The 57,671-nt window shown below is 42.8% G+C and carries 43 protein-coding genes (1 of these 43 running past the window's edge); 27 read left to right on the top strand and 16 right to left on the bottom strand.

All coding sequences use genetic code 11. The annotated features are described in order from the left end of the window. Positions 1 to 286 precede the first annotated feature (286 nt). The 8 genes from rimP (at position 287) to nlpI (ending at position 10,739) form a co-directional block, all read left to right on the top strand. Positions 287 to 742, top strand: coding sequence for a ribosome maturation factor RimP (gene rimP / locus VCA1004_RS08375; protein WP_086983155.1), 456 nt, complete (start codon positions 287 to 289; stop codon positions 740 to 742). A gap of 17 nt (positions 743 to 759) precedes the next feature. Further along, the gene (gene nusA / locus VCA1004_RS08370; RefSeq protein WP_086983157.1) at positions 760 to 2,247 is read left to right on the top strand and encodes a transcription termination factor NusA; all 1,488 of its coding nucleotides are present in this window, start codon (positions 760 to 762) and stop codon (positions 2,245 to 2,247) included. Between the two features lie 22 nt (positions 2,248 to 2,269). Further along, on the top strand, positions 2,270 to 4,975 hold the full coding sequence (infB, locus tag VCA1004_RS08365; protein ID WP_086983159.1) for a translation initiation factor IF-2: 2,706 nt from the start codon (positions 2,270 to 2,272) through the stop codon (positions 4,973 to 4,975). Positions 4,976 to 5,100: 125 nt separating this feature from the next. Further along, positions 5,101 to 5,502: a 30S ribosome-binding factor RbfA gene (rbfA, locus tag VCA1004_RS08360; protein ID WP_086983161.1), complete on the top strand. Its 402-nt coding sequence runs from the start codon at positions 5,101 to 5,103 to the stop codon at positions 5,500 to 5,502. After that, on the top strand, positions 5,502 to 6,437 hold the full coding sequence (truB, locus tag VCA1004_RS08355; protein ID WP_086983163.1) for a tRNA pseudouridine(55) synthase TruB: 936 nt from the start codon (positions 5,502 to 5,504) through the stop codon (positions 6,435 to 6,437). Before rbfA ends, truB begins: the two co-directional genes overlap by 1 nt. 313 nt (positions 6,438 to 6,750) lie before the next feature. Next, positions 6,751 to 7,020, top strand: a complete 270-nt coding sequence (gene rpsO, locus VCA1004_RS08350) for a 30S ribosomal protein S15 (RefSeq protein ID WP_086983165.1) — start codon at positions 6,751 to 6,753, stop codon at positions 7,018 to 7,020. A gap of 380 nt (positions 7,021 to 7,400) precedes the next feature. Then, positions 7,401 to 9,533 carry a polyribonucleotide nucleotidyltransferase gene (pnp, locus tag VCA1004_RS08345; protein ID WP_408646901.1) on the top strand — a complete coding sequence of 711 codons (2,133 nt, stop codon included), beginning with the start codon at positions 7,401 to 7,403 and terminating at the stop codon, positions 9,531 to 9,533. A 222-nt stretch (positions 9,534 to 9,755) separates the two neighbouring features. Further along, positions 9,756 to 10,739: a lipoprotein NlpI gene (nlpI, locus tag VCA1004_RS08340; protein ID WP_086983168.1), complete on the top strand. Its 984-nt coding sequence runs from the start codon at positions 9,756 to 9,758 to the stop codon at positions 10,737 to 10,739. A gap of 192 nt (positions 10,740 to 10,931) precedes the next feature. On the opposite strand, the gene VCA1004_RS08335 is transcribed toward nlpI, so the two are convergent. Both VCA1004_RS08335 and ubiU read right to left on the bottom strand, forming a co-directional pair. After that, positions 10,932 to 11,825 (bottom strand): U32 family peptidase, encoded by an 894-nt coding sequence (locus VCA1004_RS08335; RefSeq protein ID WP_086983170.1) that lies wholly within the window; start codon positions 11,823 to 11,825, stop codon positions 10,932 to 10,934. A 15-nt stretch (positions 11,826 to 11,840) separates the two neighbouring features. Then, complete coding sequence (gene ubiU, locus VCA1004_RS08330; protein WP_086983172.1) at positions 11,841 to 12,854, bottom strand: ubiquinone anaerobic biosynthesis protein UbiU; 1,014 nt, start codon at positions 12,852 to 12,854, stop codon at positions 11,841 to 11,843. 197 nt (positions 12,855 to 13,051) lie between these two features. Between ubiU and ubiT the strand changes: the two genes are divergently transcribed. From ubiT to deoD, 11 genes are all read left to right on the top strand, one after another. Continuing rightward, the gene (gene ubiT, locus VCA1004_RS08325) at positions 13,052 to 13,564 is read left to right on the top strand and encodes a ubiquinone anaerobic biosynthesis accessory factor UbiT (protein WP_086983174.1); all 513 of its coding nucleotides are present in this window, start codon (positions 13,052 to 13,054) and stop codon (positions 13,562 to 13,564) included. Between the two features lie 262 nt (positions 13,565 to 13,826). Beyond that, complete coding sequence (locus VCA1004_RS08320; protein WP_086983175.1) at positions 13,827 to 14,333, top strand: GNAT family N-acetyltransferase; 507 nt, start codon at positions 13,827 to 13,829, stop codon at positions 14,331 to 14,333. 44 nt (positions 14,334 to 14,377) lie between these two features. Continuing rightward, the gene (locus tag VCA1004_RS08315) at positions 14,378 to 14,800 is read left to right on the top strand and encodes a DNA polymerase III subunit psi (protein WP_086983177.1); all 423 of its coding nucleotides are present in this window, start codon (positions 14,378 to 14,380) and stop codon (positions 14,798 to 14,800) included. Between the two features lie 69 nt (positions 14,801 to 14,869). Further along, the gene (rimI, locus tag VCA1004_RS08310; protein WP_086983179.1) at positions 14,870 to 15,361 is read left to right on the top strand and encodes a ribosomal protein S18-alanine N-acetyltransferase; all 492 of its coding nucleotides are present in this window, start codon (positions 14,870 to 14,872) and stop codon (positions 15,359 to 15,361) included. A 144-nt stretch (positions 15,362 to 15,505) separates the two neighbouring features. Then, on the top strand, positions 15,506 to 17,086 hold the full coding sequence (gene prfC / locus VCA1004_RS08305) for a peptide chain release factor 3 (RefSeq protein ID WP_086983181.1): 1,581 nt from the start codon (positions 15,506 to 15,508) through the stop codon (positions 17,084 to 17,086). 243 nt (positions 17,087 to 17,329) lie between these two features. Continuing rightward, the gene (locus tag VCA1004_RS08300; RefSeq protein WP_086983183.1) at positions 17,330 to 18,127 is read left to right on the top strand and encodes a TatD family hydrolase; all 798 of its coding nucleotides are present in this window, start codon (positions 17,330 to 17,332) and stop codon (positions 18,125 to 18,127) included. 215 nt (positions 18,128 to 18,342) lie between these two features. Continuing rightward, on the top strand, positions 18,343 to 19,596 hold the full coding sequence (locus VCA1004_RS08295; RefSeq protein ID WP_086983185.1) for a NupC/NupG family nucleoside CNT transporter: 1,254 nt from the start codon (positions 18,343 to 18,345) through the stop codon (positions 19,594 to 19,596). A 592-nt stretch (positions 19,597 to 20,188) separates the two neighbouring features. Next, positions 20,189 to 20,962 carry a deoxyribose-phosphate aldolase gene (gene deoC, locus VCA1004_RS08290; protein ID WP_086983187.1) on the top strand — a complete coding sequence of 258 codons (774 nt, stop codon included), beginning with the start codon at positions 20,189 to 20,191 and terminating at the stop codon, positions 20,960 to 20,962. Positions 20,963 to 21,075: 113 nt separating this feature from the next. Beyond that, complete coding sequence (gene deoA, locus VCA1004_RS08285; RefSeq protein WP_086983189.1) at positions 21,076 to 22,425, top strand: thymidine phosphorylase; 1,350 nt, start codon at positions 21,076 to 21,078, stop codon at positions 22,423 to 22,425. Between the two features lie 24 nt (positions 22,426 to 22,449). Further along, positions 22,450 to 23,670, top strand: a complete 1,221-nt coding sequence (gene deoB, locus VCA1004_RS08280) for a phosphopentomutase (protein WP_086983191.1) — start codon at positions 22,450 to 22,452, stop codon at positions 23,668 to 23,670. A 204-nt stretch (positions 23,671 to 23,874) separates the two neighbouring features. Continuing rightward, positions 23,875 to 24,591: a purine-nucleoside phosphorylase gene (deoD, locus tag VCA1004_RS08275; protein WP_086983193.1), complete on the top strand. Its 717-nt coding sequence runs from the start codon at positions 23,875 to 23,877 to the stop codon at positions 24,589 to 24,591. Positions 24,592 to 24,741: 150 nt separating this feature from the next. Here deoD and VCA1004_RS08270 read toward each other — a convergent pair whose 3' ends face one another. Next, the gene (locus VCA1004_RS08270; RefSeq protein WP_086983195.1) at positions 24,742 to 25,344 is read right to left on the bottom strand and encodes a YtjB family periplasmic protein; all 603 of its coding nucleotides are present in this window, start codon (positions 25,342 to 25,344) and stop codon (positions 24,742 to 24,744) included. A 189-nt stretch (positions 25,345 to 25,533) separates the two neighbouring features. On the opposite strand from VCA1004_RS08270, the gene serB reads away from it, so the two are divergent. After that, entirely contained in the window at positions 25,534 to 26,514 is a 981-nt protein-coding gene (gene serB / locus VCA1004_RS08265; protein ID WP_086983197.1) for a phosphoserine phosphatase, read from the top strand. 693 nt (positions 26,515 to 27,207) lie between these two features. Beyond that, a complete protein-coding gene (gene radA / locus VCA1004_RS08260; RefSeq protein WP_086983200.1) occupies positions 27,208 to 28,590 on the top strand; it encodes a DNA repair protein RadA in 1,383 nt (460 codons plus the stop codon). Positions 28,591 to 28,870: 280 nt separating this feature from the next. Here the strand turns inward: radA and mtgA are convergent, their stop codons facing one another. Next, positions 28,871 to 29,560, bottom strand: coding sequence for a monofunctional biosynthetic peptidoglycan transglycosylase (gene mtgA / locus VCA1004_RS08250; RefSeq protein WP_086983202.1), 690 nt, complete (start codon positions 29,558 to 29,560; stop codon positions 28,871 to 28,873). A 227-nt stretch (positions 29,561 to 29,787) separates the two neighbouring features. On the opposite strand from mtgA, the gene fusA reads away from it, so the two are divergent. Next, the gene (gene fusA, locus VCA1004_RS08245) at positions 29,788 to 31,878 is read left to right on the top strand and encodes an elongation factor G (RefSeq protein WP_086983205.1); all 2,091 of its coding nucleotides are present in this window, start codon (positions 29,788 to 29,790) and stop codon (positions 31,876 to 31,878) included. A gap of 569 nt (positions 31,879 to 32,447) precedes the next feature. Here the strand turns inward: fusA and VCA1004_RS08240 are convergent. From VCA1004_RS08240 to VCA1004_RS08190, 11 genes are all read right to left on the bottom strand, one after another. Continuing rightward, complete coding sequence (locus tag VCA1004_RS08240) at positions 32,448 to 32,660, bottom strand: VF530 family protein (protein WP_086983207.1); 213 nt, start codon at positions 32,658 to 32,660, stop codon at positions 32,448 to 32,450. Between the two features lie 148 nt (positions 32,661 to 32,808). Continuing rightward, positions 32,809 to 34,080: a cytosine deaminase gene (locus tag VCA1004_RS08235; RefSeq protein ID WP_086983209.1), complete on the bottom strand. Its 1,272-nt coding sequence runs from the start codon at positions 34,078 to 34,080 to the stop codon at positions 32,809 to 32,811. Positions 34,081 to 34,114: 34 nt separating this feature from the next. Beyond that, positions 34,115 to 35,371, bottom strand: coding sequence for a cytosine permease (codB, locus tag VCA1004_RS08230; RefSeq protein WP_086983211.1), 1,257 nt, complete (start codon positions 35,369 to 35,371; stop codon positions 34,115 to 34,117). A 99-nt stretch (positions 35,372 to 35,470) separates the two neighbouring features. Further along, positions 35,471 to 37,150, bottom strand: coding sequence for an AMP-binding protein (locus VCA1004_RS08225; protein WP_086983213.1), 1,680 nt, complete (start codon positions 37,148 to 37,150; stop codon positions 35,471 to 35,473). A gap of 514 nt (positions 37,151 to 37,664) precedes the next feature. Further along, on the bottom strand, positions 37,665 to 38,807 hold the full coding sequence (locus VCA1004_RS08220; protein WP_086983215.1) for a glycerate kinase family protein: 1,143 nt from the start codon (positions 38,805 to 38,807) through the stop codon (positions 37,665 to 37,667). Between the two features lie 125 nt (positions 38,808 to 38,932). Then, a complete protein-coding gene (locus VCA1004_RS08215) occupies positions 38,933 to 40,069 on the bottom strand; it encodes a sugar diacid recognition domain-containing protein (protein ID WP_086983217.1) in 1,137 nt (378 codons plus the stop codon). A gap of 345 nt (positions 40,070 to 40,414) precedes the next feature. Then, positions 40,415 to 41,629, bottom strand: coding sequence for a nicotinate phosphoribosyltransferase (gene pncB / locus VCA1004_RS08210; RefSeq protein ID WP_086983219.1), 1,215 nt, complete (start codon positions 41,627 to 41,629; stop codon positions 40,415 to 40,417). Positions 41,630 to 41,912: 283 nt separating this feature from the next. Next, positions 41,913 to 42,944 (bottom strand): 2,3,4,5-tetrahydropyridine-2,6-dicarboxylate N-succinyltransferase, encoded by a 1,032-nt coding sequence (gene dapD, locus VCA1004_RS08205; protein WP_086983221.1) that lies wholly within the window; start codon positions 42,942 to 42,944, stop codon positions 41,913 to 41,915. Between the two features lie 151 nt (positions 42,945 to 43,095). Further along, on the bottom strand, positions 43,096 to 43,689 hold the full coding sequence (locus tag VCA1004_RS08200; RefSeq protein WP_086983223.1) for an acetate uptake transporter: 594 nt from the start codon (positions 43,687 to 43,689) through the stop codon (positions 43,096 to 43,098). A 152-nt stretch (positions 43,690 to 43,841) separates the two neighbouring features. Beyond that, positions 43,842 to 44,138 (bottom strand): YebG family protein, encoded by a 297-nt coding sequence (locus VCA1004_RS08195; protein ID WP_086983225.1) that lies wholly within the window; start codon positions 44,136 to 44,138, stop codon positions 43,842 to 43,844. 69 nt (positions 44,139 to 44,207) lie between these two features. Beyond that, positions 44,208 to 45,119, bottom strand: coding sequence for a LysR family transcriptional regulator (locus tag VCA1004_RS08190; RefSeq protein WP_232012585.1), 912 nt, complete (start codon positions 45,117 to 45,119; stop codon positions 44,208 to 44,210). Between the two features lie 162 nt (positions 45,120 to 45,281). On the opposite strand from VCA1004_RS08190, the gene VCA1004_RS08185 reads away from it, so the two are divergent. From VCA1004_RS08185 to VCA1004_RS08165, 5 genes are all read left to right on the top strand, one after another. Beyond that, positions 45,282 to 46,277 (top strand): TDT family transporter, encoded by a 996-nt coding sequence (locus tag VCA1004_RS08185; protein WP_086983229.1) that lies wholly within the window; start codon positions 45,282 to 45,284, stop codon positions 46,275 to 46,277. 78 nt (positions 46,278 to 46,355) lie between these two features. Next, positions 46,356 to 49,958: an exodeoxyribonuclease V subunit gamma gene (recC, locus tag VCA1004_RS08180; RefSeq protein WP_086983231.1), complete on the top strand. Its 3,603-nt coding sequence runs from the start codon at positions 46,356 to 46,358 to the stop codon at positions 49,956 to 49,958. Between the two features lie 334 nt (positions 49,959 to 50,292). Then, positions 50,293 to 53,958: an exodeoxyribonuclease V subunit beta gene (gene recB, locus VCA1004_RS08175; protein WP_086983233.1), complete on the top strand. Its 3,666-nt coding sequence runs from the start codon at positions 50,293 to 50,295 to the stop codon at positions 53,956 to 53,958. After that, positions 53,955 to 56,270, top strand: coding sequence for an exodeoxyribonuclease V subunit alpha (gene recD, locus VCA1004_RS08170; RefSeq protein ID WP_232012584.1), 2,316 nt, complete (start codon positions 53,955 to 53,957; stop codon positions 56,268 to 56,270). Before recB ends, recD begins: the two co-directional genes overlap by 4 nt. 62 nt (positions 56,271 to 56,332) lie before the next feature. Then, a complete protein-coding gene (locus VCA1004_RS08165) occupies positions 56,333 to 56,797 on the top strand; it encodes a YhcH/YjgK/YiaL family protein (protein WP_086983235.1) in 465 nt (154 codons plus the stop codon). An 84-nt stretch (positions 56,798 to 56,881) separates the two neighbouring features. Here the strand turns inward: VCA1004_RS08165 and argA are convergent, their stop codons facing one another. Then, positions 56,882 to 57,671, bottom strand: partial view of an amino-acid N-acetyltransferase gene (gene argA / locus VCA1004_RS08160; protein WP_086983238.1) — the 3' portion only. It continues 548 nt past the right edge of the window; 790 of the gene's 1,338 nt are visible here — the last part of the coding sequence; its start codon lies beyond the right edge, outside the window; the stop codon is at positions 56,882 to 56,884.

The raw sequence follows: 57,671 nt of genomic DNA, 5'->3' as shown, positions 1-57,671 counted from the left end.
TGAAATGCTGATTTTCAACATAGCTAAGCTAAACTATAAGCTTAGTAATATCAGGGTCCAGCAATAAAAAACCCCGACATTTCGGGGTTTTTTATTATCTGTTTGCTTTGATGGGATAAATTTCCATCAAATGGTCATACAGATAAGGCATGGTGTTTGAATTGGGCTTTAAGCCCTTTTTTTGTTTCTGGACGATTGGCTTTAAGCTTAACTTCTTAGTTTTGTTAGCTTTCTTATGTAAAGGTTAGGCTGCAAATGTGGAGAAAGCTTCATTTCCGGAGAGAATATGACTGGTTTAGAAAAACAATTAACAGAATTATTAGAAGCGCCAGTAGCGGCTTCTGGTTATGAATTGGTTGGCTTGGAGTTTATCCGAGCAGGTGAGCACTCGACATTACGCATCTTCATTGATCATGAGAATGGTATTACCGTCGACGATTGTGCAGAAGTAAGTCGCCAAGTAAGTGCTGTAATGGACGTTGAAGATCCGATTACGGTTGCTTACAACTTAGAAGTTTCATCTCCAGGTTTGGAGCGTCCTTTATTTAAACCAGCACATTATGAGCAATTTATTGGTCATGAAGTGAATGTGGTTTTAAAAATGGCCATGAATAATCGTCGTAAATGGAAAGGTGTGATTACTTCTATTGAAGGCGAGATCGTAACGATCACCGTTGATAACCAAGAAGAACAATTTGCTTTAAGTAATATTTCTAAAGCTAACTTGATACCAAAATTTTAAGTCTGAAGAGGCATAACATGAACAGAGAAATTTTAGCGGTTGTTGAAGCAGTTTCGAATGAGAAAGCTGTTCCCCGTGAGCGTATTTTTGAAGCATTAGAAATTGCTTTAGCTACGGCAACAAAAAAGAAAAGTGAACACGAAATTGAAGTGCGTGTTGAGATCGATCGTAAAACAGGCGATTTTGAAACCTTCCGCCGTTGGTTAGTGGTTGCTGAAGTTGAATTTCCAACAAAAGAAATTTCAATTGAAGCGGCGCAGTTTGATGATGAATCAATTCAACTGGGTGAGTACATCGAAGATGATATGGAATCAGTTACTTTTGACCGTATTACGACTCAAACTGCTAAGCAAGTTATCGTACAAAAAGTTCGTGAAGCTGAGCGTGCACAAATCGTTGAGCAATTCATTGATAACGAAGGTGAGTTAGTCACCGGCGTTGTGAAAAAAGCCACTCGTGATGCGGTTATCGTTGATCTTGGCAATAACGCAGAGTCTGTAATTTTACGTGAAGATCAACTTCCACGTGAAAACCTACGCCCAGGTGACCGTATTCGTGGTCTTTTATATGCGGTAAAACCAGAAGCACGTGGTTTCCAATTGTTCTTAACTCGCTCTAAACCAGAGATGTTAATTGAACTCTTCCGTATTGAAGTGCCAGAAATTGGTGAAGAGCTGATTGAATTAAAAGCGGCAGCTCGTGATCCAGGTTCTCGTGCGAAAATCGCAGTGAAAACCAATGATCGCCGCATTGACCCTGTGGGTGCTTGTGTTGGTATGCGTGGCGCACGTGTACAAGCCGTTTCAGGTGAACTTGGCGGTGAGCGTATTGATATCGTTCTGTGGGACGATAACCCAGCGCAATTTGTAATTAATGCCATGGCACCAGCTGATGTGGCTTCAATCATTGTTGATGAAGATTCACACTCAATGGATATTGCCGTTGAAGCTGATAACTTAGCGCAAGCTATCGGTCGTAGCGGTCAAAACGTTCGTCTTGCTTCTCAACTAACTGGTTGGGAATTGAACGTAATGACAGTTGAAGACCTGAAGAAGAAGCACCAAGAAGAATCTGGTGCCGCGATTGAAAACTTCATGAAGCATTTAGATATCGAACAAGATTTTGCTGAAATGCTAGTAGAAGAAGGTTTCACCACCTTAGAAGAAATCGCTTATGTTCCAGTAAACGAACTACTTGATATTGATGGTCTAGAAGAAGAGCTAGTTGAAGAACTGCGTACTCGTGCGAAAAATGCACTAACGACGCTTGCTCTTGTTCAAGAAGAATCATTTGAAGGTTTAGAGCCTGCTGAAGACCTACTTGCTTTAGAAGGCTTAGAGCGCGAATTAGCGTTCAAACTTGCCGCTAAAGGTGTAGTGACTTTAGAAGATTTAGCTGACCAAGGCACCGATGACCTAGAAGGCATCGAGGGCTTAAGTGAACAACGTGCTGGTGAATTAATTATGGCCGCTCGTAACATTTGCTGGTTCGGCGACGAAGAATAACTTTCAGCAAGGAGAAAGCAGTATGACAGAACTGACAGTGAAACAACTAAGTGAAGAAATTGGTACGCCAGTTGAGCGCTTAGTAGAACAACTTGCTGATGCTGGTATGAAAAAAACCAGTACAGACAGCGTTACTGATGCAGAGAAACAACAGCTTCTTGCGCATCTAAAAAAAGGCAATGGCTCTAATTCAGAGTCAGAACCAACTCGCTTAACTTTACAACGCAAAACCAAAAGCACACTAAGCGTGTCTGCAGCTGGCGGCAAAAGTAAAGAAGTACAAGTTGAAGTGCGTAAAAAGCGCACTTACGTGAAACGTTCGGCTATCGATGAAGAAGCCAAACGTGAAGCGGAAGAACTTGCCGCACGTGAAGCTGAAGAAGCAGCAAAACGTGAAGCGGAAGAAAAAGCAAAACAAGAAGCAGAAGCTAAGGCGCAAGCTGAAGCCGAAGCAAAAGCGAAGCGTGAAGCTGAAGAAAAGGCAAAACGTGAAGCTGCAGAAAAAGCGAAAGCCGAAGAAGCCAAAGAGGCGAAGGCGGCCGCTCAACGTTCTCCTGAAGAAAAAGCGAAACATGAAGCTGCTAAGAAAGAAGCAGAAGCTCTAAAACGCCGTCAGGAAGAAGAAGCTCAACGTAAAGCAGAACAAGAAGCACAGAAATTGGTAGAAGAAGCACGCAAATTAGCGGAAGAAAACGCAGCTCGTTGGTCTGAAGAAGAGCAGAAAAGTAAAGAATCTGAAGATTCAGACTACCACGTAACAACAAACAAACATGCACGTGATGCAGAAGACGAAGCCGATCGCCGTAGTGAAGCTAACCGTCGTAAAAAGAAAAAACCTGCGAAGAAAGAAAAAGATGATGACCGCTTTGGTGGCAATGGTCGTAATGCCCGTGGTGGCCGCAACAACCGTAAAGGTAAGTTAGCAAAACCAACATCTATGCAGCAAGGTTTTGATAAAAATGCGACAGTTGCTAAAGCTGACGTTGTGATTGGCGAAACGATCGTTGTTTCTGAACTGGCAAATAAAATGTCAGTAAAAGGCACTGAAGTCATCAAAACTATGATGAAAATGGGTGCAATGGCAACGATTAACCAAGTTATCGACCAAGAAACAGCACAATTAGTTGCTGAAGAAATGGGCCACAAAGTTATTCTACGTAAAGAGAATGAATTAGAAGAAGCCATTCTATCTGATCGTGATAACACCACTGAAGCTGTGCCACGCGCACCGGTTGTGACTATCATGGGTCACGTTGACCATGGTAAAACCTCAACTTTGGATTATATCCGTCGTAGCCGTGTTGCTTCTGGCGAAGCGGGTGGTATTACTCAGCATATCGGTGCTTACCACGTTCAAACTGATAATGGTATGGTTACCTTCTTAGATACTCCAGGACACGCCGCGTTTACTTCAATGCGTGCTCGTGGTGCTCAAGCGACTGATATCGTAGTTCTTGTGGTTGCAGCCGATGATGGCGTAATGCCACAAACAATCGAAGCGATTCAGCACGCGAAAGCCGCTGAAGTACCATTGATTGTTGCGGTAAACAAAATCGATAAAGAAGATGCAAACCCTGACAATGTGAAAAACGAGCTTGCTCAATATGACGTTATCCCAGAAGAATGGGGCGGCGAAAACATGTTCGTTCATATTTCTGCGAAACAAGGTACTAACATTGATGGCCTATTAGAAGCTATCTTGCTACAAGCTGAAGTTCTAGAACTTAAAGCGGTAACAGATGGTATGGCATCAGGTGTGGTCGTTGAATCTCGCCTTGATAAAGGTCGTGGTCCGGTTGCGACAGTACTGGTTCAAGCGGGTACTTTACGCAAAGGTGACATCGTTCTTTGTGGTCAAGAATATGGCCGTATTCGTGCGATGCGCGATGAAAATGGTCAAGAAATCACAGAAGCAGGTCCGTCTATTCCAGTTGAGATCTTAGGTCTTTCTGGTGTACCAACATCAGGTGATGAAGCGACAGTGGTTCGTGATGAACGTAAAGCGCGTGAAGTTGCAAACTACCGTCAAGGTAAATTCCGTGATGTGAAATTAGCTCGTCAGCAAAAATCGAAATTGGAAAACATGTTCTCTAACATGGAAGCCGGTGAAGTGGCTGAATTGAACGTAGTATTAAAAGCGGATGTTCAAGGTTCTGTTGAAGCGATTGCCGATTCTCTACGTAAACTTTCAACTGATGAAGTTAAAGTGAATATCGTCGGTTCGGGTGTTGGTGGTATTACTGAAACAGATGCTGTTTTAGCCGCGGCTTCAAACGCAATCATTCTTGGTTTTAACGTACGTGCTGATGCTTCTGCTCGTCGTACTGTTGAAAATGAAAACCTAGACTTACGTTACTACTCAATCATCTATCAATTGATTGATGAAGTGAAACAAGCGATGGGCGGCATGCTGGCTCCTGAGTTTAAACAAGAAATCATTGGTCTTGCAGAAGTTCGTGATGTGTTTAAATCTCCGAAACTGGGCGCAATCGCAGGTTGTATGGTAACGGAAGGTGTGATTAAGCGTAGCAACCCAATTCGCGTTCTACGTGATAACGTGGTTATTTATGAAGGTGAGCTAGAATCACTACGTCGCTTTAAAGATGACGTTCAAGAAGTGCGTAATGGCTACGAATGTGGTATCGGCGTTAAGAACTATAATGATGTTCGCGCAGGTGACCAAATCGAAGTATTCGAAATCGTTGAAATCCAACGTACTCTTGATTAATCACAGTCTTGTTACCTTAACGGGTATCTGACTAACGGTTGTTAAATACACCATGGGGAGCCTCGTTGCTCCCCATTCTTTCTGTATAAGGGTTTTATTTTAAATCCACAGATGTGAGAAAAGATATGTCAAAAGAATTTAGTCGTGCACAACGTGTTGCACAACAATTACAAAAAGAACTGGCTTCGATTTTACAACGTGATGTTCGCGATTCACGTATTGGGATGGTGACCATTTCAGATGTGGAAGTCTCTCGTGACCTAGCTTATGCAAAAGTCTTTGTGACTTTCTTATGTGTCGGTGAGCAGACCCCTGAATCGAGCCTTGCTGCTTTAAAAGAACATGAAGTGGCTGTTCGTATGGCTTTAGGGAAACGTATTCGTTTACGTTTAACCCCAGAAGTTCGTTTTACTTATGATAATACCTTAGTTGAAGGTATGCGTATGTCTAACCTAGTGAGTGAAGTCGTTAGCAAAGATAATTTACGCAAAAAAGAAGCTGGTCGTGAGGACGAAGGAGAAGAGTAATGGCTCGTAGACGTCGTGGTCGTCCTATTGACGGCGTTTTATTATTAGATAAGCCAACCAGTATTAGTTCGAATGATGCGTTGCAAAAAGTGAAACGTATCTATTTTGCTGAGAAGGCCGGTCATACTGGTGCCTTAGATCCATTGGCTACCGGGATGCTACCGATTTGCCTAGGCGAAGCGACTAAGTTTTCGCAATTTTTGCTCGACTCAGATAAACGTTATCGCGTTATTGCTAAATTGGGTGAACGTACCGATACCTCAGATTCTGACGGTGAAGTGGTACAGACTCGTGAAGTGAAGGTAGATCGTGGCCTACTTGAGCGTTGTATTGCCAAGTTTCGTGGTACTACCGATCAAATACCTTCGATGTTTTCGGCTTTAAAATACCAAGGTAAGCCTTTGTATGAATATGCGCGTCAAGGCATCGAAGTACCTCGTGAGTCGCGTAAAATTACGGTTTTTGAGATCAATCTCCTCCGCTTTGAAGGTCAAGAAGTTGAAATGGAAGTCCATTGCTCCAAAGGGACTTATATTCGAACTATCGTCGATGACCTAGGTGAAATGCTTGGTTGTGGCGCTCATGTGACTTACCTTCGTCGTATTGGTGTCTCGCATTACCCATACGAAAAAATGGTTACTCTTGAGCAATTAGAAGCGCTTTTAGAGCAAGCTCGAGAGCAAGAGATTGAGCCACGTGAACTATTGGACCCACTTTTGTTACCTATGGACACCGCGGTACAAGACTTGCCTGAAGTGAATATGATTCCTTCTGTGGCCGATTTTGTGCAGCACGGTCAGCCAGTACAGATTGCAGGCGCACCGACAGAAGGTGTTGTTCGCATGACGATGGGGCCTGAGCGTACTTTCATTGGTGTGGCACACATTGATGATGATGGAAAAGTGGCGCCAAAGCGTTTAGTGGTATTTAGGTAAGAGCGGAAGTTATTTCCAGTTCCTAGGATATCGACTCTCGTGGCTCGGGCGCTTCGCTTCTCGTATATCGAAAAAGCGGTCTGTGGTAGTTGACAGGTTAGCCAATCACATAAAACTTACCTCGAGCAACGAGCAACGAGCAACGAGCAACGAGCAACGAGCAACGAGCAACGAGCAACGAGCAACGAGCAACGATAGATGTGAAACTCTTTGCTTTTGCGATTCCGTTCATCTATAATCCGCGCTTCGCGTGTCGGCTGAATCAGAGATTGGCTGACACATTTTATAAACTACTCTTAATTAGGAGAGCATTATGTCTCTGAATGCAGAAACTAAAGCAGCAATCGTTGCAGAATACGCACAAGCTGAAGGCGATACAGGTTCACCAGAAGTTCAAGTAGCACTACTTACTGCTTCTATCAACCACCTACAAGGCCACTTCGCTAACCACAAACAAGACCACCACAGCCGTCGCGGTCTTCTACGTATGGTTTCTCGTCGTCGTAAACTTCTAGATTACCTAAAAGGTAAAGATCTAGAGCGTTACTTCGCACTAATCCAACGTCTAGGTCTACGTCGTTAATTCGTCGTTTGGTTTAGTACCAAGATTAGAAGTATTGGTTTATGCATGATGGCGATGAGTCGCCGAAATAATTAAACAGATACCAAAAAAGGAGCTTCGGCTCCTTTTTTGTTGTTTAAATTCTTGTGTTGATCCCAGCTTATTACCCTGCAAGATAAGACTTTTTGCCTCACCTAGTTTATACTATGCCTCGTTTGGTTAGTTCTTTGCTGAAATAGTGAAGATTGATCATACCTCTATCACTTTACAGTCACCGATGTCGACCATGAAGGTCGCGACTAATAACAAGGTTTTTTATTTTGGGCGGTGTGCTGAAATATGAAAATGTTGCTATTAGTCGCGATTGGTAAAGTGAATGAGAGCTCATCTTTAAACTCAAAATTAAGGAATTTTACGTGAATCCAATCGTAAAGAAATTTCAATACGGTAATCATACCATTACTCTAGAAACGGGTGTTATTGCTCGTCAAGCTACTGCAGCTGTTATGGCTAGCATGGATGACACTTCTGTTTTTGTTTCAGTTGTAGCCAAAAAAGAAGCGGTTGAAGGCCAAGACTTCTTCCCTCTAACGGTAAACTACCAAGAACGTACTTACGCTGCAGGTAAAATCCCTGGTGGTTTCTTCAAGCGTGAAGGTCGTCCTTCTGAAGGCGAAACGCTGATTGCACGTCTGATTGACCGTCCAATCCGTCCACTTTTCCCTGATGCATTCAAAAACGAAGTTCAGGTTATTGCAACGGTTGTATCTGCAAACCCGAATATCTCTCCAGACATCATCACTATGATCGGTACGTCTGCAGCACTAGCCATCTCTGGTGTACCATTTAATGGTCCAATCGGTGCGGCTCGTGTAGGTCACATTGACGGTCAATTAGTGCTTAACCCAAGTGAAAAAGAGCTAGAAAACTCTAAGCTTGACCTTGTGGTTGCAGGTACTGAAAGTGCGGTATTAATGGTTGAGTCAGAAGCAGACAACCTAACTGAAGAAGAAATGCTAGCAGCAGTTGTTTACGGTCATGATCAACAACAAACGGTCATTTCTGCTATCAATGAATTTGCAGCAGAAGTGGCAACACCAGCATGGGATTGGGTTGCTCCAGCAGAAAACACTGAGCTTAAAAACAAGATTGCTGAACTGGCTGAAGCAAAATTGATCGATGCTTACCAAATCACAGAGAAGATGGCTCGTTACGACCGTATTCACGAAATCGCAGCAGAAGTCAATGAAGCGCTATTGGCTGAAAACGAAGAGTTGAACTTAAAAGAAGTTCACACTATCTTCCACGATTTAGAAAAAACCGTAGTACGTAGCCGCATCATTGCAGGTAACCCACGTATCGATGGTCGTGAAAAAGACATGGTTCGTGCACTAGACGTTCGTACAGGTGTATTACCACGTACTCACGGTTCTGCATTATTTACACGTGGTGAAACTCAGGCGCTTGTAACAGCAACGCTTGGCACACAACGTGATGCACAAATCATCGATAGCCTACTAGGTGAGAAGAAAGACAACTTCCTTCTACACTACAACTTCCCTCCATACTGTGTAGGTGAAACTGGTTTCGTTGGTTCTCCTAAGCGTCGTGAAATTGGTCACGGTAAATTAGCAAAACGTGGTATCCAAGCGGTAATGCCATCAGTTGAAGAGTTCCCATACACCGTTCGTGTAGTATCGGAAATCACAGAATCTAATGGTTCATCTTCAATGGCATCGGTTTGTGGTACGTCTCTTGCTCTTATGGATGCCGGTGTGCCAATTAAATCTTCTGTTGCGGGTATCGCGATGGGTCTTGTAAAAGAAGGCGACGATTTCGTTGTACTTTCTGACATCCTAGGTGACGAAGACCACCTTGGTGATATGGACTTTAAAGTAGCCGGTACGAATGAAGGTATCACTGCGCTACAAATGGATATCAAAATTGAAGGTATCACTAAAGAAATCATGCAAATTGCGCTTAACCAAGCTCAAGGCGCGCGTAAGCACATCCTAAGCGTAATGGATGAAGCGATTTCTGGTGCTCGTGAAGAGATTTCTGAATTTGCGCCACGCATTCACACCATGAAGATCTCGGCTGAGAAAATCAAAGATGTGATTGGTAAAGGTGGTGCGGTAATTCGTGCTCTAACTGAAGAAACTGGCACAACCATCGAAATCGAAGATGATGGCACCATCAAGATTGCAGCAACTGAAGGTGAAGCTGCGAAAGAAGCGATCCGTCGTATCGAAGAAATTACTGCAGAAGTTGAAGTTGGCCGTATCTACACAGGTAAAGTCGCTCGTCTTGCTGATTTTGGTGCATTCGTTACGATTCTTCCTGGCAAAGATGGCCTAGTACACATTTCTCAAATTGCAGATAAGCGTATTGAGAAGGTGTCTGACTACCTATCTGAAGGTCAAGAAGTTCAAGTTAAAGTACTTGAAATTGACCGCCAAGGTCGCGTACGTCTAAGTATGAAAGAAGCTGTCGAGAAAACGGAAGAAACAGCAGTTGAACCATCAGCTGAATAAGTTGTCTCAACATAACGCTTGATAAAAGAGGGGCTACGGCTCCTCTTTTTTTTGCCTAAAATAAAGATGGGTAATGACGTTAAGTCGGACAAAGATGCTCACTGAGGAATAGTTGGTGAGTCATGGAAACAAAGTGTATATTGAACATTAGTTTATTGGACTGGTTATTACTTTGAGCGTTAAAGTGCAGAGTAAGGTCGGCGGAAAAGGAGCACGGAATTCGTGAAATATTTTAAATGGTTAAGCTTGATGAGCGCTTTCTTTTTATTCGGGTGTGCAAATCAAGGTAATTCTTCAAATTCATTTGTTTATCCGCCGTTAGCAATTCCTTTGCAACCTTCGGTTCAACAAGAGCTGCAGATCGCTCGCCTTAACCAATTAGTTATGCGCAAAGAAGTCAGTACTAGCGTACGTGCTCAGATGTTTGCTGAGCGAGGACGTTACCTTGATAGTGTTGGGATGGCTGATCTGGCGCGTTTAGATTATGAAACATCGTTAAAACTGAATCCGGCGCAATCTGAAGTTTTTAATGTGTTGGGTGTTTATTATACTCAAATGAGTGACTACGATTCGGCGTTTGATGCCTTTGATTCCAGCCTAGAGCTCGATCCTAATAATGAGTATGCGGAGCGCAATCGAGCCATTGCTTTGTATTATGCTGAGCGTATTCCGTTAGCATTACAAGATATGCAAAGTAACTATGATAAAGATCCCAGCGATCCCTATCGAGCATTATGGTTATTTTACATTGAACGTGAAATGGATGAGCAAAAAGCGCTAGAGCATCTTGAGCAGCATTATCAAGAGAAAGACGAACAATGGGGATGGCAATTGGTGGCGATGACTTTAGGTCATGTGAATCAAAATGACATTCTAGAATCGGTGGCGATGGGTACTCAAAATAATGTTGAATTAGCCCAAAAACTGACAGAACTGTATTTTTATCTGGCTAAGGATTATCAATACAAAGGAGATTACTCCAATGCTATTGCTTTGTATAAGTTAGCGATATCAATGAATGTGTACGAGTTTTCAGAGCACCGTTATGCGTTCTTAGAGTTGGGACGTATTTTTAAAGCGATTCAAACCGAACGTGCCCAAGAAGCAGCGGAACAAAAAAGTGACGCCACGAAAGGAAGCCAAGAGCCTCAGGAATCGAATAATCGTCCACAGCAAGTATACCGAGCGCCTAAACTTAGTGCGTAAATGAAACTTAGTGCGTAAATAGAAACTTAGCGCGTAAATAGAAACTTAAAATAAAGGCCTCTAATGTGAGGCCTTTATTTATTTCCATTGAATACTTATTATCCTTAATTGCCCATTATTGTTGACTGCTGATAGACCTTGATTCTTTCGTTGGCATGCAGCGAGAATGGGAACTCGGGTGCTGATCGTCAATTAGGGCGTTTGAATTAAACCTGCTAACTGGTGCCAATAGCCATTACATTGTTTATGATCGGTGATGATTCGGTGTTGGTTATCTTCATTAGCTTTAAAGTCAGCTAATGTAGTAAGCGTATCAAGACCTAATGGGCTCAAGCGCACAACATCGACCAATCCTTTCATGCTTTCAAGATCATTACCTAAATTGTAGCAATAGCCTGATTGAGTCTGTATGCCATTGAGATTAAACACCTCTTGTCCTTCTTGGCTACTGACTTGAATTCCGGTTGGGTACTTAATACAACAAGTCTCACAATCGTCTTTGGCTTTATTTTCTGCCCGAGCGGTAAAGCAGCGAGCAGAATAGGCTAGTGGTAAATAACCGTAGCTGAACACTTCAATTTCAAACTGATTTCGAATACCTAGTGTGTCGCATTGTTGTAAGGTTTGTTGTAACCAATCACGCGAGAGCTCGACCGGCATACACCAACGAATCATTCCTTGTTGTGCAAATAATTTAAGGGTGTGCGCGTTGTAAGTGTTAACGGCGGCTCCTACCACAAACGGAACTTTGGCTTGATGAGCGAGTTGGATCCCGGAAACGTCATTCGCTTCGATAGCAAAGTCACCATTATCGATGTACTTTTTCATCACATTAACTTCGCTGGGTGCTTCTAACAAAGCCATCGTAGAAAGTACGACTTGCTTGCCGGATTGCGCGAGGTCTTTTGCAATCTCAAACCATTGTGCAGGTTTCATTTCACGGCGTTTGGAGCACACCGCTTCACCAAGATAGATAATATCTGCTTGGCTATGTTTCGCTTGTTGGTAAAAGGCTTCAACGTCTTGTTTCGGCCAGAAATATAAAATCGGCCCTAGAGAATATTGAAAAGAAGAATCTTGAGTCATAGTCTATTTCCTTGATCACTGCCATTTACGGTGATAAGCACCGAGTGTGGTTTGGGTGCCTTCTGACACATTGGCAAGCGTTGCATTCCATTGTGGTTGCACTTGATAGCTCTCAGGAGAAGCCAAATAACGGTCAATCGCAGCACGCCAAGTTTTGGTGACTTGCTCAACATAAGCTGGGCTACGTTGACGACCTTCAATTTTGACGGAAGCGACATTGGCAGCAAATAGCTCGGGGAGCATGGATAAAGTATTTAGGCTGGTAGGTTCTTCGAGTACGTGATAACGCTGCTCTTCACCAGTAATGTTAATATCAAAGCGGCCTTTGCATAGGGTCGGGTAACCGGCATTCTCACCGTCACCATAACGGTCAATCAAAATATCATTAAGGCGTGATTCTAATCCATGTTCAGTTTCTTGCCAGCGTACATATTTAGCCGGAGAGCACGCGCCAACCGTATTTGGAGATTCGCCCGTTAAATAAGAAGAAAGGTAACAACGCCCTTCAGACATAATGCATAAACTGCCAAAAGCAAACACTTCAAGTTCAACCCCTTGTGGGATGTTGCGTGATAACTGTTTGACTTGATGCATTGAAAGTACACGAGGTAATACAACGCGTTTTACATTGAAATTATTCGCGTAGTATTGAATAGCGGCACTGTTGGTCGCAGATGCTTGTACCGATAAATGCAGTTCCATTTCAGGGTAACGTTTTGCCGCATAATCGAGTAAGGCGATATCAGCAACAATCAGAGCATCAACCCCTAAATCTGCGGCTTTATCAACGGCATTAGTCCAGCGTTCAAAGCCATTTGGGTGGGCAAAAGTATTTAAAGCGACATGGATTTTTTTCTTATGGTCATGCACATAGTCGACCGCCTTGTCGAGTTTTTTGTCGTTAAAGTTAAGCCCAGCAAAGTGTCGCGCGTTGGTATCATCTTTGAATCCAATATAAACAGCATCCGCTCCACAATCGATAGCTGTTTTGAGCGCAGGTAAATTGCCTGCAGGGCACAGTAGTTCCATCCTGACTTACCTTATTAATAATATGATGAACGTCATTTTATGGGATTCATTGCCTAGAAAATTGATATAAGGCAGGTTTACGTTGGTTATCCCTACCCATAAAGTGGTTTTTTATCAGAATTGAGTGCTTTTTTTGACGCAACACAGAGATAATTTGTTTTGAATAAGTAAAGTAGTGGCTTTTATGTGGAGGTATTATGCTTTCGAGTCTTCATTCTAAACTGGTGATGAACGCTGCGTCACTGATGTCTATTCCTGCCAAGCTGATCCCTCAGTCTGTGCATAATAAAGTGTTATTAGAAGGATTACAGCGTGTCTTTCATGAAGCTTTAGAAGATGGTGATTTTGAGTTTTTACAAGATCGTTGGTTAAAAGTGTCAATCTCAGACCTGAACTTAAGCTGGATGATCAGTTATCAAGATGAAAAACTGATTGTTTCACAGTCGCCACAGTCACAAGATGTCAGCTTTTCAGGCACTCTTAATGATCTGGTATTAATTGCAGGGCGCAAAGAAGATCCTGATACGTTATTTTTCCAACGTCGTTTAAAGATTGAAGGGGATACTGAGCTTGGACTAGAAGTGAAAAACTTAATGGACAGCTTAGATTTAGATTCTTTACCTAAACCGGTCACGCAATGCATGGAGCAACTGGCGAATTTTGTGCAAAAAGGAATGAGTCAGCCGGCGACAAAAGAAGTGCTAGCCTAAAGCGTTGGCCTGATCCCAAGTGTACTCATTAGCTGCTCATTATTGATTGTAGAACAAAGGCTTATAATAGAATTATACCCTGGTTCTCAAGTCTTTTTTAGACAATTTCTGACGCTCTAATGAGTATGATGGGGATAATGAAAATTGAGGCGAGGTATCGTTTTCAATCTTCGTATTCAATTACAATAAGAAAAATGACATTCGAGGGTAAATTCAGTATAGAATCTTGCCCTTCATTTTCTTAATTATGATGAGACTGACCATGCAAATTCGTACTGAAGCTCCGGCGGATATCCTACCTATTGATGCATTATTAAAATCGGCTTTTCCAACATCTGCTGAAGCAAAGCTGGTTCGCTCTTTACGTGAAAATAGCCGTTTCACTTTATCTTTAGTGGCGTGTAGCGATGAAGGGGAAGTGATTGGTCATGTTTTATTTACACCGGTTACCATTAATGGTGAAGATTGTGGATGGCAAGGATTGGCACCGGTAACCGTTAAAGAAGGCTATCGAGGTCACGGGGTGGCTGAACGTTTAATTCGCGCAGGCTTAGATTCACTATTAGAATTTGGTTATACCGCTTGTGTTGTACTGGGCGAGCCGGACTACTATTCACGCATCGGCTTTCAAGATGCCGCCTCATTTGGTCTTACTTCCATTTATAATGACTTGCCAGAGTTTACTCCCGGCGCTTTTCAAGTCATGGCACTGGAAGGCACACCTTTCACCGATAAGTCGGGTTTGGTAGAATACAGCCCTGAATTTTAATCCTGATCATTTAAGCGCTGACACGCACTCACAGCGAAGGCATTATGCTCGATAGACAACAACAGACTTATCTAAAAGAAATGGGCATTACCGTGTGGGAGTTAGCTCACCCTGAGAGATTGCTCGGCTATCAAGCACCAGGGATTATCTTACCAGCAGATTGTTCGTTGCTGCTGGTGGCGGATGCTTGTCCACAAGGCCAAGATGCGAGCTTATTCATTAAAGTGCTTGCCAGTATGAAATTGCAACCTCAGCAAGCTTTACATCTCACGCCCGCTCAAGTGACTCAACTGCAAAAGCATGCGTTAACTTGGGTGTGGTTTGCAGGATGTGAGGCGGAAATGGCTGAGACGTGGCAAGGTGTGAAGCAATTGACTTCACCCGCTCTTGCGGATATTCATGGTAACACGCAAAATCGTCGTGATTTATGGCAACAAATTTGTTCGTATAACGATTTATCGGCATAACGATTTCATTACAGCACTAATGTATTATCCCCCCTTAATTTTTTCATACCGTTAAGAGCTAATCACTTTATGTCGAATGAGCAATATCTTCCTTTACAGCCTGAGCATTTAGATGCCGTTTGGGCGATAGAACAATGTGCCCACTCTCACCCTTGGTCTGAAACCATGATTCGTGATTTATCGCACCAAGATTCAGCCAATTCCAGTAAATATCAATTTGCCTTATGGGTAGATAACCAACTGGTGGGCTATGTGTATAGCCAAAATATTGTGGGTGAGGTGACCTTGCTAACCATCGCGGTGGATCCTAAGCAGCAAGGTAAAGGCTATGGCCGCAAGCTGTTAGAACATTTAATCGAATACAGTGAAAACGCAGCAGCGGACAGTATTTGGCTTGAAGTCCGTGAGAGTAATCGAGGCGCTTACCATTTGTATGAGTCTTTGGGCTTTAATGAAATTGATCGCCGAGTGAATTATTATCCTTCAAATACCACTTCTCATGGTAAAGAAGACGCCATTATCATGAATATGATGTTGGACAGTTTTAACCCCTTTGCTTAGAGATAATGCTTTAACCTAGAGTTATCGTAAATTTTGCGTATAATTCGCCCATCTCACTTGTGATCCCTATCGTAAAGTGATCCTAATATTTTTTTGTCGTCGATGAGATGGCAATAGCTCAAACAGTTTATAAGGTTTCCATTCATGTCATTCCTTACCGAAGTCGGCAAGCGTCGTACGTTTGCGATCATCTCCCACCCGGATGCGGGTAAAACCACCATTACTGAAAAAGTATTATTATTCGGAAACGCAATTCAAACCGCAGGCTCGGTAAAAGGCCGTGGGGCAAGCCAGCACGCGAAATCGGACTGGATGGAAATGGAAAAAGAACGTGGTATTTCGGTGACCACTTCGGTCATGCAATTTCCTTATAACGATTGTCTTGTTAACTTACTCGATACCCCAGGACACGAAGATTTCTCGGAAGATACTTACCGTACTTTAACCGCGGTGGATTCTTGCTTGATGGTGATTGATGCGGCCAAAGGTGTCGAAGATCGAACTCGTAAGTTAATGGAAGTAACTCGTTTACGTGATACGCCAATCGTTACTTTCATGAACAAATGTGACCGTGATATTCGTGATCCAATGGAGCTTCTTGATGAAGTGGAAAATGAATTAAACATGGCATGCGCACCGGTATCTTGGCCAATTGGCTGCGGTAAAGAATTTAAAGGCGTGTATCACATTCATCGTGATGAGACGATCTTGTATTCCACCGGTCATGGTCACACCATACAAGAAGTCCGTATTGTGAAAGGTTTGGATAATCCTGAACTGAACGCAGAAATTGGTGATGAGCTAGCAGAACAGCTACGTGAAGAATTAGAGCTGGTGATTGGTGCCTCACACGAGTTTGATCAAGAGCTATTCCTAAAAGGTGAGCTAACGCCGGTATTCTTCGGTACGGCGCTGGGCAACTTCGGTGTCGATCACATGCTAGATGGCTTGACAGAATGGGCTCCTGCTCCAATGCCTCGTGAAGCGAATGAACGTAAAGTGGAAGCTACCGAGGATAAATTCTCCGGTTTTGTGTTTAAGATCCAAGCCAATATGGACCCTAAACACCGTGACCGTATTGCCTTCATGCGAGTGGTGTCTGGTACTTATAAACAAGGCATGAAAATGAACCATGTTCGTACCGGTAAAATGGTCAACATTTCCGATGCAGTAACCTTTATGGCTGGGGATCGTTCGCGTGCTGAAAATGCTTATGCAGGCGATATCATTGGTCTTCATAACCACGGCACTATTCAAATTGGTGATACGTTTACTCAAGGTGAAACGCTGAAATTTGCGGGTATTCCCAACTTTGCGCCAGAGTTATTCCGTCGTATTCGTCTACGTGATCCACTAAAACAAAAGCAATTGTTAAAAGGCTTAGTTCAACTTTCAGAAGAAGGGGCGGTGCAGGTTTTCCGTCCATTACAAAATAACGATTTGATTGTGGGTGCGGTCGGTGTGCTACAGTTTGATGTGGTCGTGGCTCGCTTGAAGTCAGAGTATAACGTTGAAGCGATTTATGAGAGTGTCAACGTGGCAACGGCTCGTTGGATTGAGTGTGATGATGATAAGAAACTAGAAGAGTTCAAGCGTAAGAATCAAACTAACCTCGCATTAGATGGTGGAGATAACTTATCTTACATCGCGCCAACAATGGTGAACTTAAACTTGGCTAAAGAGCGTTTTCCGGATGTGATGTTCCGTGCAACCCGTGAACACTAATTTGTGAATACACATTGATAATAGAATGAAAGGGTTGGCGTAATGTCAGCCCTTTTGCTTTAATGAAATGAGCTGACGTTGCCCGGAGAAAGTGTATGATCTTAGCAAAACTGAAATATTGGCTAGCCCGTTATGATGCTTGGTGCGAGGAGTTAGGCCTCACACCTGAACATAAACGTAGCTGCTGTGCTTATCGTTCGGAGAGTCGCCCGCAACAAAAATCCAAGGGTAAAACAGAATTTAATGCCTGAATATTCTTTTATCGATAGTCATTGTCATTTTGATTTTCCCGCTTTTTCAGACACTCAATCGGAATTACTCAAAGCTCATCAAGCGGGAGTGAAGCGAATCGTAATTCCTGCGGTTGGTCTCAGTAACTGGCCGCTGATACAAGCCCTTTCTCAACAATATCCAGCTCTTTATTATTCTCTTGGTTTTCATCCTTATTTTATTGATCAGCATCCCGAGGATGCGTCTCAACAATTAGAGGCCGCATTAAGACAACGTGATAGTAAATGCGTGGCAATTGGGGAATGTGGTTTGGATTTTATGCTCAACCAAGAGCGATTAACCCAAGAGATGATCGATAAACAATATGAGTTATTGGATTGTCAATTACAGTTAGCGACTCAATATCAATTACCGGTAATTATTCATGCTCGGAAAGCACATGATAAAGTCTTGGCTCGATTAAAACGTTATCGATTAAAAAAAGGTGGTGTTATTCACGCTTTTTCAGGAAGTAAGCAACAGGCAATGGAATATGTCAAATTAGGCTTCTATATTGGAGTAGGGGGCGTGATTACGTATTCTCGAGCGAAAAAAACGCGTCAAGCAATCGCACAGTTACCTTTAGAGAGTTTGCTGTTAGAAACGGATGCGCCTGATATGCCGGTATCGGGATTTCAAGGACAACCCAATCACCCTGAGCGACTTATTGAGATATTTAATGCACTTTGCTCTTTAAGAAAAGAAAATAAAGCAGTTATTGAGCGACAAATTTGGAAAAACAATGGTGTTTTGTTTGGTTGGAATTTATGAAATTTGTTGCGTAAATGCAAACGTTTGCTGTCTGGTCAATATCAAAAAAGTAAACATATAGTGACTTTTGTCACATAGGTGTATGTTTTTCATTTTTTTTTCATGAATAAGTGTGAGGGTGGTATTACTTTGTTACCAATTGTCAGAGTATAATCGCTTCCGCTTTTTAGAGCCCTAAACTTTTTTAACCAATTTTAATAAGGAAGCCATATACCATGAGCCTGGTTATGAGCATTGTTGGAATGATTTTCCTGTTGGCAGTAGCAGTACTATTTTCTGACAACCGCAAAGCAATTAATTTTAGAACCGTGGGTGGCGCATTTGCTATCCAATTCTGCTTAGGTGCGTTTGTACTGTACGTACCTTGGGGACGAGATATGCTAGCCGCCATGACAAATGGTGTTCAGCATGTCTATAACTATGGTAACGAAGGTATCGGATTTTTATTCGGCAGCTTAGTTAACTTCTCTGTTGAAGGCGTTGGATTTATTTTTGCCTTTAAAGTACTTCCTACTATCATTTTCTTCTCTGCTTTAATCTCTGTTTTATACAACATTGGTGTGATGCAGATTGTCATCAAAGTATTAGGTGGTGCTTTACAGAAAGCGTTAGGTACTTCTCGTGCGGAATCAATGTCTGCGACAGCGAACATTTTCGTGGGTCAAACGGAAGCACCGTTAGTGGTTCGTCCATTCGTACCTAAAATGACACAATCAGAATTGTTTGCTGTTATGTGTGGTGGTTTGGCTTCTGTTGCTGGTGGTGTAATGGCTGGTTATGCGGCAATGGGCGTGCCGCTCTCATACCTGATTGCAGCTTCTTTCATGGCAGCACCTGGTGGTCTTTTGTTTGCTAAAATCATCAAACCAGAAACGGATCAACCAATTGAGCAATTGGGTAATGGTAGTGATGAGGAGGATGATAAACCTGCGAACGTTATCGATGCCGCTGCAGTAGGTGCGTCTTCAGGTCTTCAACTTGCATTAAACGTTGGTGCAATGTTATTGGCATTTATTGGCTTGATTGCACTGCTTAATGGTATTTTAGGCGGAGTAGGTGCTTGGTTTGGTATGCCAGATCTGACGCTTGAGCTTATCTTAGGTTATGTTTTTGCGCCAATCGCTTGGTTAATTGGTGTGCCATGGAGTGAAGCGACACTGGCGGGTTCTTTCATTGGTCAAAAAACCATTTTGAATGAGTTCGTGGCTTACTCTAATTTCGCCCCATATTTAGCTGATGGTGCAACGGTGGTTCTTTCTGAGAAAACCAAAGCCATTATTTCATTTGCTCTATGTGGTTTTGCGAACTTGTCTTCTATCGCGATCCTATTGGGTGGCCTAGGTGGCTTAGCACCAGCACGTCGTTCTGAAATTGCTCAAATGGGTATGAAAGCGATTCTTGCAGGTACATTATCTAACTTAATGGCCGCAACTATTGCTGGTTTCTTTATTACGCTACAAAGCCTGTAATAAAACCTGCGGGTATAGACACAATTAAAACCTTATCAAGCCGTAGCCATGATGCTGCGGCTTTTTTGTGTGCAGAGACCTCTCAAGAATGTTCCCCCCCCCAAAAAAAACCGTTGTATTGAATGACCTCTAGTTATCCGCAACTGAGGTTAGTGATTTGCAGTTGAGATTGTTATTTGCAGAGGTTATTGAGAGATACCAGACTGAAACCCTCGTGCAAGATCTCATTTTTTTATGAGATACAAATCGTTTGCGCAAAGGATAGTGACTGACCTCACGAAATAAATCGGTATAATGGGTTGTAGATTCTTATTCGTACTGGTTGAGTGCCAATGAGAGATGTTTACAATACATGATGTGTTTACAACCCTCCACTGATTAACGGGAAGATGGGTTGTGCGGTGACAAGGATTGCAATTAGTTCACCACAATGGACTAAGTCTTCAAGGAACCAAGTCCGTTCATTTCAGGTAATTGGGGCATTGACGTTATTTTTTATAATAGCGCCAAGAATCGCACTACACTTTAACTAAGCTTAGCTCGGGTGTGATAACCCCTTTGCCAACATAATTTTTTGATATCGGAGATAGAAATGAGCGATTTACAAGCAGCAGCTTTACGTGCACTAAAATTAATGGATCTTACGACGTTGAACGACGACGATACAGATGAGAAAGTGATTGCCTTATGTAAAGATGCAAAATCACCTGTTGGCAATACCGCTGCCATTTGTATTTACCCACGTTTTATCCCTATTGCGAAGAAAACATTACGTGAACAAGGTACGCCAGATATTCGTATCGCCACGGTAACGAACTTCCCACATGGTAATGACGACATTGAAATCGCTGTTGCTGAAACAAAAGCGGCTATTGCGTACGGTGCGGATGAAGTGGATGTGGTTTTCCCATACCGTAACTTAATTGCTGGTGACGAAAAAACAGGTTTTGAGCTTGTTAAGCAATGTAAAGAAGCGTGTGGTGATATTTTATTGAAAGTCATTATCGAAACTGGTGAATTAAAAGAAGAAGCCTTGATTAAACGCGCTTCAGAAATCTCAATCGAAGCTGGCGCAAACTTCATCAAAACATCAACCGGTAAAGTGGCAGTCAATGCGACACCAGAATCAGCTGAAATCATGTTGAATGTCATCAAAGACATGGGCGTAGCAGACAAAGTTGGTTTCAAACCTGCTGGTGGTGTTCGTACTGCGGAAGATGCACAAGCTTATCTTGCTATGGCAGAACGTATTTTAGGTGCAGATTGGGTCGACAATATGCATTACCGTTTTGGTGCATCAAGCTTACTAGCTAACTTATTAAATACTCTAGGTAAAGGCGAAAAAGCGGCTGAAGGCGGCTATTAATTTTGCTCACGCCCATTGTCGAGCGAAGCCGTTCGGCGATGGCGATTTATCAGGAATACTGATGAATTACTCTATTCCTGACTTTTTATCGAGTTTAAATAGGTAGGTTAGTAATGTTTTTTGCTCAAGAGATTATTCGTAAGAAGCGTGATGGTGAAGAACTCACCGCTGAAGAAATTAATTTTTTCATTCAAGGTGTCGCGAAAGATACTATTTCTGAAGGTCAGATCGCCGCGTTTGCCATGACCCTCTTTTTCAATGAAATGAACATGAAAGAGCGTATAGCGTTAACATGTGCAATGCGCGATTCGGGCATGGTCATTGATTGGTCACATATGAACTTTGGTGGCCCAATTGTGGATAAACATTCGACTGGCGGAGTTGGGGATGTTACCTCATTAATGCTAGGCGCAATGGTGGCGGCATGTGGTGGTTTTGTCCCTATGATTTCAGGTCGTGGGCTAGGCCATACTGGTGGTACTCTGGATAAATTAGAGGCTATCCCTGGCTATAACATCATGCCAACCAATGATGTGTTTGGTAACGTCACTAAAGATGCCGGTGTAGCCATCATTGGTCAAACTGGAGATTTAGCGCCAGCCGATAAGCGTGTGTATGCGACTCGTGATATCACGGCAACAGTGGATAACATCACGTTAATCACCGCGTCCATTTTATCGAAGAAATTGGCAGCAGGTCTTGAATCTTTAGTCATGGATGTGAAAGTAGGTTCTGGCGCCTTCATGCCGACTTATGAAGCCTCTGAAGAATTAGCTCAATCTATCGTTGCGGTTGCTAATGGTGCGGGGACTAAAACTACCGCTATTTTAACCGATATGAACCAAGTGTTAGCTTCCTCTGCGGGTAACGCTGTTGAAGTAAAAGAAGCCGTTCAATTCTTAACTGGCGAGAAAAACTCTCGTGGTGAAGTACGTAACCCTCGCTTATTTGAAGTGACGATGGCGTTATGTGCTGAAATGTTAGTTTTGGCCAACTTGGCTGACAACACAGAGCAAGCACGTGAGAAACTACAGCTTGTACTCGATAATGGCAAAGCCGCAGAGTGCTTTGGCAAAATGGTCGCTGGTTTAGGCGGTCCAAAAGATTTTATGCAAAATTACGATGCTTATTTACCAAAAGCGGATGTGATCAAGCCCGTCTTCGCTCAACAAGCTGGTACAGTAACGGCAATGGATACTCGCGCAATTGGCATGGCCGTTGTCGCGATGGGTGGCGGCCGCAAAGTGGCTTCTGACACAATCGATTATGCGGTTGGCTTTGATCAATTCATCCGTTTAGGTGAACAAGTCGATGAGACTACACCACTGGCTATGATTCATGCTCGTAGTGAAGCTCAATGGCAAGAAGCAGCAAATCAATTACAACAAGCGATTACAGTGTCTGATGGTACTTATCAACCGACACCAGAAATTTATCGCCAAATCCGAGCGGAAGATCTGTAATTGATCTCTAGAGGAGAATAAACCATGAAACGTGCGATTATTTTAGTACTCGATTCTTTTGGGATCGGTGCAACACAAGATGCAGACAAATTTGGTGATGTGGGTGCAGATACCTTAGGTCATATTGCAGAGCAATGCCATAAAGGTTTAGCTGACAATGAACATCGTTCAGGACCTTTGTGCTTACCAAACCTATCGAAACTTGGTCTTGCTTTGGCTGCAAAAGAGTCAACGGGTTCTTTGCCTATGGGCCTAGAAGCACCAACAGAAATTACCGGTGCTTACGCTCACGCTGCTGAGCTATCTTCGGGCAAAGACACTCCTTCTGGTCACTGGGAGATTGCGGGTGTTCCGGTATTATTTGACTGGGGTTACTTTACTGACGAGAAAAATAGCTTCCCACAAGAGTTGTTAGATAAAATCGTTGAACGTGCCAACTTACCAGGTTACTTAGGTAACTGTCATTCATCAGGTACGGTTATCTTGGATGAGCTTGGTGAAGAGCACATGCAAACAGGGAAACCTATCTTCTATACGTCAGCGGATTCGGTATTCCAAATTGCTTGCCATGAAGAAACGTATGGCTTAGAGAACTTGCTTGAATTGTGCCAAATCGTACGTGAAGAGCTTGAACCTTATAACATTGGTCGCGTTATTGCTCGTCCATTTGTTGGCAACAAGCCGGGTGAATTTGCTCGTACAGGTAACCGTCGTGATTTATCGGTTGAGCCACCATCAGCAACGATCTTGCAAAAGCTGGTTGATGAGAAAAATGGCCAAGTAGTCTCGATTGGTAAAATCTCTGATATTTATGCTGGTTGTGGGATCACACAAAAAGTTAAAGCGACCGGTATTGAAGCTTTATTTGATGCCACGCTTGAACAAGTGAAAAAAGCCGGTGATAACACCATCGTTTTCACTAACTTTGTGGATTTCGATTCATCATATGGTCACCGTCGTGATGTGGCTGGATATGCAGCAGCGTTAGAATATTTTGATTCACGTTTACCTGAAATCCAAGCGTTATTACAACAAGACGATGTATTGATCTTAACTGCCGATCATGGTTGTGATCCAACCTGGCCGGGAAGCGATCATACTCGTGAACATATTCCGGTTTTAGTGTCTGGTCCTAAGATTCCAGCTGGTTCATTAGGTCGCCGTGATACGTTTGCCGATATCGGTCAAAGCCTAGCTGAGTACTTTGGTACTTCTGATATGGAATACGGAAAGTCGTTTTTATAGATAGACGAATCTCGTTGCTCGAATGCTCGTAACTCGAATGCTCGTAACTCGATAGTGACAGCATTCGATTAAACAAACTTATAAAGATTAATTGTCCGAGTGCTTTGTTCGAGAAGCAAAGCGCTCTAGTTACGAGAAGCGTAGCGCACGAGCTACGTATCTCATAAACGATTAAACAAAAATACATATGAAGGATATACAAACATGGCAACTCCACATATTAATGCTGAAATGGGTGATTTTGCAGACGTAGTTCTGATGCCAGGTGACCCGCTACGAGCGCAATACATTGCTGAAAACTTTTTAGATGATGCGGTACAAGTTTGTAACGTACGTAATATGTTTGGTTACACCGGTACTTACAAAGGTCGTAAAGTGTCAGTAATGGGACATGGCATGGGTATCGCTTCTTGCTCTATCTATGTGACAGAGTTAATCAAAGACTTTGGTGTGAAGAAAGTGATCCGTGTGGGTAGTTGTGGCGCAGTCAGCGATGACATCAAATTACGTGATGTCGTGATTGGTATGGGCGCTTGTACTGATTCAAAAGTAAACCGTATGCGTTTTAAAGATCACGATTTTTCTGCTATTGCTGATTACCACATGGTAAAAAATGCAGAAGAAGCAGCAAAAGCTCGTGGTATTGACGTTAAAGTAGGTAACTTATTCTCTGCTGATTTATTCTACACACCAGATCCTGACATGTTTAATGTAATGGATAAATACGGCATTTTAGGTGTAGAGATGGAAGCGGCGGGTATTTACGGTGTAGCGGCAGAATATGGCGCGAAATCACTGGCTATCTGTACGGTATCAGATCACATTAAATCAGGTGAGAAAACTACCTCAGATGAGCGTGCAACGACGTTCAATGATATGATTTACATTGCCCTAGATTCAGTATTGCTTGGTGACAAATAATCGTTTTCTTTGTGTTTGAAGCGGCTTTATTAAGTGTGTTTATTCGCACTGCCACTTCAACAACCTTGATAAACTGAACAAAAAAAACCTCTTGATGTCAGCACATCAAGAGGTTTATTTTTTTCTCGTTTCTCGTTTCTCGTTTCTCGTTTATATATCTTTAAGCAAAATATTTTCGACTTCATCTTGTGGCTTATATAAGATCAATAAGCACAATAACACCCCACTGATAAAGCTTAACATCAGCATCATGTACATCAGATGATCGCTATTACGATAACGATGATCGGAAATCGCAGTTACCTTTCCTTTTTCAAAAGTAATACGAATAAAGCCGATAGTACTAGTGTCATTAAAGATGGGTTTAATTAATTGTTCTCTGCCGATACCTGCGGTTTTGAGTGGGGTATCTAAGCCAAGGATCTCTCTTACGCTTTTAGCATTATCACTGGCGACAAGTTTAATCCCTTCCGCATTATAAATAGTCGCATCGTACACTAAATCATCTGATGCGATTTGATTGGTTAACTTGAGTAAACCATCTTGATCATCATTAATGATCAGATCACTGGCGGTTAAAGATGATTGCGAGATCAATAAATTCGTCAGAGTTTCTAATTGATAATTTTGTATATGCTCATTATCACGGCTAATAACAAAGCTATTAATGATCGTATAAGCAAACATAGCAGCAAGTAGGATTATCGCGATAAATCGCAAAAATACACGCCAAGAAAACAAAGATGTTTGCATGTAATATTCCCTTTATATCGTAATAATCAATGATGAATTGGCCGTTTAGGGCTTGCGTAACCAAATTGCAATAAGGTAACTTGCTATAGCGAGCTGTGTCATAATACACAAGCTCCTTATCGACTGTGGTGTTATTTTAATACTATGGTGGCATAAATTCTAACTATTTGATTCAAAAAAGGCTGAAACATGGACGTGGTAACACCGTTAAAAATTCAACGTAGTATGTCGCTGATTAAGCGATTGCCAGAATCACAAGGGTACTCAAGTTTAGATAAGCAAAAAGCACAATGGATCGTGTTTGGTGAGTATCTATCAATAGAGTTATTAAATCGCCTCGACCATTTTACTGGGCGTTTTCATCCCGTACTTGACGCTTGGAAGGTGGGTCACTATGAAGTTGCCTTAATGGGAGGAGAATTGATCCCCGAAATGGTGGATTTTCTTCATGCTCAAGGCATAGATTGCGCTTCTATCAGCGTACTTCCTGAGCTGAGCAAACCGGGCCTAATTGTGATGGATATGGATTCAACGGCTATTCAAATTGAATGTATTGATGAAATTGCGAAATTAGCCGGAGTCGGAGCGTTAGTTTCTGATATCACGGAACGAGCTATGCAAGGTGAACTGGATTTTGAACAAAGCTTACGTGAAAGAGTAAAAGCTTTAGCGGGAGCGGATGAATCTATTTTGGCGCAGGTGCGTGCTGATTTACCTTTGATGCCTGATTTAGCCGAGTTAGTGACCACTTTAAAACAATTGGGTTGGAAAACCGCAATTGCTTCTGGTGGCTTCACGTATTTTTCTGATCACTTAAAAGAAAAGCTCGGTTTGGATTTTGCTCAGTCAAATACACTAGAAATTGTTGAAGGTAAATTGACAGGACAAGTGCTCGGTGATGTGGTTTCCGCACAAACGAAAGCCGATATTTTAGTGACTCTGGCCGACGAATATGATGTCGAGCAACATAACACCGTTGCGGTTGGGGATGGGGCGAATGATTTAGTCATGATGGCGACGGCTGGTTTAGGGATTGCGTTTCATGCCAAACCTAAAGTTGAACAAAAAGCACAAACCGCCATTCGTTATACTGGCCTTGGTGGCGTTCTATGTATATTATCCGCCGCACTTGTTCAGCAGAAGCGTATTGGGTGGAAGGCGGTTCCGTAGTAACAGCGAAAGATTCGTTTTTAGAAGCGTGTTACGGGGACGCTGCGCTCGAGAGCCGAAAAGCGGGGGAGTTGTTCGATTTTCGGCTGTTTTACTTTTTATCGCGGGGAAAGCTTATTCTCCGGAAAAGTGACCTAGGATAAGAGTATCGTGCTGCTGGGACGCTGCGCTCGAGAGCCGAAAAGCGGGGGAGTTGTTCGATTTTCGGCTGTTTTACTTTTTATCGCGGGAAAAGCTTATTCTCCAGAAAAGTGACCTAGGATAAGAGTATCGTGTCGCGGAGGCGCTACGCTCGAGAGCCGAAAAGCGGGGGAGTTGTTCGATTTTCGGCTGTTTTACTTTTTATCGTGGGAAAGCTTATTCTCCGGAAAAGTGACCTAGGATAAGAGTATCGTGCTGCGGGGACGCTACGCTCGAGAGCCGAAAAGCAGGGGTGTTGTTTGGGTTTGGACGTTTCACTGCTCGTATTTAGGAAAAGATCGTTATCCTGAAAAGCGACGTAGGAGCGCAGTTCAGGATCTCCAATCACTATTTGAGACTCAAGGTGTAGTAGGAGATTCCGTATCTTCTTCGCTTAGGCTTATGTAGAGAATGACGGCAGGTTAAAAGTCGAGACCTACATAAGCATTTATATTCAATCTATATATTCAACATATTTAATCTCTATATTCAACTAACGTAGGTACTTTCTTCATGGCAACAAAAGCAAAACGAGCGTATGTCTGTAATGACTGTGGAGCGGATTTTCCACGTTGGCAAGGGCAGTGTAATGCTTGTGGTGCTTGGAATACCATTACGGAAGTTCGTCTTGCTGCTTCACCACAAGTTGCACGTAATGAGCGCTTATCGGGTTATGCGGGGGCGGTTTCAGAAACCAAAGTACAAAATCTTTCCGATATTGATCTACAAGAAGTCCCTCGTTTTTCTACAGGGTTTAAAGAATTTGACCGGGTATTAGGGGGCGGTATTGTTCCTGGGGCGGCCGTGCTCATCGGCGGTAACCCTGGCGCAGGTAAAAGCACCCTGTTATTACAAACCGTTTGTCGATTAGCGGCGCACATGCCAACTTTATATGTGACTGGTGAAGAGTCGTTGCAGCAAGTCGCCATGCGTGCTTCTCGTTTAGGGTTACCGAAAGAGCATTTAAAAATGTTGTCGGAAACCAATGTCGATAAAATTTGCCAAATTGCAGAAAGTGAAAAACCTAAAATCATGGTGATTGATTCAATCCAAGTCATGCATGTGGCTGATGTACAATCGTCACCGGGCAGTGTGTCACAAGTACGAGAATCGGCTACCACGTTAACTCGTTATGCTAAACAAAATAATGTTGCGGTCTTTTTAGTCGGGCATGTTACCAAAGATGGAACGCTAGCCGGGCCTAAGGTGCTTGAGCATATTATTGACTGTTCAGTGTTATTAGATGGTAGTGCCGACAGTCGATTTAGAACCTTACGTAGTCATAAAAACCGTTTTGGTGCCGTGAATGAATTAGGCGTCTTTGCCATGACAGGACAAGGGCTAAAAGAAGTCAGTAACCCTTCTGCCATTTTCTTGTCTCGTGGTGATGAAGAAACCTCAGGCAGTTCTGTGATGGTGGTATGGGAAGGCACACGTCCTTTGTTAGTGGAAATTCAAGCGTTGGTCGATTATTCACAACTATCGAATCCACGTCGGGTTGCCGTTGGTCTTGATCAAAACCGTTTATCTATGTTGCTGGCCGTATTGCATAAGCATGGTGGATTACAAATGGCTGACCAAGATGTATTCGTCAACGTGGTCGGGGGCGTGAAAGTGGCGGAAACTAGCGCCGATTTAGCCTTATTGATGGCATTACTTTCAAGCTTTAAAGATAGTCCTTTACCCAAAGATGTGGTGGTATTTGGAGAAGTCGGGTTGGCTGGCGAAATTCGCCCGGTTCCTAGTGGTCAAGAGCGCTTGATGGAAGCTTACAAACATGGCTTTAAGAAAGCGATTGTGCCAGCGGCGAATATGCCGAAAGGTGGAATTGCTGGTATGCAGATCCATGGTGTGAAGAAATTGTCTGAAGCGATAGATGCGTTTGAGGAAGTGTAATAGGTCCCTAGTTACGAGTTCCTAGTCGCTAGAGGGAGATGTTGAATATTTATAATAATAAAAATATATCTTCCTTGCTTCATATTGTTAGCTCTTGAAGGATGCCCTCCAGGAACCAGGAACCAGGAACCAGGAACCAGGAACCAGGAACCAGGAACCAGGAACCAGGAACCAGGAACCAGGAACCAGGAACCAGGAACCAGGAACCAGGAACCAGGAACCAGGAACCAGGAACCAGGAACCAGGAACCAGGAACCAGGAACCAGGAACCAGGAACCCATCAATCCATTTCCTTCAAATACCCCAATCCCAACTGATTCATTTGTGTTTCGATCCAATCGACTCGTTGCCATAGATAAGGTGTTGGCTTAGCAACATTGAATTGATAAGGGTTAGGAAGGACGGCGGCTAAACGAGCCGCTTGAGGTTGGGATAATTGACTGGCGTGAATGCCGTAAAAATGTTGACTGGCTGCTTGTACTCCATAAATCCCCGGACCAAATTCGACAATATTGAGGTAAATTTCTAAAATGCGCTTTTTTCCCCATTCCAACTCGACCAGTAAACTTAAGTAAGCTTCGATGGCTTTACGGACAATATCTTTGCCTGACCATAAAAATAAATTTTTAACGGTTTGTTGAGTTAAGGTGCTGGCACCCCGAAAGCGCTCTCCAGCAATCATATCTGCGACCGCTTGTTGAGTGGAGGCAAAATCGATTCCATGATGAATAGGAAAACGTTGATCTTCGGAGGCCATCACCGCAAGTTGCATATAAGGCGAAATATTGTCTAAATTTACCCAGTTGGCTTGAGGATAAGAGTGGTATTTCTCTGGTGGAAACCAGTCTCTTTGTAATTGCCAACTCCAAACGATGGGATTGATGTATTTAAGCGGAAAAGTCAATAAAACGGAGAGAACACCAAAGAACAGCAGTGTTTTTACGATCCATTTTTTCAGCCGTTTGCCCATTTTAATCCTTTATAATGTGCAGTAAGTGTTACCAGAATAGAGCTAACACGATAAAATTGCGACATTTTGATGACTTTAAGCATCAAAAAGGAGCATTTTTTTGCCTTTTAATTGAGCTTTTTTTAAATAAAAAAGATTTTTTATCCAAATGCTCAGAGGGGATATCAGTCTTGACAGATTGTGTTATACTCTGCGCGAACTTTATATCCTATTAATAGAGTAAGACAATGACTGACTTATCAAAATACAGAAACATTGGTATTTTTGCGCACGTTGATGCGGGTAAAACTACCACGACTGAACGTATCCTTAAGCTAACAGGTACTATCCATAAAAGTGGTGAGACGCACGATGGCGAATCAACAACTGACTTTATGGAGCAGGAAGCTGAGCGTGGTATTACAATCCAATCGGCAGCGGTAAGTTGTTTCTGGAAAGACCACCGTTTCAACGTAATCGACACCCCGGGACACGTTGACTTTACAGTAGAAGTATATCGTTCTCTTAAAGTTCTTGACGGTGGTATCGGTGTATTCTGTGGTTCTGGTGGTGTTGAACCACAATCAGAAACTAACTGGCGTTACGCTAACGAATCTGAAGTTGCACGTATCATTTTCGTAAACAAACTGGACCGTATGGGTGCAGATTTCTTCCGTGTTACTGATCAAGTACGTAAAGTACTTGGTGCTACACCACTAATCATGACTCTACCAATCGGTATCGAAGATCAGTTTGTTGGTGTTGTTGACGTTCTAGAACGTAAAGCTTACGTTTGGGATGAAACAGGTCTACCTGAGAACTACTCAATTGAAGAAGTTCCAGCAGACATGGTTGATGATGTTGAGCAATACCGTGAAGAGCTAATCGAAACGGCTGTTGAGCAAGACGACGAACTAATGATGGCTTACATGGAAGGTGAAGAACCTTCTCTAGAGCAAATCAAAGCTTGTATCCGTAAAGGTACTCGTGATCTAGCGTTCTTCCCAACATACTGTGGTTCAGCGTTCAAAAACAAAGGTATGCAACTAGTACTTGACGCAGTTGTTGATTACCTACCTTCTCCAACAGAAGTTAAACCTCAACCTCTAATGGACGAAGAAGGCAACGAAACTGGCGAACACGCTATCGTTTCTGCTGATGAATCTTTCAAAGCGCTAGCATTCAAAATCATGGATGACCGTTTTGGTGCACTAACTTTCGTTCGTATTTACTCTGGTAAATTGAACAAAGGTGACACCATTCTTAACTCGTTCACAGGTAAAACTGAGCGTGTTGGCCGTATGGTTGAGATGCAAGCGGATGAGCGTAAAGAACTGACTTTCGCACAAGCGGGTGACATCATCGCTATCGTTGGTATGAAGAACGTGCAAACTGGTCACACTCTATGTGATCCTAAGCACTCAGTAACTCTAGAACCAATGGTATTCCCAACTCCAGTAATCTCGATTGCTGTACAGCCTAAAGATAAAGGCGGTTCTGAGAAAATGGGTATCGCGATCGGTAAAATGGTTGCAGAAGATCCATCTTTCCAAGTTGAAACTGATGAAGAAACTGGCGAAACCATCCTTAAAGGTATGGGTGAGCTTCACTTAGACATCAAAGTAGACATCTTGAAGCGTACTTACGGCGTAGACCTAATCGTTGGTCAACCACAAGTAGCTTACCGTGAAACTATCACTCAAGCAGTTGAAGATAGCTACACGCATAAGAAACAGTCTGGTGGTTCTGGTCAATTCGGTAAAATTGATTACCGTATCAAGCCTGGTGAAGTGGGTTCTGGCTTCAAGTTCACATCAACAGTTGTTGGTGGTAACGTACCTAAAGAATTCTGGCCTGCAATCGAAAAAGGTTTTGCTGGCATGATGGACAACGGTGTTCTAGCTGGCTTCCCAGTACTAGACGTTGAAGTTGAACTATTTGACGGTGGTTTCCACGCAGTTGACTCATCTGCAGTAGCATTTGAAATCGCAGCGAAAGGCGCATTCCGTCAATCTATGCCAAAAGCTGGCGCACAACTTCTTGAACCTATCATGAAAGTTGACGTGTTCACTCCTGAAGATCACGTTGGTGATGTTATCGGTGACCTTAACCGTCGTCGTGGTATGATCAAAGACCAAGAAGCTGGCGTTACAGGCGTTCGCATCAAGGCTGACGTACCACTTTCAGAAATGTTCGGTTACATCGGTTCTCTACGTACAATGACTTCTGGTCGTGGTCAATTCTCTATGGAATTCGCACACTACGCACCATGTCCAATGAACGTTGCAGAGCAAGTAATTGCTGACGTTAAAGCTCGTAAAGAAGCTGAGAAGAAGTAATTCTTTTTAGTTGATTAAAGCTTAATAAAAACCCGCTAGAGATAGCGGGTTTTTTTATGCATGAATAATGCTAGTTTCGAGTGTCTAGTTTCTGGGAAGAGCTGGTTCGGAATGCGAGGACGCTTTGCTAGGGAGCCGAAAAGCGGTGAACGGAATTATAAACAGTGTCATCCTGAAAAGCGAAGTAGGTGCAATCAGGGAGCTGAATGCAGCGGATGAGTATCATGTTTCGGAATGCTAGGACGGCTTTGCTAGGAAGCCGAAAAGCGGTGAACGGAATTTATAAAATTGTGTCATCCTTAAAGAGAAGTAGGTGAAATCAGGGAGCTGAATGCAGCAGATGGATATCATGTTTCGGAATGCGAGGATGCTTTGCTAGGGAGCCGAAAAGCCGTACAGAACTGAAAAACAATGTCATCCTGAAAAGCGACGTAGGAGCGCAGTTCAGGATCTCCTAAAGGGATTGTTGGATAAAAATGTAGAAATATTATGAATATAGGTTGCAGCTATTTTAAACTTAACTCGCAACTCGCAACTCGCAACTCGCAACTCGCAACTCGCAACTGCGTTTATTTCTTCAAATCAATATACAGCTGTTCAACCTTTGTTCTTGCCCATTCGGTTTTACGTAAAAACTTCAGACTGGATTTAATACTGGGATCACTTTTAAAGCAGTTAATATTGACCATTTGCGCGAGCTTATTCCAGCCATAATAGTCAACTAATTCAGTGAGAAGCTTTTCGAGTGTGATTCCGTGGAGCGGATTATTGCTTTGTGTCATGAAGTGCCTAGGCCAATGAGTTGGAAAGAAAATAAAGTGGTGAGTATAGCGGAATATGATATTAATTAGTGTGATTGATATAAAAATAAGGTTCAATGGACGCAAATACCACCAAACCTTATTTTTTGTGAGCTTGTAGCCTTGAATATTAACGTTTAAAGGTCACACATTCTTTTTCGTCTAATTGAATGTGAGTTTGTGCAAGCTGAGTTTCTGCGATTACTTTACCACCGCGGATAGAGTATTGTACCGGGACTTGACGACGTACCGCTTCAAACCCATTTTCGGCAGGAAGCACAATCATATTGGCCGGTTTACCGACTTCAATACCATATTGATCTTGGATATTAAGTGTTCGTGCTGAATGGTCAGTGATCAGTTTGAGTGAATCATTAATTTGCTCATAACCCATAATTTGGCAAACATGCAGCCCCATGTGCAATACTTGCAGCATGTTGGCTGTGCCTAATGGATACCATGGGTCAAATACATCATCATGGCCAAAGCACACATTAATATTGCTGGCTAACATTTCTTTGACGCGGGTGATACCACGGCGTTTTGGATAATCATCAAAACGACCCTGCAAGTGAATATTCACTAATGGATTGGCAACAAAGTTGATGCCTGACATGCGTAATAAGCGGAATAAGCGTGAAGTGTAAGCGCCATTATAAGAATGCATGGCCGTGGTGTGACTGGCTGTGACTTTATTGCCCATATCATATTTATGCGCCAGTGCCGCGACGGTTTCAACGAAGCGCGATTGTTCATCATCAATTTCATCACAATGTACGTCAATCAAGCGGTCATATTTACGCGCTAACTCAAAGGCAAAGTGTAATGATTCAACACCGTATTCACGAGTAAATTCGAAGTGGGGAATGGCACCAATAACATCGGCGCCAAGTTTGACGGCTTCTTCTAAGAGCGCTTTACCGTTAGGGTAAGAAAGAATTCCTTCTTGTGGGAATGCGACGATTTGCACATCAATCCACGGTTTCATTTCTTCTTTTACTTCCAGCATAGCTTTGAGCGCGATTAATGTAGGGTCAGAGACATCGACATGGGTGCGCACAAATTGAATACCATTAGCAATTTGCCATTTTAAGGTTTTCTTTGCACGTTGCTTCACATCATCAATTGACAGCAGATCTTTACGCTCAGCCCAACGTTCAATCCCTTCAAATAATGTACCGGATAGGTTCCAATTCGGCTCACCTGCAGTCTGTGTCGTATCTAAGTGAATATGCGGTTCACAAAAAGGGGGAAGGACTAAGTGACCTTGGGCATCAATAGCCTCTTCATTTGAGGTATTGGTTGAGTTTGAAATTTCACTGATAACACCATTTTGGATGGTGATGGTTTGTAATTGCTCATGACCACGTAAGCGGGCATTTTTAATAATTAGGTTTGACATAACACACTCGTTTTTATGGATTTATTTTATCGAATTATTGTTCAAATTCGACAACTGGTGTTGGTGACTGTGGCAGTAGTTTATCAATAATAGGATTAAACACTAAGTAACAAATTGCCCCACCAATTACCGCGTTAAGCGGCACGATACCGGGGATAAATTTACCCGCTGCGACACCAACTAATACAGCGATGATGGCGGCCCAATTGACGGTCTTAAAGGTTTGCTGTTCGTAGTTGAAGTATCGCTGACGATTTTTAAAGAAATCGGCAATGATCACCCCACCAATAGGGGGAATAGCCAAAGATAAGAAAGTTAGCCAGCCCACAAAGTTGTTGTAAAGCCATAAGGCGCAAAGCGTTCCGACGATGCCATTGATCATAGAAATGTATTTACTTGGCAAGCCGGTAATATTGGAAAAACCGAGTCCAGACGCATACAAAGCGTTGTCGTTGGTCGTCCAAATATTGAGACCCAGAACGATAATAGCGGGAATTAATAGTCCTTGTGCCATCATCACTTCAGAAATATCAGACTTACCGGTGACAGAAGCGCCAGCCGCCCCGAAGATAAACATGAGTGAGTTACCAATGAAAAACGCAACCATGGTAATGATCACCGCATTCAATGGTTTCTTACCAAAACGAACGAAATCAGCGGTTAGCGTTCCGGCACTGATGAAAGAACCAATAACCATGGCAAGAGCAATGGAAAAATCGAGCGGTTGTTCTGGGACATGATGTTGAATGACTTCAAGGCCGCCGACACTATGGATAGCTTCGTAGACCGAGTAACTTCCCAAGAGGGCAATCGCGGGAACGGCAATGGTAGAAAGAATCATCAGGGCTGAAATACCGAAATAGACGGTAACCGTCATCAATAAACCTGAAACGATGATGAGGATATTAGTATCGATGCCAGTGGCTTTTTGGACAGGAATGGCGAACATCGCAACCCCAACGCCGAACCAACCAACTTGTGTACCACTGAGAAGAAAAGAGGGGAGCCAAGAACCTTTAGAACCAAAGGAGAAGCGAGCTAATAAATGAGTTGATAATCCAGTTGAAGAGCCAATGTAGCCAAGAAGGGAAGTGTAAATACCGAGTAATAAGTTACCAATGAGAACCGCCATGAAGAAATCGTGATAGGTGAGTCCGGTTCCGAGTGAGCCACCTGTCCACATACTAGCGGAGAAAAAGGTTAACCCCAACATCACGAGAGTGAGGGATATCACCCCTTTTCGCTCCGTTTGTGGTACGGGTCCGAGGCTAAAGTCATTATCTTGCGCCATCTTAATTCCTTATTTAATCGTTTGCGTAATGAAGACGGCGCGTTTTATAAGCTATTTATGCATTATGCGCAAGCAATAAGCGCAATAAAGTGAAAGAGTTTACTCTTCCCAGACAATCAATTGGTCTTTAGGCCAGTTAGCTCCGACCTCATGATATTGCTTTTCTAATACATGACGTTTGATCTTTAATGTCGGGGTTAAGACACCATTTTCGATGCTCCAAGGTTCTTTGATCATTAATACCCCTTTGATCTTTTCATGAGACTCTAGCTCTTGGTTAATTTGATGAATGATCTTTGCGGTTTTTCTTTCATAACGAGCTCGATCAAAGTGTTTAAATTGATGAGGGATGACTAATAAAATAGGAGCGGGCAGTCCTAAACCAATTAGGCACATCATTTCAACTCGTGAAAATTCGAAGATTTTTTTCTCAATTGGCACCGGAGAAACAAACTTACCTTTGGCCGTTTTGAAGGTGTCTTTTTTACGCCCCTCTATTGATAAATACCCGTCTTCATCGATGCTACCAATATCTCCAGTATGCAACCAACCGTCCTCATTAAAGGATTCTTGTGTTGCTTCATCATTTTTATAATAGCCTGCAAATAACCCTACACTGCGCACCATGATTTCATGGTCATCGGCAATGTTCAGTTCAATGCCTGGGCCTGCGGCACCAACTGTACCAATTTTGTCGGCTCGGAATGGGTAATTGAGAGTGCTGTAAGCAAAGGTTTCGGTCATCCCCCAAGCTTCGGTAATATTCATTCCCACATTGCGATACCATTGCAACAAGGATGGAGAGATAGGAGCTGAACCACAGCCGAGCACTCTGGCTTGTTCAAGACCTAATCCTGAGACTATTTTCTTTTTTACTATGGTGTTAATAAAAGGAATCGCGAGCAAAATATTCAGTTTGCGCTGCGGCATTTTATCTAAAATACGTTGTTGGAATAAGGTCCATAATCGAGGGACAGACACGAATAACGTTGGTTTATGTGCTTTCACATCGTCAATAAAAGTATCAAGGCTTTCGGCAAAGCTAGTAGGAACACCGCCAAGCACCGAAGTCCCGAGAACATAAACGCGCTCCGTGATATGCGCCAAAGGTAAGTAAGAGAACAATCGGTCATTTTTTTGCAAACCTATGTGCTCGACAATTTTACTGGCACTCCAAGCAAATCCGCCATATGTCAACATTGCGCCTTTAGGTAAGCCAGACGTCCCAGAAGTATAAACAATAGACATTAAGGTATCGTGATGATGTTGAGGGCGTTCTGTGCTCGGTGAATGGTTTTCAACGAGTGTTTGGTATTGATGATGACAATCTGGTGCGCTGTCATAAGGTAAAGCAATGGAGATGACGGAAGGGTATTGGTTTAATACTTCAAGCGCCGCTTTGTCGTCATCAAGTTTTCCCACAATAATGGCTTTAGATTCACTGTGAACTAAACAATGTTCAATGGTGTCACTGCCAGCGGTCGGGAAAATAGGAACGCTGATGTAGTCTCCCAACATTAACGCAAGATCGCAGATAAACCATTCCGCACAGTTTTTAGAAAGTAAGGCCACTTTATCTTTCGGTTGCAGGCCTAAATCACGCAAAGCAGAGACTAACGATAAGGCTTGCTCTGCCACTTCTAAAAAGGTGAAGGACTTTATTTTACGTTGAATAGGCTGAGTTAAATACACATCATTCGGGCGCTCTTGAGCCCATTTTAAAATCATTTCATGTGGAAATGGGAGACTTGATGGTACGGATTGATTTACTGAATTCATAATCTTCGCCTTGTTTTACAATCTATTAACACTTTTAGGCGAGTCACATGGAAATAACAATAAGACTAAGGTCCAACCAGTTTAATTGTGTGAGCTTCGACATCAATTTGATTGTAACTATTTTTTGCGGATGAGCTCGTCGGTGGAATGACGATTGGTATCAATAACCTCAGATGTGGATAACTAGAAGTCACTCAATACCACACTTTGGCCGTCTAACTTCGTTAAAATCGACACAAGAGGCCAGCTATTGACTTATGATTTTGCCTTGTTATCCATTCCAAATTGCAGCATTGAGAGACAATAATTAGCCTTAGGTACCTGATAGATATTTTTCTCACCTATATATCAGAAGGTTAAACTTGTTTTTGTGACACTCTTATCCGCAGTTGAGGTTAAGTAAGAACTCTAACCTGGTTTGGAGCTCGGTCTGGCAGAAACGGGCTGGATCATCAATGTTAATCCAGCTTCAATGTTAACTCAGCCGCAATGTTAACCCAGCCATAAGTGCTGTTCATGCCATAGATAATTTCATGGTTCGAGCCACATTTTCCGCTAAGTTGGTCATATTAACTTCAGCTTCTAAGAAGGCCGTTTCCAAGGTAAAAGGTCGTGGAATTGCAGCAAAAACCGCGTCAATTCCATGTTGATAAACTGCTTGGTAGTTATCCCCTACGCATCCAGCTAACGCTATGACAGGTAAATTAAATTGTTTTGCAGCTTTGGCTATCCCAACGGGGGTTTTCCCATGAGCACTTTGCCAATCGATACGTCCTTCACCAGTAATGACGAGATCTGCATTATGAAGATGTTGTTCAATCGATAAAGTTTGCAACACAATATCAATGCCTGGTTTGAGCGTTGCGGAGGTAAAACCAAGAAAAGCGGCACCTAAACCTCCAGCGGCTCCAGCGCCAGGAATGTCTTTAACTTGTTTGTTTAACTGCTGGGCGATGACATCAGCATAGTGGCTCAACGCGTTATCAAGCAAAATAGTGTCTTCTTCATCGGCTCCTTTTTGTTTTCCAAAGGTTGCCGTTGCCCCATGCTCACCACACAAAGGATTGTCCACATCACAGGCAATCAAAATATCGCATTGTGAGAAGTCAGTATTCATTTTGTCCGTTCGAATGGATTCTATCTGGGTTAAGCCGATCCCATTCCCAGAGATCTCATGACTATTTTTATCTAAAAATTGGACGCCTAATGCTTCTAACATCCCCATGCCACCATCATTAGTGGCACTGCCGCCTAAGCCGATGATTAATTTTTTAGCGCCCTGTGCCAAAGCATGTGCAATTAATTCACCGGTTCCATAGCTGGTGGTTAACTTAGGATCACGTTGGTTAACTGGGACGTGATGTAACCCACTAGCAGCTGCCATCTCAATAACGGCAGTATGATGGAGCTCTCCTCCTAAGCGGCCGTAAAAAGCCTCAACGGGGTGGCCGAGAGGTCCTGTTACTTGACATTGAATAATCTCTCCTTGGGTTGCATCAACCAAAGATTGCACCGTTCCTTCACCACCATCAGCTAATGGTAAGTGTACGTATTCAGCATCTTGCCAAACCCGTTTAAGGCCATTTTCAATCGACTGGCACACTTGTTTCGCGGTTAAGCTTTCTTTGAATGAATCAGGAGCAATAATAATTTTCATAACAGGACCTTATAGCGAAATGATGCTTATAGTATTGCGGTAAATATCAAAAATTACTTTAGTAACATAACCAAAAATTATGATGGAAATAATCATGCTTTTTGTGCTCATGAACAAATTTGTAATTAATGTGTGATCTGGCAAGCAATATACAATTCAACCAATCCATTGAAGTTATGAGGTGAGATTTGGGTGATTTGTTCAATTTTGTTTAAGCGATAACGTAAGGTATTTCTATGAATGTATAAGCTATTAGCGCATTCGGTTAAATTGCCTTGATGTTCAAATAGTCGATGTAAGGTCTTTAATAATTGACCTGAACGGTCGTGTTGTTTGAGTTTAGTTAGTGCGGTTGATAATTGTGCACCTTGCCAATGCTCTTTTAGAGGGGAGAGTAAGACCGCCATGCGCATCTCTTCATACAAATATTTTGTTTGGCTTGGAAGGTGGTGTTTACCCAGTTGTAGAACTTGTTTGGCACTTTGAAAGGATAATGGCATTTGCTTAGCCGAAGGAAAGTACTCACCTAAAGCCACGTGGAGCCGATGAATGCCTTGTTCGGCAAGGTGGTTGAGTAGCTGATCAATATGGCAACTTTCTCGCTGATGATCCCAACGGTCTTCTTGTGGTTTACATGGCTTTAAGACCAAGATTTGATTCATCGCCACAACCGCGACGAGATTATTACGTTTGGGGTATTCAAGAGATTCAACGATCTGGCGGATATGATTCATTTGGGTATTTGGGGAATCATTGGAAAGCTCAATCAACACCGCGACTCGAGGTTGGTGGATATCAATAGAGAGGCGTTGCGCCCAGCTTTCGAGTTCTTGTTCGGTGAGCTCGTCATTAACCCAACTGGAAAGAAACTCTTCGATATGCCGCTTATCCCATTGTAACTGTTCAATCAATAAAGAACGTTCAATGATCATCTCTGAGGTCATTTTGACTAATTGTGCAAAGTGACGAATGGAGTCTGGCTCCCCGGTAATGCCAACAACCCCAATCAGTTGTTCGTTATGTTTGAGTAAAAGGTTAATCCCAGGCTTTACACCTTTTAAGGATTGGCGGCTCTGCTCGGTGATTTCAACAGTATCACCATGTTGAATTGCTAATAACGCCCCATCATGAATCTGACCGATACGCTCTGGTTCACCACTGCTGATGATGATGCCACGCTCGTTCATGACATTGATATTGGTATCAATGATAGCCATGGTGCGATCAACAATTTGTTGGGCAAGTTGAATATCTAAAAACATAAAAAAAACCGACTCAGTAAAAAAAGTAATTAGCCTCAACTGCGGATAAGAGTGTCACAATAACAAGTCATAACCTTATGATATATAAAAGATAAAAAATATATCAGGTACATAGGGTTGATTACTTTCTCTCAATATTGCAATTTGGGATGGCTAACAAGGCAAAATCATAAGTCAATAGCTGGCCTATTGCGTTGATTTTAACGAAGTTAGACGCCCAAAGTGCTGTATTGAGTGACTTCTAGTTATCCGCAGCTGAGGTTAATTACCTTAACTGAATCGGTTTCTTTGGTCACAGTTCCATTATAAAACTGTGAATATGTACAAATATTGTGGAATGAGCGCTTAAGAGGCTAAGTGAAAAGCTTGTTTTAACTGCCTTAAGTAATCTTCATCTCGACACATACTTTTTCCTGGTTCATCTGAAATTTTTGCAACGGGCCTACCTTGGCAGGCGGTCAGTTTCAAGACGATATTGAGGCTCTCAACCCCTGGAATATCACAGGTGAGCTTAGTGCCTATCCCAAAGCTGGTTTGGACTCGATGCGCAAAGTGTTGATAGATTTCCAGTGCTTTCTCAAGCGATAAGCCATCAGAAAAGACCAATAATTTATGTTGAGGATCGATGCCTAGCTTTTGGTAATGAGCGATGGCTTTTTCGCCCCATACAATCGGATCACCACTATCATGACGTAAACCGACAAAGGTATGCGCGAGTGTTGGCGTGAAATCGCGTAAAAAAGCATCCATATTGATGCAATCAGTCAAAGCAATGCCTAAAGAATCAGGATACTCTTTTAGCCAAGTGTGTAAGGCTAATTGTTGTGAATCGGCAAGATCACCGGTTAATTGTTGATGAGCTTGGAACCATTCATGCGCTTGAGTCCCGACGGGGGTAAGCCCTTTTTTAAACGCAAAGTAATAGTTTGAAGTCCCTTCAAATTGAGGGAAATGGTTCATGAGTTCATCAATGATTTTTTCTTGGACTTGTTTCGAAAAGCGACGACGAGTACCAAAATCAATTAACGAAAAGGCAGACATATCAACGTGTGGCGATAGTGCTTTTACTTGTGCTAATTTGTGATGTAAATGCTGGCAAGCTTGCTCTACGGTAGCCTGCGGATAACGAGCTCTGCCACGAACCTCACTAATAATAGCGAGTAGAGGTACTTCCCATAAAATTACATCTAACCATTTACCACGTAGAGTGATGTGTAGTTGGTCACTCTCATTAGTGATTTCAATGGTTTCTTTTTGTAATTTAAAATCGGCTAAGTATTGAATATAGTCAGCTTTAAAAAATGGTAAGCGAGATAAAAATTCCAGTTCATCTTGCTGAAAAGTAAGCTGACAAAGTAAATCCACTTGCGCTTTTATATCATCAAAATAAGGGCGCAAATCTTCTTCACTACGGCAATGAAACTCAGCGACAACCTCCACTTCTGGGTATTGGTGAAATACCGCTTGTTGCATGTGAAGTTTATAGGCATCGGTATCAAGTAGAGAATCAATAATCGTATTGGTATTGATGTTGTGATTAGTTTGTGAAGGTAACGTCATAAATCTTGTTGGCAAGTAAGCAATCCGCGTAGTGTAACCGATTTTTAACGGATTGGAAAAATATCCCGTTGTTCTGAAGTGAAATTCATCGTTAATGGTATAGGGTGTGAGGGGGTAAAGGCTTTTAGCTTATCGTAAACCTCTCTTAACAAAAGGTAAAAAATCCCGTAAAAATTACGGGATTTCAATTTGTTACCTTGTACAGCTTAATAGTAAGAGTAAAAGAAAGGTAGTAACTCTAAAACTCAATTAAGGGTATAGAAGTTTTTATTAGCCAATCAAATTAGTTATTTGAATGCAGTTCACTGTTGAGCTCAACCGCTGATTTGTTGGTTAAGCATTCAATTTTACCGGTTACCGAGTTACGGCGGAATAACAGGTCAGGTTTTCCAGCAAGATCACGCGCTTTGATCACTTCAACTTCTTGGCCACTTGAATCTAGCATGGTGACTTTGGTTCCCGCTGTGATGTAAAGGCCAGACTCTATTGTGCAGCGATCTCCCATTGGGAAGCCCAGACCAGCGTTAGCACCAAGTAAGCTATTTTCACCAATCGAAATCACTACTTTACCACCACCTGATAGCGTACCCATGATAGAAGCGCCACCGCCAATATCTGAACCTTCACCGACCATCACACCAGCGGAAATACGGCCTTCAACCATGCTGACACCGGTAGTGCCGGCATTGAAGTTAATGAAGCCTTCATGCATAACCGTGGTGCCTTCACCAACGTGAGCGCCTAAACGGACACGTGAAGTATCGGCAATACGTACGCCAGTTGGAACAATGTAATCCACCATTTTAGGGAACTTATCGACACAATCTACCGTCAGGGTTTGGCCATTTAGACGCGCTTCAATTTGACGCTCAGCCAATTCAGGTAAATCGATAGGTCCTTGGTTTGTCCAAGCAATGTTGTGCAGTAATCCAAAGATGCCATCTAAGACGATACCATGCGGTTTAGCTAGGCGATGTGAAATAAGTTGTAGCTTTAAGAAGCCTTCAGCAACAGAAGTCGGTTGCTCGTCACTTGCAAGCACCACTAAGACTAATGGTTGAGAAGATGTCGCTGCTTTTTCAGCAAAGTCGGCATTGGCTACATCGGCATTGGCGGCAAAAGCGGTCGCAAGCTCTGCAGCAATGTCAGAGGTAATTTCAATTGCTTGGTTTCCTTCAGAGTAACCAGCAACTTGAGCCACAGCAGAAACTAAAGCATCTGATGGGTTAAGGATTGGGTGAGGGAAGAAAGCTTCGATAATTTTCCCATCACGGTTTTTCGTTGCGGTACCAAAGGCAAGTGCAAAATTAGCCATGTAATCATTCTCTCCATGTAAAAAATAGAGGGTAAAGCGTAAAGTAATTTACCCATTGAATATTAAGCATTGAGTCCAATCATAATGATTGCATGCGTGACTGAAAAGCTTTGAAGTGAAAATAATCTTAAATGAAGAATATTTATGCACTTTATTCTGGCTTTAATTGCTGGGCAGAGTAAGGGATAGCGTGGCCAATGGGTAACAAGGCATAACCTAACTCGTGGTTAAGGATCTTTGCTAAAGCCAAATAAAAGGCGCTAATCCCACAACCTATGCCGATCAAACTGGCGAAGATATTTAACCAAGGATGTGGAAAAAATTGCTGTAAGGTCAGTAAAAAATACAGTAATGCCAAAGAAGAAAAGATAACGAAATCGATGGTGCTTAAACGGCGAGCGACCAGAGTCATCATCGCGGTAAAAATACCCCATAGTAAAAAATAAAATCCAATCACTTCAGAGGGAGCAGAAGGTGAAATGCCTAACATTGGGAAAAGAGCAATCCCGACAAAAGAAAGCCAATATAAGCCATAAGCGCAAAAGGTGATGCCCGAAAAACTGCGACCTTGCTTATACTCTAAAAGCCCAACACATAATTGAGTGGCACCGCCAAAAATAAGCGCCATCGAAATGAGTAGGGCATTTAACGGCAATAATCCTAAACTGTGTAAGTTGACGAGGATACAAGTAATGCTAAATCCAAATAACCCGAGCGGGCTATAATCGATGCGATTCATGTCCATTGAGCGATCTATTATAAGTGAGTCATGAATAGATTAATTAGCATGGAATTGTGAGTAGGTAAATGCATTGTATTTAATATTGTATACAATGTGTGATGGGTATAAAAAAACTGAAACTTTCGTGGTTTCAGTTTTTAGATACCTTACCTAATTTAAGCGGCTTCAGTATCAGATTCGATTTTCTTGGGCGCTTCTTTTTTGGCTTTTTTTTCACTTGGGCGACGTTTAGCACCTAAAGCATAAAGCACTTCATCCTTGTTTTGCGCAAGGAACATCGACAGTTCTTCTTTTTGCTCGTCACCTTCGATTAATTTGCTTGTTTCTAACAAAATGAATAGCTCATCTGCCATATCTAACATTTTGTCATAAGCGTCAGCTTCAGCCTTGGAAGTAAAAGTCATCTTTTCTTCTCCGTTGCGTTCCACCACGTACTTGACGATTACAGCCATGGTTACCCTCTATGAAATGTAAAAATTAACTGTTTTTTTATACAGTTAATAGCATGAATTGTCCAGCCCTTAGCGACTGGATTGTAACGAGTTGAGCATTTTCCAATCACTACAGAAGGAGACAAAGGTTTTGAGGAGTGGGCTTTGATATTTTTCTTTATGCACAAGTAGCCAATAACGACGCGTCATATTTAATGGCAGATTAAGCATCACGACTCTTTTATCGAAGAGGGCCGATTGTGCTGCAAGCTTCGATAAGCAAGCAAGGCCTAAGTTAGCGGCTGTCGCATTAATGATCGCTTCGGTGGTGTTTAATTGAAAGGCCTCATTCCAAATTTCAATACGGGGGGCGACGGTACGTAAGAAAAACTCACGAGAGCCAGATCCCGCTTCACGCAACAACCATTGGCTGTGTTCTAAATCTCCAGCCTGAATTTCTTTATATTGAGCTAAAGGATGAGTTGGAGCACAAATGACGCACATTTCATCTTGATTCCAAGGTTGCATCAATAAATTATCCGATTGGATTTTACCTTCTATCAAACCAATATCGAGTTCGTAATCTGCCAGTTTTTGACAAATTAAGCTGGTATTCGAAATCCACAAGCTTTGTTGCTGGTGGCCCGTTGATTGTCGAAAATCTCGTAATAGGTAAGGAGCGACTTGATTGCCCACCGTATCACTCGCGCCAATTTTTAACTGACCATGTAAGGGTTGGTTGGATAAAAATAAATTATTGATGTCTTCACTTCGGTGTAAAAGCTCATCGGCAAGAGGCAGAAGACGCTTTCCTTCTTGATTGAGGATTAGGCGATTATTGACCCGATCAAATAAAGCATGGCCAAGTTGTTTCTCCAGTTCACTCAATGATAGACTCACCGCCGCTTTGGAAAGGAAGAGTTTCTCAGCAGAGGCTGTTAAGGTGGTATGCTGAGTGATCGTGGTGAAGACTTTGAGTTGCCGCAAGGTGATATTGCTCATTACTCTTCCTCTTTCATCGTGGAATAGGACTGCTGCTTGAATTGGATGTTCATTCATTATGTCGTTTTATTTATCTTAACTTATGTTTTATTTATTTAAATATAATTAAACCAAAGCCAAGGTTAATATTGTGACATTGAAGTGTTATTCAGTGAGAACAAGATGAAAAGAACTGAGAAAAGTCTTATTTCTGGTGCGCCGACCCCAATGGCAGGATTGGCTTTAGCTATCGCTAGCTTAGGCTGGAGTTGGGAGAATGCCGCCAATTTGCATGGTTACGCGCAATGGGGAAGTGCTGTCATTGCGGCGTTATTATTGCTGGTATTAGCGATTAAATTTATTTTTCATTTTCAGCTACTACGTCATGATTTGGCGCACCCTGTTGTCGGAAGTGTCGCCCCTACTTTTGCGATGGGGACAATGGTTGTCTCAGCCTCACTTGGGCATTTTTACCCTCAGTTTGGGGATGGCTTATGGTTGTTGGCGGTGGCAATTCATGTGGTTTTCTTGGCTGCGTTTACTTATCACCGCTGTCAGGAGTTTGAAGTTCACCACATGGTGCCAAGCTGGTTTGTTCCGCCGATTGGGATTGTGGTTGCGGATGTGTCCTTTTCCGGTAACCCAACGTTAGCGCCGATTGCCAATGCCACGTTGCTATTTGGGATTGTGTCTTATGCCATTATGCTGCCAATGATGATTTATCGTTTTATTTTTTGTCAGCAAGTACCTGATGCGTCTAAACCCACGTTGGCGATCTTAGCCGCGCCAGCCAGTTTATCGTTAGCCGGATACCTAAGCTTCACCGCGAATCCATCTATCTTGGTCATCATGACGCTATTGCCGATAGCACTCTTAATGACAGCGTTGATTTACATTGCTTTTTATCAATTATTACAACTGCCATTTAGCCCCGGGTATGCGGCATTTACCTTCCCGATGGTGATAGGCGCCACGGCGTTATTCAAAACAGCCTCTTGGATGTCTGGTATTGAGGTGTTGGCGCAGTACGCTCCTCATTTCTATTCATTGGCTTTGGTAGAATTATGGATTGCCACTGCTGTGGTAGGGTATGTGGCCTTGCGTTATTGGTTATTTTATCGTCCCCATCAATATTTATTAGCCACCAATGGTGCGCAATCGCCTTCATTACCGTCTTAATTTGACGGGAAATGCCTAAAATAAACCAAGCACTTATGCTAATCTGAGTTTATTCAATTCTCGTTGCGTGAGTGCTTTGTGTTTACTGTTTATCATTCCAATCAAGTCGATGTTTTAAAATCATTACTCGTTGAATTAATTCGTTTAAAACCACTGGCAAACCCATTTCAAGCTGAGCAAATCTTAGTGCAAAGCCCTGGCATGTCGCAGTGGTTAAAAATGGAATTAGCAAAGGAGTTTGGAGTAGCGGCGAATCTTGAGTTTCCTCTTCCGGCAACGTTTATTTGGAATCTCTTCACTCAAGTGTTACCGGATGTACCGAAACGCAGTGCTTTTAATAAAGAAGCGATGACGTGGAAGTTAATGCAGATCTTACCGACGCAATTAGACAAGGCGGAATTTTCGCCCTTAAAACGTTATTTAGTGGGAGATGATGATCAATCTAAGCGCTATCAATTGGCCGAAAAAATCGCGGATATTTTTGATGGATACTTAGTGTATCGACCTGAATGGATCGCGGCTTGGGAAGCAGGGCAAACCGTTGCTGAATTAAATGATGAGCATCCTTGGCAGCCTATTTTGTGGCAAGCCCTCTATGATCAAACAGTATCAATGGGACAATCTCCTTATCATCGAGCCAATCTTTATGATGAATTTATTGATTGTTTAGAAAACTATGTTGGAGATCTAACCCAGCAAGCCCAGTTACCACAACGTCTGTTTATCTTTGGGATAACAGCATTACCTCCTCGTTATATGGATGCCTTACGCGCACTCGGCGAGCATATTGATGTCCACCTGATGTTTACCAACCCATCTCGTTATTATTGGGGGGAGGTGCGTGATCGTAAATACCTTGCCAAATTAGCCGCAAAATCACGCCAGGTGATGCATAGTGAGCAAACGTCAGAGTGGCTAAAGGGCTCGATTGAGCAAAATACGTTATCGGAAGCGCAGATCTTACAAACGGCTTCTTTAGATAATAATGCTTCTTTACATAATAATGCTTCTTTACATAATAATGCTTCTTTGCATATTAAAGATGCGGTCGGAAACAGTTTATTGGCCTCAATGGGAAAACTTGGGCGTGATAATTTATATTTGCTCTCACAATTAGAAGCCAATGAAATTGATGCTTTTGTTGATGGTCAAAATGACACCTTATTACACGCCATTCAACAAGATGTGTTAGAGCTACGTGAACATCAAGACGATCAACAATCGGCCACGACGAGTCAGTATAAACCGCTAATTTCAACGCATGATACGTCATTGCAGTTACATATTTGCCATAGCCCAATGCGGGAAGTGGAAGTGTTGCATGATCGGTTGTTGGCCATGTTTGATGCTGACCCTAATTTAAAGCCACGCGATATTATTGTCATGGTGGCCGATATCAATGCGTACAGCCACGCGATTCAAGCGGTTTTTGGTAACGCACCTGGTGAGCGTTTTATTCCTTATTCCATTTCTGACCGTAGTGTGGATCAAGAAAATCCCATTCTACAAGCGTTCATGCGGTTAATGTCATTGCCACAGCGCCGTTGTCAGGCTTCCGAGTTATTAGAACTATTGGAGGTTCCGGCGGTGATGCAGCGTTTTGAACTCAACGAGGATGATTATCAACGGATTGCACAATGGGTTCAACAAGTTGGGGTGCGCTGGGGGTTAGACGAAATTACCGCAACCCAATTTGAACTTCCAAGCTACAAGCAAAATACTTGGTTGTTTGGCATTGAACGTATGCTGTTAGGCTATGCCATGCCTGAAGCGGCGGGGCTGTACCAAGCGGCAGAGAGTGAAATGGCTGCCTTTGATGAAGTACAAGGAATGGATGCGGAACTTGCGGGTAAATTGGCCAGCTTTATACGTCGTTTACAGCGCTATCGTGATCGTTTGTCTACCGCTCAACAATTTGTGACTTGGCAACACTATTTGTTGCAAATGCTTGATGATTTCTTTGCGGTGGAATTAGAAGGGGAAGCCATTTTAAGTACCATTCGAGATTGTGTGCAGCAGCTTAGCCAACAATTACTCGATGCCGGGATGTCTCTTGAGGATGAGATTTCTCCTAAAGTGTTGGAGCTTTATTTGCAAAATCACTTATCGAATGCTCGAGTGAGTCAACGCTTTTTAGCCGGTCAAGTCAACTTCTGTACCTTGATGCCGATGCGTTCGATCCCATTTAAAACCGTTTGTTTACTTGGGATGAATGATGGCCTTTACCCTCGAAATGTCGCCCCTGAAGGCTTTGATCTGATCAATGGTCGAGCACGCGCTGGTGACCGTTCGCGTCGAGATGATGACCGTTACCTGTTCTTAGAAGCATTGCTTTCTGCGCAACGTTATTTGTACATCAGCTATGTGGGGCGTTCGATCCAAGATAATAGTCATAAAGAGCCTTCGGTATTGGTGGCTGAATTGCTGGAATATTGCCAACAAAACTATGCCTTAGAAGGCTATCAAACAATGCCAAGTGATGAATCAGGGCAAGCGTTAATCTCTCACTTTAGTCACTTACATCCGTTAGTGCCTTTTAGTAGTCAGGCTTTTGATGGGCGCTCACCGGCCTTAACCAGCTATGCCAAAGAATGGTTACCGGTGGCGAAACAGGCAACGCAAGGGCTGGTTGAAAGTGAGCAAGTAAGTTTTATTCAACCGCTCGATTGTTATTTGAGTCAATTGGAGCCAGAAGCGCCCAACCAATATGCCCTAGAACTAGTGGATTTATTGCGTTTTTGGCATTTGCCGGTGAAATATTTTTTCAACCACAGGCTCAAAACCTATTTAGATCGAAATCCTATTTCTTTAACGCAAATGGATGATGAGCCGTTTGCCGTGAATGGGTTAGATAATTATTGGTTTGGTGAACATTTATTGGCTCAATGGCAACAGCAAGGGCAAGAATCTGGCCAATTATCTTTATCGAGCTTTGAGCAATGTGCGCAAGCGTATTTACAGTCTCATCAAGCACAAGGGCAACTACCAATGGCGGGCTTTGGTGAGTTGGCCGCACAAAAATTACGTGCGAATGTGACGCCTTTAGCCGAAGCATTATTGCCTTATGTTTCGCAACCAACCGCCGATGTCGAAGTATCAATTAAGTTGGATGTAGAGATTAATGGCAATACACAGACGATTCATTTAATCGGCTGGTTAGCTGGGCAAACTCAGTTAGGAATGGTGCGCTACCGCAGTGGTGGGATTCATAGTCGTTACTTATTAAGTTATTGGCTCGAACACCTGTGTTTAAATGCCAGCGGTTATTCCTCTGCCACCTATTTGCTAGGCATGCAAAAAGGTCAAGTACAACAGTTACAGTTCACCTCACTGCCTCAAGAGCAAGCAAAGCACTATTTGCAATCTTTCGTTCAAGCGTATTATCAAGGAATGGATGCCCCGTTATGCTTCTTACCTAAAACGGCTTTTGTTGGCATTGAACAAGGTTTTGATCAGCAAGGTCAATGGATTGGATTTACAGAGCAACAAGTGAAGCAAGCCGCGTTGAATACGATGGAAAAAGCTTTTATTGGCAGTGATTTTGGGACCACTGGTGAAGGCCAACTGGTTTATGTGCAACGAGTTTGGAAGCAATGGGACACTCAATTAGCGGAAACCTTATTGCAGGCTGGTGAAACCTGGTTAAAACCTTTATTGGAGCATTGCAAAACCGAGGAATAAAGGCAAAAGAAAAGCCGCCAGCAAATCGTTGTTATTGTAGGGCGCTTGCTGAGCGGCGGAGAGTAGAGGTAACTGTTTTTCAGTTAATTTTTCAGCCTACTTTGAGTGTTACTTCTCCCTTGAGGGCAGAGTAAACCGAGTAGATCATTATTGGATTTATATTTTTTTAAGCTCTGTGGCTTGGGCATGGATACTATGTTGAAAGTATGCCAAAGGATGTGAACAGACTCGCAGATTGTGACTTTCATGGCCGGAAATAACCCAGGGTTACGCAAAGTGAGAATGTGCTCACGAAAAAATACCGATAAATTCATTTTAGATTTGGATGAGATTGATGGCGCAATCATTAAACAGTATGACTTTTCCGCTTCATGGGGCTCGCTTAATTGAAGCATCCGCCGGGACGGGGAAAACCTTCACCATTGCTGCGTTGTATTTACGTTTGTTGCTTGGTCATGGCAAAGATGGGGCGGCTCATGCGATGCCGTTAACGGTCGATCAAATTCTCGTGGTGACCTTTACCGAGGCCGCAACCGCCGAATTGCGTGGACGGATCCGTCAGCGGATACATGAAGCGAGAATTGCGTTTGCTCGTAATACCACCGACGATCCGATATTGCAGCCGCTCTTGGCCGAGATCACTAATCGACAATTTGCCATTGAAACCTTATTGCAAGCTGAGCGCCAAATGGATGAAGCCGCCATCTTTACCATTCACGGTTTTTGTCAGCGAATGCTTACGCAAAATGCTTTTGAGTCAGGCAGCCGCTTTCAAAATGAATTTATTACGGATGAAAGCCAACTGAAACGACAAGTCGTGAATGATTATTGGCGCCGTCATTTTTATCCTTTACCAAGGGTTCTCGCCGCGCAAATTCAATCGTTATGGGCAACCCCAGAACAACTATTAAATGAAATTGGTACTTATCTTTCAGGGCCAGCGTTGAGTTTTCCTGCTATCAATTTGAAGATAGATTTAGTTGCCGCTTATCAACAACATCTTGAGCGAATTGAAAAAGTAAAAACATTGTGGAATCAAGACCGCAACACGATGTTCACTTTGATTGATGACTCTGGTATCAAACGTAATCCTTATAATAAAACCCGCTTACCAGCATGGTTAGATGAAATCCATCAGTGGGCAGAGAACAATACTGGTGACGGTAATGTGTGCGATAAATTGATCCGTTTTGCACAAAGTACCTTAAATACCGTAACCGATACCAAAAAAGGTCCTATCGCCCAGCACCCGGCTTTTGTGGCTATTGATGAGCTATTGGATAATCAGCCTGAATTTGATTTGATCTTTAAATACCAAGCGATTCAAGGTTGTCGGCAATTATTAGCACAAGCCAAACAGCGCCAAGCTCAATTGTCGTTTGATGACCTACTGAGTCAATTAGAGCAAGCGATTATTCAAGATCAAGACGGTTTGTTGACCGAGCGTATTCGCAGTTTATATCCGGTAGCGATGATCGATGAGTTTCAAGATACCGACCCGCAGCAATACCATATATTCCGTGAGATCTATTTGCATCAACCTCAAACCGGCTGGTTTATGATTGGCGACCCGAAACAGGCGATTTATGGCTTTCGGGGGGCGGATATTTTTACCTATATTCAGGCGCGTAATGAAGTGACGGAGCATTACACCTTAGAGACCAACTGGCGCTCTAGTGAAGCGGTTATCCAAGGGGTGAATGGCATTTTTACCTTTGATTCTCGCCCCTTTTTGTACGATGACGATATTCCTTTTATCTCAGTAAAAGCCAGCCCGAAAGCGGAAAAAATGCATTGGTTGATTGATGGAAAAAAACAACCGGCCATTGGGTTGTGGTGTCATCAAAATGAGCATGCTGGACCGGTAGCGACGCAAGATTACAACCAGGTTATGGCTCGTCAAACCGCTTATCAAATTCACCATATTTTAACGGCTGCGCAAAATAATCAAGCGCACTTTATGGATAAAAAAGGTCAAGCTCATCCTATTGAGGCCAGTGATATTGCAGTGTTGGTGCGGACTGGGCGAGAAGGCAAATTGATCAAACAGGCTTTAGCTGAACAAGGGATTGCCAGTGTTTACTTATCTAATCGGGATAGTGTTTTTGACAGTGATATCGCGGAAGATGTCTTACGTTTGTTGATGGCGTGTGCCAATCCAACGGATGAATCGGCGTTACGCGCGATTTTAGCTAGTGACCTGTTTGCCCTAAATATGCAGCAACTTGACGAGTTTAACCATGATGAAAATGCTTGGGAAAATGTCGCCAATGAGTTTGAACAATATCATCAATTATGGTTGCAGCGCGGTGTGTTGCCGATGATTCGAGCGGTGATGAGTCAGCGCCAGATTGCGCAGCGTTGGTTATCCGAAACAGAAGGAGAACGTAAAGTCACCGACTTCTTGCATTTATCGGAATTATTGCAACAGGCGAGCTTATCTTTGGAGGGGGAAAACGCACTCATTCGTTGGCTGGCTGATAATATTGACCAGCACGATGGGGAAATTAATGAGCAAACCCAGCGTTTAGAATCTGAGCGTAATTTGGTGCAAATCATCACGATTCATAAATCCAAAGGGTTGGAATATGACCTCGTTTTCTTGCCGTTTGCCAATAATTTTAAAGCGGCAAAAGTGGCGAAATACAACCTCAAAAGCCAAGGCGCTCAAACGGCGCAACAGCAAACTATTTTAGATTTATCAAAGCCAGAAGAAGGCTTGGCTTTGGCAGAAAAAGAACGTTTAGCTGAAGATTTGCGTTTGTTGTACGTGGCATTAACGCGAGCCGTTTATGGGTGCGTTATCGGTTTAGCTCCGTTGAAAAAAGGCAATAGTAAAAAAGACGAATCGACCGCGCATTTAAGTGCGATTGGTGCCATTTTACAGCACCATCAAGCGCAACCGAGCGCCGCTCTACAAACGGCGTGTCAGCAATTGAGTGCTCATGCATCATCGGTAGAAATGATGCCGATCCCAGCACAACCTAGTGCTCGATATCTGCCTAATATTGAATCAAGACCAGAGTTGAGCGCGCAAACCTTATCGGCGCACATTGATCGAGATTGGCGCATGACCAGCTACTCAAGTTTGGTTAAGCAATCTCATCATGGTCATTCTCTACAATCTATTTTTGATGCTGCGGTCGATGTGGATAAACCGTTAGATTCAGACGCCTTGGACTCATCATTAACCACCAATACATTGATTGAATCTGATGATCTTGAGCAAGTAGAGGCGGCTGAACGGAATCCATGGTCGATGTTTGAGTTTCCACGTGGCGCACGTCCCGGGACATTTTTACATACCGTGTTTGAACAAATTGAATTTACCGAGCCGGCGAGCAGTGAGAGTAATCGCCAAATTATCACCGACTTATTACAGCGTGAACAATATGATCTGCAATGGTTACCGGCGATTGAAGCGATGGTGAGCCGAGTGATGAACACGCCGTTAGATGGACAAAATTTACGTTTAGCGGACAAAGGCCCAACGCAACGTTTGGTGGAAATGGAATTTTTATTGCCGGTGAAATCGTTATTGGCGAGTCAATTAAATACAATGGTTAAAACCCATGATGAGCTCTCACAATTGGCCGATGATCTTCGCTTTTATAATGTGAAAGGCATGTTGAAAGGCTTTATCGATTTAGTGTTTGAACACCAAGGTAAATATTACATTTTAGACTGGAAATCAAATCATCTAGGTGACTCAGTTGAGGATTATCATCCCGAGAAATTACGCCAAGCTATGCTAGAGCATCGTTATGATTTTCAATACCAAATTTATGCTTTAGCCTTGCATCGTTTTCTACAAAGTCGATTAGCCGATTACGATTATCAGCAACATTTTGGTGGTGTGTATTATCTGTTTTTACGTGGCTTTGCCGAGGATGACGAGTCACAAGTGGAAGTGGGTCAACAATATGGCATCTTTCAAGCTAAGCCAAGCCAAACCTTGTTGCAGCAATTTGACCAATTATTAGAAGGGGAGTTGGTATGATGAATACGCTGACCAACACCAGCCATTCATGGGATGATAGTGAAACGTTAAGCTTGATTATGGGCTTAGAAAAGCTTGGCATTTTACGTGCCATTGATGCGCAATTTGCGCTATTTATCTATCAGCAAATCATCACTTCTTCACACGCGACGCAATCGATGACAAAAAATGAGGCTGAGCATTTGGCGTTATTAGCTTGCTTGGTGAGTGCAGAATTTGGTCGTGGGCATATTTGTTTATTGTTAGATGAATTAGACGTAGCCAAAAGTTTATCGCTAGCCTTTGTGTTTCGCCAACATCCAGAATGGCTAGAGCAATACGGCGCCTTGGTTGATACTTGGTCACAGCAAGATTGGTTATCCCTTATGACGGATTATGCCAACCGATCCGATGCGATTATAAGGCTGGCTACTTCAGCTCAAGGGTTACAAGCCGTACCTATGATGATTGAAGGTAACCGCTTGTATTTAACTCGTTATTGGTATTACGAGCAACAAGTGGCGCACGGCTTAATGGAAAGAGCCAATACCTTGTCGCAATCATCGGCTGCTTTATCGCTTGCCAAGCAAACACTCAATGATTTATTTGCACGTGATTATTCGTATCTTTGGCGAGAGCTCCAAACGGGTAAGCAAGATAGTTTGGCTTTACGTCAGCGCTTAGTGTGCGAAATGCTCGATGTGGTGGAAACCGAATCGCTAGATTGGACACGCATTGATGAGTGTTTAGTGAAGTCGAAATCGCTCACGGATTTAACAACTTTAGATTCATTAGTGCCGAATTCTGTATGTTTAAATTGGCAAAAAGTGGCCGCTTCGCTGGCGTTAACTCGTCAGTTTGCAGTGATTTCGGGTGGTCCTGGAACCGGTAAAACCACCACAGTTGCCAAATTATTAGCAGCACTAATAGTACAAGCACAACCTTCATTGCACAGCGAAAATGGGATTGGCGCGCCTATTATTAAGCTGGTGGCACCAACCGGCAAAGCCGCCGCACGCTTAACGGAATCCATAGGTTTAGCGATCGCTCAATTGCCAGTCACTGAACAAATTAAAGCGGCGATTCCTGCTCAATCCAGTACCATTCACCGCTTGTTGGGGGCAAGGCCAAATACTGTCGAGTACAAATATAACCGAGCGAATCCACTTCACTTGGATATTTTGGTGGTAGATGAAGCCTCAATGGTCGACTTACCCATGATGTATCGATTGTTGCAAGCTTTGCCGGCTCATGCGCGTTTAATTTTATTAGGCGATAAAGATCAATTGGCTTCGGTTGAAGCGGGCGCTATTTTAGGCGATTTATGCCAGTTTGCGTCTGTTGGCTATCAAAGTGAATTGCATCAGCGTTTAACCGAGTTGACAGGGTTTGCGACGTTACCGGCCAGCTCATCGGCTAATTTGGTTTCCGATAGCCTCTGTATGCTACAAAAAAGTTACCGTTTTCATGCACGTTCGGGCGTTGGTCAATTAGCCAAAGCCATTAACTCTGGCAATGAACACCTAGTCGAAAAGGTTTGGCAACAAGGGTTTAGTGATATAAGAAAACATGAAGTTCAAGCTCGTTTAGCGTCGCAAGTTAATGACAATGCGTTATCCGTTCAAGAAGCACAAAGCGCTATTTGTGTGATGATGCACCAAGCTTATCAAGCGTATTGTGAAGGTCTGCATCAGCCCCTACATTCTGTTGATGGTGCGTTACAAGGGGATTTATTTGCCGAGCCGGTTACGCCAAGCAAAACGGAAATGGAGCAAAAAGCACGCACCATTTTAAATGCCTTTTCTCACGCTCGGTTATTATGTGCGGTGCGAGAGGGGGAGTTTGGTGTTGAGCGCATGAATGGATTAATTGAGCAAGGGTTAGCACAGCAAAAATGTGTCACCATCAAAGAAGGAGAAGCTTGGTATATTGGGCGTCCCATTATGGTGACGCAAAATGATAGTGCTCAAGGTTTGCATAATGGTGATATTGGGATCTGTTTATTGGATGAAAGTGAGGCCATACCAAGGTTAAGAGTGTATTTTGAAATGCCTGATGGTCGAATAAAAGGTGTGTTACCTAGCCGCGTCCCTAAACATGAACTGGCGTTTGCCATGACCATTCATAAGTCGCAAGGAAGTGAATTTAGTCATACCGTGATGGTACTGCCCAATCAAATGAACCCTATTTTAACTCGCGAGCTGATTTATACCGGAGTGACTCGCGCGAAAGAACGATTGGATATGTTCGTTAATACGAATATTTTAGCTCAAGGGGTAAGAGTGAAAACCTTACGCCATAGCGGATTAAGTCAAAAGTTGTTATCTAAGTAACAGAATTAAATTACGTTCTTCTATATTCATAGAGTAAGAATAAATAATACAAAAGGTGAAGTATGTTTTTTGGCAATATAGAACGCTTGCAATGGAGCTCTATTCTTCCTGAATCTTTTATTGGCTACATTCAACAAGCCATTACTATCGCACAACAGAATCAAGAAAATGGTCGCTATGAGATTGATGGAGATAAGGTATTTTGTTTTTTAATGACACCAGAAACTGAATACATTGAAAGCCGCAAAACAGAAATTCATCGAGACTATCTTGATATTCAAATCATTTTAGATGGTGAAGAAACCTTTGGTTATTCAATTGAAACGCCGCAAGCGTTATTGGATAAACCTGAATATGAGAATGATGTTTTATTGTTTAATGAGGTAGGGAACGAGAGCTTTATTTCATTACGAGCCGGAGATTTCATTATTTTTTATCCAGGTGAAGCGCATCGACCACAATGTGCAACTCGTGAGCCAATGCAGGTAAGAAAGGCGGTGGTTAAGGTGCATAGGGATTTGATTTAATTCGTTTCTCGGAAAAAACGTGACTCGTTGCTCGATGATTTCAGTTAACATTCGAGTAACGAGCTACGAGAAACCGAGATACGTTTATACCTTTAACACTAATATTTTCGATTTACGTTGATAGTTATACAACCCTCGCTTCTCCATTGGCAGAGAATCCACGCCGACTTCTTCAAAACCTTGTTCTCTAAACCAGTGTAAGCTGTGAGTTGTGAGAACAAATAATTGAGTGATCCCCATGGTTTTGGCTTTTTGGCGCATGTGTTCAAGCAGTAATACACCTCGGTCACCATCGCGATAATCTGGATGGATTGCTACACAGGCCATTTCGGCCATTTTATCCTCCAGATATGGATACAAGGCGGCACAACCAATCACCAAACGATCTTTTTCAATAATGGTGAATTGATGGATCTCTTGTTCTAACTGTTCACGAGAGCGGCGTACTAAAATACCTTGTTCTTCTAATGGTTGGATAAGATCCAAAATGCCGCCGATGTCATGAATTTCCGCATGTCGAGTTTGTTCGGCGCTGGCCATCACCACTTGGGTGCCGATACCATCGAAAGAGAACAATTCTTGTAATAATGCCCCGTCTTCTTTGTAGCTGACTAAATGACAGCGAGGTACTCCCGCACGACAGGCAGTAAGTGCTCCGCGCAAAAATCGATAAGTCCCACTGGTATAGCCATTTTCGGTATTTTGATTTTGTTCGATTTGTCGTAAGAGTTTTTCGGCGCAGGTCGGAAAAAGTTCCGGAATCACCCGACCATCGTCATATAAAATCCCTTGCTCTGAACAAAAGCCGATCAGTTTATAAGCTTTTAAACGAATGGCAGTTTGGGTTGCCACATCTTCATACATTAGGTTAAAG

It is taken from the genome of Vibrio aphrogenes, assembly GCF_002157735.2.
GTDB classification, from domain to species: domain Bacteria; phylum Pseudomonadota; class Gammaproteobacteria; order Enterobacterales; family Vibrionaceae; genus Vibrio; species Vibrio aphrogenes.
The sequence above is the reverse complement of the archived record's forward strand: the minus strand, read 5'-3'. Positions and strand labels throughout refer to the sequence as shown.

Coding starts and splice junctions, on each gene's coding strand:
- rimP (WP_086983155.1), top strand. CDS start 287: ATGACTGGTTTAGAAAAACAATTAACAGAATTATTAGAAGCGCCAGTA.
- nusA (WP_086983157.1), top strand. CDS start 760: ATGAACAGAGAAATTTTAGCGGTTGTTGAAGCAGTTTCGAATGAGAAA.
- infB (WP_086983159.1), top strand. CDS start 2,270: ATGACAGAACTGACAGTGAAACAACTAAGTGAAGAAATTGGTACGCCA.
- rbfA (WP_086983161.1), top strand. CDS start 5,101: ATGTCAAAAGAATTTAGTCGTGCACAACGTGTTGCACAACAATTACAA.
- truB (WP_086983163.1), top strand. CDS start 5,502: ATGGCTCGTAGACGTCGTGGTCGTCCTATTGACGGCGTTTTATTATTA.
- rpsO (WP_086983165.1), top strand. CDS start 6,751: ATGTCTCTGAATGCAGAAACTAAAGCAGCAATCGTTGCAGAATACGCA.
- VCA1004_RS08335 (WP_086983170.1), bottom strand. CDS start 11,825: ATGACTCAAGATTCTTCTTTTCAATATTCTCTAGGGCCGATTTTATAT.
- ubiU (WP_086983172.1), bottom strand. CDS start 12,854: ATGGAACTACTGTGCCCTGCAGGCAATTTACCTGCGCTCAAAACAGCT.
- ubiT (WP_086983174.1), top strand. CDS start 13,052: ATGCTTTCGAGTCTTCATTCTAAACTGGTGATGAACGCTGCGTCACTG.
- VCA1004_RS08320 (WP_086983175.1), top strand. CDS start 13,827: ATGCAAATTCGTACTGAAGCTCCGGCGGATATCCTACCTATTGATGCA.
- VCA1004_RS08315 (WP_086983177.1), top strand. CDS start 14,378: ATGCTCGATAGACAACAACAGACTTATCTAAAAGAAATGGGCATTACC.
- rimI (WP_086983179.1), top strand. CDS start 14,870: ATGTCGAATGAGCAATATCTTCCTTTACAGCCTGAGCATTTAGATGCC.
- prfC (WP_086983181.1), top strand. CDS start 15,506: ATGTCATTCCTTACCGAAGTCGGCAAGCGTCGTACGTTTGCGATCATC.
- VCA1004_RS08300 (WP_086983183.1), top strand. CDS start 17,330: ATGCCTGAATATTCTTTTATCGATAGTCATTGTCATTTTGATTTTCCC.
- VCA1004_RS08295 (WP_086983185.1), top strand. CDS start 18,343: ATGAGCCTGGTTATGAGCATTGTTGGAATGATTTTCCTGTTGGCAGTA.
- deoC (WP_086983187.1), top strand. CDS start 20,189: ATGAGCGATTTACAAGCAGCAGCTTTACGTGCACTAAAATTAATGGAT.
- deoA (WP_086983189.1), top strand. CDS start 21,076: ATGTTTTTTGCTCAAGAGATTATTCGTAAGAAGCGTGATGGTGAAGAA.
- deoB (WP_086983191.1), top strand. CDS start 22,450: ATGAAACGTGCGATTATTTTAGTACTCGATTCTTTTGGGATCGGTGCA.
- deoD (WP_086983193.1), top strand. CDS start 23,875: ATGGCAACTCCACATATTAATGCTGAAATGGGTGATTTTGCAGACGTA.
- VCA1004_RS08270 (WP_086983195.1), bottom strand. CDS start 25,344: ATGCAAACATCTTTGTTTTCTTGGCGTGTATTTTTGCGATTTATCGCG.
- serB (WP_086983197.1), top strand. CDS start 25,534: ATGGACGTGGTAACACCGTTAAAAATTCAACGTAGTATGTCGCTGATT.
- radA (WP_086983200.1), top strand. CDS start 27,208: ATGGCAACAAAAGCAAAACGAGCGTATGTCTGTAATGACTGTGGAGCG.
- mtgA (WP_086983202.1), bottom strand. CDS start 29,560: ATGGGCAAACGGCTGAAAAAATGGATCGTAAAAACACTGCTGTTCTTT.
- fusA (WP_086983205.1), top strand. CDS start 29,788: ATGACTGACTTATCAAAATACAGAAACATTGGTATTTTTGCGCACGTT.
- VCA1004_RS08240 (WP_086983207.1), bottom strand. CDS start 32,660: ATGACACAAAGCAATAATCCGCTCCACGGAATCACACTCGAAAAGCTT.
- VCA1004_RS08235 (WP_086983209.1), bottom strand. CDS start 34,080: ATGTCAAACCTAATTATTAAAAATGCCCGCTTACGTGGTCATGAGCAA.
- codB (WP_086983211.1), bottom strand. CDS start 35,371: ATGGCGCAAGATAATGACTTTAGCCTCGGACCCGTACCACAAACGGAG.
- VCA1004_RS08225 (WP_086983213.1), bottom strand. CDS start 37,150: ATGAATTCAGTAAATCAATCCGTACCATCAAGTCTCCCATTTCCACAT.
- VCA1004_RS08220 (WP_086983215.1), bottom strand. CDS start 38,807: ATGAAAATTATTATTGCTCCTGATTCATTCAAAGAAAGCTTAACCGCG.
- VCA1004_RS08215 (WP_086983217.1), bottom strand. CDS start 40,069: ATGTTTTTAGATATTCAACTTGCCCAACAAATTGTTGATCGCACCATG.
- pncB (WP_086983219.1), bottom strand. CDS start 41,629: ATGACGTTACCTTCACAAACTAATCACAACATCAATACCAATACGATT.
- dapD (WP_086983221.1), bottom strand. CDS start 42,944: ATGGCTAATTTTGCACTTGCCTTTGGTACCGCAACGAAAAACCGTGAT.
- VCA1004_RS08200 (WP_086983223.1), bottom strand. CDS start 43,689: ATGGACATGAATCGCATCGATTATAGCCCGCTCGGGTTATTTGGATTT.
- VCA1004_RS08195 (WP_086983225.1), bottom strand. CDS start 44,138: ATGGCTGTAATCGTCAAGTACGTGGTGGAACGCAACGGAGAAGAAAAG.
- VCA1004_RS08190 (WP_232012585.1), bottom strand. CDS start 45,119: ATGAGCAATATCACCTTGCGGCAACTCAAAGTCTTCACCACGATCACT.
- VCA1004_RS08185 (WP_086983229.1), top strand. CDS start 45,282: ATGAAAAGAACTGAGAAAAGTCTTATTTCTGGTGCGCCGACCCCAATG.
- recB (WP_086983233.1), top strand. CDS start 50,293: ATGGCGCAATCATTAAACAGTATGACTTTTCCGCTTCATGGGGCTCGC.
- recD (WP_232012584.1), top strand. CDS start 53,955: ATGATGAATACGCTGACCAACACCAGCCATTCATGGGATGATAGTGAA.
- VCA1004_RS08165 (WP_086983235.1), top strand. CDS start 56,333: ATGTTTTTTGGCAATATAGAACGCTTGCAATGGAGCTCTATTCTTCCT.